This is a genomic window from Bacillus sp. JK62, from assembly GCF_053663455.1.
Genome location: NZ_JBSJQA010000003.1, coordinates 225571 through 282499 on the forward strand (window position 1 = coordinate 225571; position 56929 = coordinate 282499).

Consider the following 56929-nt stretch of genomic DNA (forward strand, 5'->3'; position numbering starts at 1 on the left):
CAATTGTAAAGGCCATATGCGTATAGGATTTATGTATTTCATTTCTTGGTATATCCGCCTCTAAGTTAAGTGCAAGCCAAAGCCCGTTCAGATCAAAATATGCTGTCTTTTGTCCTTTAACCAGGAGTTGTGCATGAAATACTTTCTCATAAAATTCTATAGATTTTTCCAAATCTGAAACAGAAAAAAGAAGATGATTGATCCCTTTTATGTTCATTTTCCCCACCTCATTTAACATCTTTGTTTTAAACAATCCCTTTGGTAATACATCTGCATATATATCGATTATATACTGACTAAAAATCATTTTTAGGGATTTCTGTGTATTTTTTATGCCCGGTGTTTTCCGGATGACCGTTTTGAACTGTACTAAACATGATTCTGCCGGGGCCCGTTTTGTCTGCTTTGTCGCTGCAGACCGGCGTGCGGAAAGAAGGGCAAGTCACTAAAAAAACCAAGTTTCCCGCCATTCGGGGGTTTTTGCGGTATCGGGTTAAAAAGGAAAAAAACGGACGGAGGCATGATATAATAGACCGGCTGCATGCGAGGGAGGAACCCATGAAGAAAAAATTACTTCTCATTATCCTTAGCATTCTTGTTTATACGGCGCTGTTCGCTGTTTCCGCCTTTCACAAAGAGCCGGAGGGGCAGGCAGGGACAATGACGGATGTCAGCCGTCTCATGCCCGTGAAAATTAAGCAGACGGTCAAAGGAAAAGAGAAAGAAACATTGGTCGAAACGATTAAGGAAGCAAAGAGAAAGCATTTGAAGATCTCAATCGCAGGCGCCCAGCACTCAATGGGCGGCCAGACGTATTATGAAGACGGTATCGTTCTCGACATGACGGGCTACAACAAAATACTCGGTCTCGACCGAAAGAAAAAAATCATCAGAGTGCAGGCGGGAGCGACGTGGAATGATATTCAGCGCTATGTCAATCCGTACGGGCTCGCGGTAAAAGTCATGCAATCGCAAAACATTTTTACGATCGGGGGCTCACTGAGTGCCAACGCCCACGGCCGGGATATCCGGTACGGTTCGCTGATTGATACGGTCAAATCGTTTCATCTTTTAAAGGCGGACGGCAAAGTCATCACCGTTACTCCGAAAGATGACCTGTTTTCAGCCGTCATCGGCGGCTACGGCCTGTTCGGCGTCATCCTTGACGCGGATATTGAGCTGACGGATGATGAGCTTTATGAAATGAAAACGAAACGCATGAACGCTGATACATACAGTCAATATTTTACGCAGCATGTTCAGCGCAACCCCGCCGTGCGCATGCATCTCGCGCGGATCGCAACAGGGGATAAAGGCTTTTTGCACGATATGTATGTGACTGATTACACACTCTCAGACAATCAGAAAGAATTAAAGCGGCACAATGAACTGAAAGAAGATGAGCATCCGGCGCTGACGAAATTCGCGCTCGGCCTCTCCCGCCGGTATGACTGGGGAAGAAATTGGTTCTGGTCAACCCAGCAGTCTTATTTTCTCAGTCAAAACGGCGTGAAAGTCTCCAGGAACAATGTCATGCGGTCAGAATCGAAATTTTTGGAATATGAAAACACGGACAACACCGACGTGCTTCAAGAATACTTCGTGCCCGTCGGCGAATTTGCGCCGTACATTCATGATTTACGCAAGACGCTGTCACATGAAGATCTCAATCTCGTAAATATTACGATCCGCTACGTGCAAAAAAATGAAAAAGCCGATCTGTCATACGCAAAGGAAGACATGTTTTCACTCGTTCTTTTAATCAATGAAGGGTTTTCAAAAGACAGCCAGGCGAGTGCAGCGCGGATTGTCAGAAAAATGACGGATACGGCGTTGCGCCACCGCGGCAGCTATTATCTGCCGTATATGCTGTATCAAACGAAAGAGCAGATGCGCGAGGCATATCCGAAAAGCGATATGTTCTTTCAGAAAAAACACAAATATGATCCCGATGACTTGTTTATGAATTATTTTTATCAGAGGTACAAATCATGAAACACAACCATTTAAAATGGCTGATCCTGTCTCAGAGCAGTGTCTTTTTTGCCGGCAGCCTGATCTTTCCGTTTTATATTTTATTTATTAAAAACATCGGTTCCAGCTACACGCAATTCGGTCTATCATACGGCTTGTTCGGCCTGAGCGGCGCATTGATTCATCCGCTGCTCGGCCGGCTGTCGGCAAGACTGGATCCCCGCTGGTTCCTGATGGCGAATTCGTGGGGGATGGCGGTGCTTCTTCTGACGCTCCCGCACATTACCGGCGTGCACCAGGTTTATGTGGTGCAGGTGCTTTTGGGCCTGTTCGGCGCCATGCAAAAACACGGCGAGAAAATCATGATCGCCGATTACACTGACGGCGGGGAGCGGGGGAAAAAAGTCGGCAGCTATCATTTCTGGACGGCCGTATTTTCAGCTGCCGCCATTATTCTCGGCGGGTTTCTCGCTGATTTCTTTACGGTTTATATTATTTTTTACGCCAGCTCCGTGCTGTTTTTTATAAGCGGGCTGATGATGCTGAAAAAAACAGGCTGATCCGATCAGCCTGTTTTTCTTATGAAACCCCCTTGATCGAGAGGGGGTTTTTTGTCAGCGAAAACCGATGGAAAATGAATGAAAAAATATTAAATATACAATTGAATTAATTTTTATTCATGTTATAATGTTAAATAATTTCACAAAAACCAAGAAGGTGAACCCGTTGAAAATAGGTATTATAGGCGCGACTGGTTATGGAGGCGCCGAACTTGTCAGGATTCTTAACCATCACCCTTATGCAGAAGATTGTATATTATATTCATCGAGCGACGAAGGAAAAGAATATGCCGCTTCATATCCGCATTTGAGGAATATAGCGTCACAATCACTTCAGCCGCTTCATATAGAAACGATTCGAAACGAAATTGATGTCATGTTTATAGCCGCGCCGCCCGGCGTTTCCGGAGAGTGGTCGCCCAAGCTGGCGGAGGCGGGCATCCCGGTCATTGATCTATCCGGCGATCTGCGGATTCAAAACCCGGCCGTGTATGAAAAGTGGTATAAGCGGAAGGCCGCGCCGAAAGGAACGATTCAAAGCGCGGTTTACGGTTTAGCCGAACTGCAAAAAGAAGAGATTCAGACTGCTAAGCTGATTGCCAATCCGGGATGTTTTCCGACGGCTGTGCTGCTCGGGCTCGCCCCGCTGGCGAAGAATAAGCTTTTACAAGATTCTTTTCTGATTGTTGATGCGAAAACAGGCGTATCCGGTGCCGGCCGAAAAGCATCCATGGGCACTCATTATTCTGAGCTGAATGATAATTTTAAAATTTATAAGGTTAATGAGCATCAGCATACTCCGGAAATTGAACAGCAATTAGCGGCTTGGCAGCCCGGCACAGGCCCGATCACGTTTTCCGCACATTTGGCGCCGATGACAAGGGGCATTATGGCGACAATGTATACCGACGCCCCTCCGGGTATGTCTGCTGCACAGGTAAGAGAATTGTATTCCGAATTCTACAAAGATTCATATTTTGTCAGAATCAGGCCGGAAGGTGAATTTCCGGCGACGAAAGAGGTATACGGCAGCAATTTTTGTGATATCAGTGTCACCGTGGATGAAAGAACAAACCGTGCCACCATCGTTTCTGTCATAGATAATCTGATGAAAGGCGCCGCAGGGCAGGCGGTTCAAAATTTAAATATCATGAATGGCTGGCAGGAAGAAACGGGACTTACGATGACGCCAGTCTATCCATAGAACGAAAGAGGGATTCGAAAATATGATTCAGCTGAGTGAGGAAATCACGAAAATAAAAGGCGGCGTATCTTCGCCGAAAGGGTTTGAGGCAAAGGGCGTGCACTGCGGTCTGCGCTATTCAAAAAAAGATCTCGGAGCGATTATCAGCGAAGCGCCTGCAGTCAGTGCGGCGGTATATACGCAGAGCCATTTTCAGGCAGCGCCCTTGAAAGTGACGCAAGAGAGCTTAAAAAAAGAGGCCGTGCTTCAGGCGGTTATCGTCAACAGCGCGATTGCCAACGCCTGTACGGGAGACCAAGGATTAAAGGACGCCTATGAAATGCGGGACGGCTTCGCGAGCCAGCTCGGCATTGAGCCGGAGCTTGTTGCGGTTTCGTCAACCGGGGTGATCGGCGAGCTTTTAGACATGAAAAAAATTCAGGCGGGCATTGAACAGCTCGGTCAAGCGCCGTCAGTGTCCGGAGCATTTGAAGAAGCCATTTTGACGACGGATACAGTGACGAAACAGACGTGTTATGAACTGGTGATCGGCGGAGACATCATCACGATCGGCGGAGCGGCGAAAGGCTCCGGCATGATCCACCCCAACATGGCGACAATGCTCGGCTTTGTCACAACGGACGCGGCCGTGGAAGAACAGTCGCTCAAAAACGCGATCAGAGAGATTACGGATGTTTCATTTAACCAAATCACCGTTGATGGAGAAACATCGACGAATGACATGGTGCTTGTGATGGCGAACGGCTGCGCGGGGAATGATTGCCTGACGGAGCAGCACCCTGACTGGCCGGCATTTAAAAAGGGGTTAAAGCTTGTATGCGAAGACCTTGCCAAAGATATTGCCAGAGACGGTGAAGGAGCGACGAAATTAATTGAAGCCAGAGTCGAAGGCGCGAAAAATAACCTTGAGGCGAATATTATCGCCAAAAAAATCGTCGGCTCAAGCCTTGTGAAGACCGCCGTTTACGGCACAGATGCCAACTGGGGGCGCATCATCGGCGCCATCGGGCACAGTGCGGCAAGCGTAACGGCCGAACAAGTGGAAGTTTTCCTCGGCGGTCAGTGTCTGTTTAAACACAACGAACCTCAGCCGTTTTCGGAAACTGATGCCAAGGAGTACTTATCAGGTGATGAAATTACGATTGCAGTCCGCCTGCAGGAAGGCTCCGGCAGCGGCCGGGCATGGGGCTGTGACTTAACCTATGATTATATCAAAATCAATGCGAGCTATCGCACATAGCAAAGGGGAGCGGCATGAAGAAAACCATCGTTTTTAAGTGCGGCGGCAGTGTAATCCGCGAGTTATCCGCCGATTTTTTTCAAAATGTAAAAGAGCTTATGCAATCGGGCTGGAACCTTGCCGTCGTGCATGGAGGAGGCCCGGACATTTCAAGAATGCTGAAAACATTGCAGATTGAAACGGAATTTGTCGATGGACAGCGGAAAACGACCAAACCGGTGCTGGAAACAGCGGAAATGGTCTTGTCAGGGACGATCAATAAATTTTTCGTAACCGAACTCGCGAAAAACGGGCTGAAAGCCGCGGGAATATCAGGAAAGGACGGCGGTCTCCTTCAAGCGTCTTACCTTAATCAAGACAAATACGGAGAAGTCGGCGAAATACAAAAAACCGATCCGTCAATCATCCACGCATTAATGAAAGAAGGCATCATTCCCGTTATCGCTCCGCTTTCCATGACAAGTGATTTCGAAACGCTGAACGTCAACGCAGACGCCGCGGCATCGGCCGTCGCTTCAGCCTTACACGCCGATAAACTTTTATTTGTCACGGATGTCGAAGGAATTATGGACGGAGAGAACAGGCTGGATACTTTGACGCCGCAAGAAATTCAGGCCCTCATCGATGACGGCGTAATTTCAGGGGGGATGATTCCGAAGGTAAACTCGGCATTATCGGCACTGAGTGAAGATGTCGAGGAAGTGATGATCGTAAACGGAAAAGGAGCGTTTTTCACCAATCAAGTCTTCCGAGGAACAAAAATCGTCAAAGAAAAGGAGAGCGTGTCATGAGCAGCCTATTTCAAACCTACAGCCGCTGGCCTATCGATATTAAAAAAGCGAAAGGGACAATCGCAGAGGATGAAAACGGAAAAACGTATCTCGATTTTATTCAGGGCATCGCCGTTTCCAATCTCGGCCATTGTCATGATGCGGTGACAGAAGCGGTGAAAGAACAGCTTGACAGCGTATGGCACGTTTCCAATCTGTTTGAAAATGATCTTCAGGAAAAAGCCGCGGCAAAGCTTGCCGGACATAGCGAGGGGGATCTCGTTTTCTTCTGCAACAGCGGAGCCGAAGCGAATGAAGGCGCCATTAAACTTGCCCGTAAAGCAACGGGAAAGACAAAAATCGTAACATTCCATCAATCCTTTCACGGACGGACCTATGCGGGGATGGCCGCCACCGGACAAGACAAAATCAAGACCGGTTTCGGACCGATGCTTCAAGGCTTTCACTATCTTCCGTTCAATGATCCGTCGGCATTCAGCTCGCTTTCAAAAGAGGATGATATCGCCGCCGTCATGCTTGAGACGGTGCAGGGAGAAGGGGGAGTCAATCCCGCCGATCGGGAATTCATCGAAGCCTTACAGACATTTTGCAAAGACAAACAGGCGCTGCTTATCGCAGACGAGATTCAAACCGGAATCGGCCGGACGGGCAAGGCATTCGGCTATGAGCATTTCGGCATTTCCCCGGACATTATCACTGCTGCGAAAGGGCTTGGAAACGGTTTTCCCGTCGGAGCCGTGATCGGCAAAAAGAAGCTTGGCGACGCCTTTACGCCGGGTACGCATGGTACGACTTTCGGCGGCAATAAGCTCGCCATGGCAGCTGTGAAAGCAACTTTGGACATTGTGTTTCAGCCGGACTTTCTCCAGGCGGCGGCAGACAAAGGCTCTTTTTTAAAAGCGCAGCTGAACCGTGAACTGACAGGGCCTTTTGTAAAAGAAATCCGCGGAAAAGGGTTATTAATCGGCATTGAATGCGCAGGTCCCGTGTCCGGCATCATCGGAGATCTGCAGGAACGCGGGCTTCTCGTGCTTCCGGCCGGACCGAATGTCATCAGGCTGCTCCCGCCGCTTACGGTTTCTGAAGAAGAAATGCTGTCGGCCGTCAGTATGCTGAAAGCAGCGATCGAAGCGCATTCGGCAGTGAAACGGTAATTTTTTTCGATATAAAGGTATAAAAATTCATATTTTTAATTAATTAATCATCAAGAGGTGGGCTTTAGATGAAAGGCTATTTAGTATTGGAAGACGGAACATCATTCGGCGGTGAACTTGAAAAAGAGGCCCGCTGTGTTGGCGAAGCTGTTTTTTTCACCGGAATGACGGGCTATCAGGAAGTGCTTACAGACCCGTCATATAAGGGTCAGATCATCGTCTTTACGTATCCGCTGATCGGAAACTACGGAATTAATGAAAAAGACCTTGAAAGTAAAATTCCACAAGTCAAGGCTGTTGCCGTCTATGAAGCGTGTGAACATTTTTCTCACCATGAAGCAGTCTCAAGCTTGAGAGAGTATTTAAATAAATGGAACATCCCGCTCTTAACCGAAGTGGACACACGGGCCGTCGTCAAAGCCATCCGCTCCGGCGGCACGATGAACGCTGCTGTGTCAACAGCAGGAGAAATTCCCGCAGCATCCGGAACACAAAATCCGGCGGAGCTGGCGCAGTCTGAAGACATCACTTCAATGGGGAACGGAGACCGGCATATTGCGCTGATTGATTTCGGTTATAAAAAATCAATCGCCTCGTCACTTGTAAAGCGCGGCTGTAAAGTAACGGTCATTCCGTATCAGCAGATGGATGCCGTTTATGACATTCAGCCTGACGGAATCGTGCTCTCAAACGGCCCGGGCGACCCGAAAGCGATTGCGCCGTACATGAACCGGATTACATCTTTACTCAGTGATTTCCCTGCACTCGGCATTTGCCTCGGGCATCAGCTGATTGCCCTGGCTTTCGGAGGAAATACGTATAAGCTGCCGTTCGGCCACAGGGGTGCCAACCATCCCGTCATTGACCGGAAAACGAAACGGGTGTTTATGACAAGCCAGAACCACAGCTATGTCGTCGATGAAGCGTCAATTGACGAAAACGAACTATCGATCAGATTTCATCATGTCAATGATACATCAGTGGAAGGGCTCATTCATAAGCGCCTTCCCGTATTAAGCGTCCAGTTCCACCCTGAAGCTCACCCCGGACCGGCTGAGAGCGAGTGGATATTTGATGAATTTCTAGAGAAAGTGATACCAGCAAGGAGAGAAATCGCTCATGCCTAAAGATACAACCATTTCCAGCATATTAGTCATCGGCTCCGGCCCCATCATCATCGGCCAGGCGGCAGAATTTGATTATTCAGGAACGCAGGGCTGCATGGCTCTGAAAGAAGAAGGATACCGCGTTATTCTAGTCAATAACAACCCGGCAACAATTATGACGGATGAGGCGTTTGCCGATGAAATATATTTTGAACCGCTCACAACCGACAGCATCGAGGCCATTATTGAAAAAGAAAAACCCGACGGTCTGCTTGCCAATTTGGGCGGCCAGACGGCATTGAATTTAGCCGTTAAGCTTGAAGAAGCAGGCGTGCTGAAGAAGCATCACGTCAAGCTCTTAGGAACATCGGTGGAAACCATTCAAAAAGGCGAAGACCGGGAGCAGTTCCGCGCTCTGATGAAAGAGCTCGACCAGCCCGTTCCGGAAAGCGAAATCGTCGATAACGAAGAAGACGCCCTCCGCTTCGCTGAGTCTATCGGATTTCCGGTTATTCTGAGACCGGCGTACACGTTAGGCGGAAAGGGAGGCGGAATCGCGAAAACGAAAGAAGCGTTTCAGACGCTTATTAAACAGGCGCTGTTAGCAAGCCCGATCAGCCAATGCCTCGTCGAAAAAAGCATCGCCGGATTTAAAGAAATCGAATATGAGGTCATGCGCGACAGCAATCATACATGCATCACCGTCTGCAATATGGAAAACATCGATCCCGTCGGCGTGCATACAGGAGACTCTATCGTCGTCGCACCGTCCCAGACGTTAACGGATGAAGAATATCAGATGCTGCGTTCCGCAAGCCTGGCGATTATTTCGGCGCTGGATGTGGTCGGCGGCTGCAACATTCAATTTGCGCTGGATCCGTTCAGCAAACAGTACTATGTCATTGAAGTGAACCCGCGTGTCAGCCGTTCATCGGCCCTCGCGTCAAAAGCAACCGGCTACCCGATTGCCAAAATGGCGGCGAAACTTGCCGTCGGTTATACGCTCGACGAACTGAAAAATCCGCTGACGGGCTCTACTTATGCAAGCTTTGAACCGGCGCTTGATTATGTCATCGTCAAATTCCCGCGCTGGCCGTTTGATAAATTTAAACATGCCGACCGCACGCTCGGAACGAAGATGAAAGCGACGGGAGAGGTCATGGCGATCGAAAGAAATATGGAAGCGGCCATTCAAAAAGCGGCGGCCTCCCTTGAGCTGAAAACGATCGGCACCCGCCTGCCTGAACTCGGCGGCTGTACGATCAATCAGCTGTGGGAATTAGCGGTAACGCCGGATGACCGGAGATTTTTCGTCGTCATGGAACTGTTAAGCCGCGGTGAAACGATAGAAGATATCCATGCCAAAACGAAAATTGACCCGTTTTTTCTCCATGTATTCCGAAATATCATCACATTGGAAAACAAGCTGATGGAAGAAGGGGATCATCTGTCTGTCCCGCTTTTAAAGCAGGCGAAGGTAAAAGGCTTCACGGATGTCATGATCGCATCTCTCACGGGAAAAACGGAAGAAGACATCCGTGCTCTCAGAAAGAAATCAGGCATCGTCCCGTCGTTTAAAATCGTAGATACATGCGCCGCTGAATTTGATGCCAAGACGAATTATTTCTACTCCACCTACCTTGGGGAAAGCGACGGAGATGTCAGCCGAAAAGAGAAAAAACGCGCACTCATCATCGGCTCAGGCCCGATCCGCATCGGTCAGGGAGTGGAATTTGATTACAGCGCCGTCCACGGCGTCCTGACCCTGCAAAAGCTGGGATATGAAACGATTATGATCAATAACAATCCGGAAACAGTAAGCACGGATTATGAAATCGCCGACCGGCTTTATTTTGAACCGCTGACGACAGAACATATTTTAAACGTGGCGGAACATGAAAACATTGATTTTGCCATCGTCCAGTTTGGGGGACAGACCGCGATCAATGCCGCTGAACCGCTGGAAAAAGCGGGCATTCCGCTGCTCGGAACATCCTTTGAAACCCTTGATGCGCTGGAGGATCGGGATCTGTTTTATCAGCTGCTTGATGATCTTGATCTTAAACATGCCAAAGGCGAAACCGCTTATTCAAAAGAAGAAGCAACGGAAAAAGCAAGCCGGATCGGCTACCCCGTGCTGATCCGTCCGTCTTATGTCATCGGGGGGATGGGCATGATCGTCGTTCATTCAGAAGCGCAAATGTCAGAGCTACTGGAAAAAGAAGCGGGCATGCCGTACCCGATTTTGATTGATCAGTACATTACAGGAAAAGAATTGGAGATCGATCTGATTTCCGACGGACATGAAGTATTCGTGCCGACTTACACAGAGCACATTGAACGGGCCGGCGTCCATTCGGGCGACAGTTTTGCGATTCTTCCGGGTCCGTCTGTCACACCTGATATGCAGCGGAATATAAAAGAGGCCGCCGAAAAAATCGCGGTAAAACTGGCTTTTAAAGGCATTATGAACATTCAGTTTGTCATTGATGACAAAGGGGATATTCTCGTTCTTGAAGTGAATCCCCGGGCAAGCCGCACGGTTCCTGTCGTGTCTAAGGTGATGGGGGTGCCGATGATCCCGCTTGCCGCCAGATTGCTGGCCGGCGCTTCCCTTAAAGACATCAAGCCCGAGGTTCAAAATCAGCACGGAACTGCAGTGAAATTCCCGGTTTTTTCTTCTCACGCCATTCAGGATGTGGACGTAAAGCCCGGGCCGGAAATGAAGTCGACCGGAGAAGGCATGTGTGTCGCGTTTGACGCAGAAAGCGCACTGAAAAAAATCTACGCGCACGTCTGGGAGAAAAAAGGCAGCATCTATCTGGAAGGCTGTGATGCGGAATTGGAACGTCAGGCTCAAGAGGCGGGATTTACCGTATGCAAAGATGCGTTCCCGGCATGGGCAGAGCGAAAGGATAAAGCGGTCCATATTAATTTCAATCACTCTGAAGAAGCGCGTAAACAACGGATCGAAGCCATGACGCACGGTGTGACGGTCTTTACTGAACCGGAAACCGTAAAGGCATTTTTAGCAAGCGGCTCCGGCAAACCTCAGCCTGTATCGCTCAAAGATCTTTATCAAAAGGAAGTGGCATCATGCACACAATAAAAGCGGAACACACATTAACCCATTTGTACGGCAAAGATTTTCTTTCATTAAAAGATATCAGCCCGTCAGACATCAATGCGCTTTTGACAGAAGCTTCATTATTAAAACAACATCCGATACAGCCGATTTTCCAAGGGAAAACATTGGCGATGATTTTTGAAAAATCTTCAACCCGCACACGTGTGTCTTTTGAAGCGGGAATGGCCCAGCTCGGAGGAACGGGACTATTTCTTTCAAGCAGCGACCTGCAGCTTGGGCGGGGGGAGACGGTCGCGGATACGGCGAAGGTGCTGTCCGGCTTCGTTGATGCCATTATGATCCGCACCTTTGAGCATGAAAAAGTCGAAGAGCTTGCCGAGCATGCTGATATTCCCGTCATAAACGGGCTGACCGACCGGTATCACCCGTGTCAGGCACTCGCGGATCTGTTAACGATACAAGAAATAAAAGGAAAATTAAAAGGAGTAAAAGTCGCCTATATCGGTGACGGAAATAATGTCGCGCATTCACTTATGATCGGCTGCGCAAAAATGGGCTGTGACATTGCGGTTGCTTCGCCGAAAGGCTATGAAGCAGAGGAAGAGGCGGTGAATGCCGCGAGAGAAGCGGCGGCTGTTTCCGGAGCGAAAATCACCCTTACCGAAAATCCGCAGGAAGCGGTGCGGGATGCAGACGTGATTTACTCTGACGTCTTCACGAGCATGGGGCAGGAGGAAGAGACGCAGCAGCGGCTGAATGTGTTTGCACCGTATCAAGTCAACGCCTCACTCGTCAGTCTCGCCAAACCCGACTATACATTTTTGCATTGCCTGCCGGCGCATCGGGAAGAAGAGGTCACGTCCGAGATTATCGACGGTCCGAACTCGGCGGTATTCCAGCAGGCGGAAAACCGGCTTCACGCGCAAAAAGCGCTCCTGAAAGCTCTTCTTTACAAACAGGATGAACAAAAAAACCGCTGAATCTCATTCAGCGGTTTTTGATATTTCTCCGCATACAAGCGCATACTACATAAAAAAGAAAAAGGAGGAAATGACGTGGGACAGCAGCATCAATTCCGCCCGGGACAAAAAGCGCCGAATAACGGTGTGTACGTTGAAATCGGCGAAACGGGAAGCATGGTCAAAAATCCGCAAAAAATCAAGCTTACGGTGGGAGAAATGTTCCCTGAAACTTCAAACCACAACAGATTGTGGACGTACCAACGAAAACCGTGAACACAAAAAAACCTGCTGAATAGCAGGTTTCTTTATTTAATGCTGGTTTGCATCCTGTTTGACAGGCATGATCTCCGCAAGAACAAAGACTAGCACCGCAATAACCACGGCAATAATGGATGATTGCTTGAAATTGTACGCCGCGCTGTTCATGGAGGCGATCAAATAACAGGCCATATGTGTTAAAAGGAACGTCCAAATAAAACCGATAACTAACCGCACGTTTCCACCTCGTCCTTCATTATATTCTACGTTGTATCATACCATACATAAAGCGCGGGCGGAAGGTCATTTTCTCATCAAAAAGCGCGCCTGAAACTGACATGTGCCCGCCTGTCCGGCCGTCTGACGGAAAATTCGGTTCCCGTGCTTGGGATAATAGCCAAAACATAGCAGCAAATAGGAGTTTATCCGATCCGTTTTCTTTCTTCTTACATATGATAGCCAATAGAGAGATTAGGAGTAAAAGGAGGCGGGCAGGCATGGGGATAACGGAAAGATTTTTCCAATTCGGATCTGAGCTGAACGTCATCCATCTGCCGTATCGGCCGAACGGCTTCTGTATCTTTATTCTGGGGGACAGAACCCACTTTGTCAGCCGGGACTCAAGCTTTTGGCTCGAACATGAAGGGAGAAACCGGCTGTTAAATACGCTGCTTGACAGAGGGTACACCATTTTCAACAGCAATTTATACGGACGGCATTGGGGTTCGGAAAAAGCCGCCCTTTACGCCAGACAGCTGATTCATTATGTGCTGAAACAAGAAACCCTCAATCCGAAAATACATTTGCTCGCAGAAGGCATGGGCGCCCTCATCGCCGATCAATTGCTGCAGTCTTCACCGGAGCATATCCGTTCAGCCGCAATGTTAGATCCTTGTCTTGATCTTCAAGCCCATTTTGAATCAGAGAAAGAAAATAAGTTTTTTTATAAGCAGTTTCTGAGGGAAACGGCACAAAGCTTCGGTGTTTCTGAAAAAGAGGCAAGCTCACTGAGCTATCAGACCATTACCGGCTGCCGCACCCGCGTGCCGGTACATATATGGCAAAGAACGACCGGAGCGCCGTACCCGTACACCCTGCATGCGAACGCGTATAAAGAAGCCCGGGAAAAGACCGGAAGCAAGACTGATATCACGTATCACCTGCTTGAGAACCCTGCACGTATTTACAGAGCCATCTGCCGGTTTTTCCGCAGTCATGAAAAAGACCTGTAATGAATAGAATACAACAGCCATCTCTTTTCAGAGGGCTGTTTGGCTTGTGTGTGAATGAAAAACCGGAAAGGCGGCAGATGTGATGAAAACAGCGCTGATCATTGGAGCAGATGAATTTCTCGGCCTTTCATTGTGCGAACGGTTGATGGATGAGGGTGTGCACGTTGATGTCATTTTGGCAGAACCGGAGGACAAAACGAGGCAGCTGTATTTAGAAGAACGTTTAATGTGGCTCGCGAGAAACGGGCTTTTTCAAATAATAGATGAAATAGGTGAAAAGGAATACGATCGTATCTGCGTTCAATACGGGAGCGGGTGTCTGCCCGAAGAAAGGGCTGAGCCTTTATATTGGATTGTTTACAGTGAGGATCAAGGAGACTGGGAAAAAAACGGTCAGCGGGATACGGCAAAAGCGATTATCCTTCCTCCCCTTTACGGTCCGTGGACGGAAGAAAAAGAAGATGGCGAAAGCAGGATCTTTTTAGAAGACGCGGTCTGCGGGCTGATGAATAAGCTGGAGGCTGACGGCACAGAAGACGAAATTCAGATTATTACCCTGGAAATAAAAGAAAAAACGCAAAAAACAGAAGCGGAAGAAAAAATTAAAGAATGGAAAAGACAATTTTCATCAATATTCGACATTTTTTAAGAAATACCTTCCATGTTATGTGTATTACCGCTACAATAAACGTATATTAATTATATATGTTATGAGTTTGAAAAGGGGTTGAACATGGCTTGATCACCAGGCTTGTCATGATCTTTTCTGTCCTCCTTTTATTGAGCGGATGCGCACAAACTCCGTTTAAAGGAAAAATTGAGAAGGTCGGAATGCTTTTTCCCGATACCATCAGTGACTTGGTATGGGGTACAAAAGGTTACAAAGGTTTATTAGCGATACAATCTGAATTTAACGTTGACGTTTATTATAAAGAAAATATCAGATCCGATGAAGATATTTTAAAAGCGATAGATGATTTTCATAAAAAAGGAGTCAATCTTTTATACGGGCACGGAAATGAATACGAGGAAATCTTCAATATGATCAGCAAGGATTATCCCGACATGGAATTCGTCGTCGCAAACGGAACGGCGAAAAGCGATAATGTCACAAGCGTTCACCTTATGGGAGAAGCAATGGGCTTTTTCGGGGGAATGACGGCCGCCCATATGTCAAAAACCAATGAGGTAGGTGTCATCGCCTCCTTTCTGTGGCAGCCTGAAGTAGACGGCTTTATCAAAGGGGCGAAATATGAAAAGCCTGATATCACCGTCAATACTGAATTTACGGACCACTGGGATAACGGCAATGAAGCGCTGCATCTTTACGAGAAGTTAAAAGCGGAAGGCACGGATGTTGTATATCCGGCCGGAGACGGGTATAATGTTCCTGTCATTCAGCAAATCAAAAAAGACGGGCTTTACGCCATCGGCTATGTCGCCGAGCAATCGAATCTCGGCAAAAACACGGTGCTGACAAGCACGGTGCAAAACGTAGATAAAGCCTATACATTAATTGCCGAGCAATATAATAAAGGTACGCTCAAGAGCGGAGATCACGACTTTGATTTCAGGGAAGGAGTCGTTGAAATGGGGACGTTCAGCCCGCTGGTGGACAAAGCGTTTCAAGACAAAATCTCAGACCTTGTCAAAACGTATAACCAAACAAATGAACTGCCGTCAAATGAATAGAGGTGGATACACATGCAGCATGAAAAGTCTCTTGAATTTATGCAGATCGCGATGAAATACCTGCCGGAAGCAAAGGCGGAGCTTGAGAAATCCGGCATAGATCTGTCTATGGAAATGATTCAGCCGTTTATGGACCTGTTTACATCGGTCATGGCGGAAGCGTATGAGCTTGGCAGATCTGATGCCGGGGAGCTGAATAAATAAAGAGAGCCACTTTTTCATGAAGTGGCTTTTCACATGATTTTTTTCTTTATGGCGGACACCATCGGCGCAAAGTCTTTAAATACGGGCTTTAATTGATCCAGGGAGTTCATGATGGACCCCAGCTGATTCAACACGTGGTTGTAATCGATCTCTTCTTCGTTTTCAGCCTGAGGCTGCTCCGGGTTTTCTTCCGGCTCTTTATCCCGGTCTCTGGAATCGCCGAACATCATTTTGGAGAAAATATCCATAGTGAAGCCTCCTTTCGTCTTCCTTTTATTCTATGAGGAGCAGCGTCCGATAGTTTAGACGAATATATTGCCAACAGAAAAAAAATAGGGTAGAATTAGTACCTGATACTAATAATTGATCATAACTAATTAATTTTAAATTCATTATAAAAAAGGAGTCTTTTCCAATGAAAGCTGGAATTCTTGGCGTCGGCCGTTACATCCCGGAAAAAGTGCTGACAAATCATGATCTTGAACAAATGGTAGATACATCGGACGAGTGGATTCGTACGAGAACAGGTATAGAAGAAAGAAGAATCGCCGCGGAAGATATGTATTCATCCGGCATGGCCGCCGAGGCTGCTCAAAAAGCGCTTGATCAGGCCGGCATTTCCGCAGAGGAGCTTGATATGATCCTCGTGGCGACGGTTACTCCTGACCAGTCTTTCCCGACCGTTTCCTGTATGATACAAGAGAAGCTCGGGGCAAAAAAAGCGTGCGCGATGGATATCAGCGCCGCATGTGCGGGTTTTATGTACGGTATCGTAACCGCCAAACAATTCATTGAATCGCAAACATACAAACATGTCCTCGTGGTCGGCGTGGAAAAGCTCTCAAGCATTACCGACTGGGACGACCGTAATACGGCTGTGCTGTTCGGAGACGGAGCCGGAGCGGCGGTCATCGGACCGGTCAGCGACGACAGAGGCATACTGTCATTTGAGCTTGGAGCAGACGGTACAGGCGGTCAGCACTTGTACTTAGATGAAAAAGGGCATACAATCATGCATGGAAGAGAAGTATTCAAATTCGCCGTCCGGCAAATGGGTGAATCGAGTGTAAATGTTATTGAAAAAGCCGGCCTCTCCAAAGAGGACGTAGACTTTTTGATTCCGCATCAGGCAAACATCCGCATCATGGAAGCGGCACGGGAACGTTTGGAGCTTCCGGTTGAAAAGATGTCTAAAACAGTCCATAAATATGGAAACACATCCGCAGCATCCATTCCGATTTCATTAGTAGAGGAACTGGAAGCAGGCAAAATTAAAGACGGCGATGTCATCGTCATGGTCGGTTTCGGCGGAGGATTGACATGGGGCGCCATAGCAATACGCTGGGGACGATAAAAAAAGGTGAGGTGCACACAAGATGAGTAAAAAAAGAGTAGTCGTTACAGGGCTTGGAGCCCTGTCTCCGCTTGGAAACGACGCCGAAACAAGCTGGAAAAATGCAATCGGCGGCGTATCCGGAATCGGACCGATCACACGTGTGGAATCGGACGAGTATCCGGCGAAAGTAGCTGCTGAACTGAAAGATTTCAATATTGAAAATCACATGGATAAAAAAGAAGCGCGAAAAATGGACCGCTTCACGCAATATGCAGTCGTAGCCGCGAAAATGGCCGTTCAAGATGCCGGTCTGAACATCACAGACGAGATCGCGCCGAGAGTCGGCGTTTGGGTCGGATCCGGAATCGGCGGTCTTGAAACGCTTGAATCCCAATTCGAAATCTTCCTGACAAAAGGGCCGAGAAGGGTCAGCCCGTTCTTTGTTCCGATGATGATTCCGGATATGGCGACAGGCCAAATCTCAATCGCTCTCGGAGCAAAAGGAGTCAACTCCTGTACGGTGACGGCATGTGCGACGGGAACGAACTCTATCGGTGACGCGTTTAAAGTCATTCAGCGCGGCGATGCCGATGCGATGATTACGGGCGGAACGGAAGCGCCGCTGACAAGAATGTCATTTGCGGGCTTCAGCGCAAACAAAGCCCTTTCTACAAATCCTGATCCGAAGACGGCAAGCCGCCCGTTTGATAAAAACCGTGACGGCTTTGTCATGGGAGAAGGTGCGGGGATCGTCGTGCTTGAAGAGCTTGAGCATGCCCTTGCCCGCGGTGCGAAAATTTACGGGGAAATTGTCGGCTACGGCTCAACGGGTGACGCCTACCACATTACCGCGCCTGCCCAAGACGGGGAAGGCGGTGCGAGAGCGATGCAGGAAGCAATCAAAGATGCGGGCATCAAGCCTGAAGAAATTGATTACATCAACGCTCACGGCACAAGCACGTACTACAATGATAAATACGAGACAAAAGCCATTAAGACCGTTTTCGGTGATCATGCGTACAAGCTTGCCGTCAGTTCGACAAAATCAATGACGGGTCATTTGTTAGGCGCTGCCGGAGGGATTGAAGCAATCTTCTCCGTCATGGCAATTAAAGACGGCATTATCCCGCCGACGATTAACATTGAAACACCTGATGAAGAGTGTGATTTAGATTATGTACCGGACAAAGCGCGCGAGCAGGATGTCAACATCGTTCTCAGCAACTCGCTCGGCTTCGGCGGACATAATGCCACTTTGATCTTTAAAAAATATCAATAATACAGTTTTTGACCGGCTGCCTGAAAAAGGTGGCCGGTTTTTTTGTGCGTGCATATGATAACAACAAGAGGAGGCGAACCGGTATGAGCGTCAAGCAGACATATCAATGGATGGAAAAGGCGGCATCCGTAAATGACCTGGCCCCGCATCTTTTGCCGCTTTTTTCAGGGGCCGATAAGAAAGAGTGGAAGCCGATACTCGGGATGCTGCAAAACCACGGCATGTTCCGCCATCTGAAGGACGGTGTTAGGACCAGTAAACGGCTGAAAGAAAAAGGATGCTACAGCCATATTCAAAAGGAGGAAGCCTATTTAAAGGAGAAGTGGAACGGGCCGGACGTGCCGATCGTAGTTTTGCCCGTCGATGAACGAAACCGGAAAATCCGTCAGGAATTCGGATCAAAATCCGGTCTGGCCTTTCGGGACAAAATGTTCCTCTTTCTATCGTCGGATAGTTCCAATTCAGCTGTATCCGCCCTTATGACACATGAATATAATCACGTCTGCCGGTTAGAACATGTGACAAAGGACGAAAAAGATGAGACATTTCTTGATACAATCATGATGGAGGGGCTGGCAGAATATGCTGTATATGAGCGGTTCGGCTCAAGTCTTACGGCGGAATGGACGTCCTACTATACGCCTGAGCAGCTTGATTTTCTGTTTGAAAAAAGAGTCAAGCCGAACCTCCGCTTAACGAGAGACAGCAGAATGTTTTCCCAGCTGTTATACGGAAAAGGATACTTCCCCTCAATGCTCGGCTATGCCGTCGGATTCAATATAGTAAAAAAATATTTAACCGATCATCAAAAAACAGTAAAAGAAGCATTGGCCATCCCTTCCAAAACCTTTCTGGAAGCAACGCTTTAATAGATTAAAAGAATGGAAATTATTTAAGGATATTACATTTATCCTAAAAAATTCTTGCTTTTGTAATAATGATGTAATAATATACAACTATAAAATTTTTCGACTATTCTATATTTTGTGATAGCGAAACGTATGTTTCCCTCTGCTTCAGCGGAATGAGAAAGGGGCGTATCATGAGCACACTATTAGAAGTGAATAATTTAAAGACCTATTTTTTCAGAAAGAAACAGCCGATCCCCGCAGTCGACGGTGTTGATTTTCACATTAACAAAGGCGAAACCGTCGCTCTTGTAGGAGAATCCGGCTCGGGCAAAAGCATCACCTCGCTTTCTATTATGGGACTTGTCCAAGGCTCGGGCGGAAAAATTATGGACGGCTCGATTAAGCTGGAAGGCAGGGACCTGGCCTCCTTCACCGAAAACGAATATTGCAAAATCCGCGGAAATGACGTCTCTATGATCTTTCAGGAGCCCATGACTTCCCTGAATCCGGTGCTGACCATCGGCGAACAAATTACCGAAGTGCTCGAATACCATAAAAAAATGAATAAAAGAGAAGCGGCTAAAAAAGCCGTCGAGCTTCTGGAACTCGTCGGATTCTCCAGAGCGGAACAAGTAATGAAAGAATATCCGCACCGTCTTTCCGGAGGGATGAGACAGAGGGTGATGATCGCCATTGCGCTCAGCTGCAATCCGAAGCTTCTGATCGCTGATGAGCCGACGACGGCGCTTGATGTGACGATACAAGCCCAAGTATTGGAGCTGATGAAAGACCTCTGCAAAAAATTCGATACTTCCATTCTGCTGATCACTCACGATTTAGGTGTGGTTTCCGAAGCTGCCGACAGGGTGATCGTTATGTATTGCGGACAAGTCGTAGAGAGTGCGAGTGTGGAGGACTTATTTTTAAACCCTCTTCATCCGTATACCGAAGGGCTGTTAAACTCCATACCGGTGATAGATGGAGAGATTGATACATTAAAAGCGATCAAAGGCAGTGTCCCGACACCGGATAATCTTCCGGAAGGCTGCCGATTCGCCCCGAGGTGTTCAAAAGCGATGGACAAATGCAAAACAGGGCAGCCGGAGCTGATAACGCATGAAAGCGGCCGTTCTGTAAGATGTTTTTTATATGAGGAAGAGGGTGCCCAATCAAAATGACAGCTGCAGACCAAGAAACGATTTTAGAGCTGAAAGACGTAAAAAAATATTTCCCGATCCGCTCCGGTTTTTTTCAAAGGAAAGTCGGTGATATAAAGGCTGTTGACGGCGTTTCTTTTTCACTGAAGCGCGGGGAGACGCTCGGCATCGTCGGTGAATCAGGATGCGGCAAATCAACGGCGGGAAGGACGATGATCCGTTTATACAAGCCGACAGACGGCCGGATTCTTTTTAAGGGGCAGGACATCTCCGGCTTATCTGAAGAAAAGCTGAGAAAAAGCGTCCGCAAAAACATCCAGATGGTCTTCCAAGATCCCTTCGCATCCCTTAACCCGAGAAAAACGCTGCGTTCCATTATTAAAGAGCCGTTCCAGACTCACCATATGTACAGCATGAGCGAGCGGAACGAGCGAGTGGAGGAGCTGCTGGCGAAAGTCGGCCTTCACCCGAGCTTTGCAAACCGCTATCCGCACGAATTTTCCGGAGGGCAGCGCCAGCGGATCGGGATTGCGCGGGCTCTGACGTTGAATCCCGAGCTGATTATTGCGGATGAACCCGTTTCCGCACTCGATGTCTCCATTCAGGCCCAGGTCATCAATTTGATGGAAGAACTGCAGGATGAATTCAACCTGACCTATTTGTTTATTTCTCATGATTTGAGTGTTGTCCGCCATATCAGCGACAGAGTCGGCGTCATGTATCTGGGAAAAATGATGGAGCTGACCGATAAACACGAGCTGTACGGCAATCCGCTTCACCCTTATACGCAAGCGCTTTTGTCTTCAGTGCCCGTCACGAGAAAAAAAGACGCCGTCAAGCGGGAACGAATCATCCTGAAAGGAGAACTGCCAAGCCCGGCAAACCCGCCGAAAGGCTGCGTGTTCCACACGCGGTGCCCGATGTCCAAACCGATCTGCAAGGAACAAATCCCGGCATTTGAAGAAGCCGCTCCCGGCCATTACGTCGCCTGCCATTTATATGCCTGAAATGACAAGCATCGAGAGGGGGTATGCCGGATTACATAACCAGTTTGCTGCATATATATCACAAAGGGGGAATTGATATGAAATTACGTAAAAGCGCACTGATGATGCTAAGTGTTTTTATGGCGCTCGCCATCTTCCTGTCAGCCTGCTCCGGCTCAAAATCCACAAGCACCGAATCCAAACCGGCAGGAAAACCGCAAAAAGGCGGAGATTTGGTTGTCGGGTCAACCGGGGAACCCACACTTTTTAATCCACTTTATTCTACCGATGTTGCAAGTTCTGATATTGAAGGCATGATTTACAGCACATTATTGGAAACTGATGAGAAATTAAACGTCAAGCCGTCGCTGGCTGAAAAAGTAACAGAAGCTGACGGGGGATTAACGTATGATGTAAAACTGAAAAAAGGCGTTAAATTCCATGATGGAAAAGAGCTGACGGCCGATGATGTTGTTTTCACCTACAGCATCCCTCTTAACAAGGATTACAACGGTGAGCGTGGCTCGGGTTTTGAGTCCCTTAAATCCGTGACGAAAAAAGGAAAATATGAAATTCAGTTTAAAATGAAGAAAAAAGATGCCTATTTCTATAATGTCGTTCTCGACAGTTACGGCATTTTGCCAAAACATATATTGGGTAAGGTGCCGGTTGCAGATCTGGGAGAGAATGAATTTAACCGTAAAAATCCAATCGGCTCCGGTCCGTTTAAGTTTGTTGAGTGGAAAAAAGGTGAGTATGTCAAACTGGAAGCAAATGATGATTACTTTGGCGGCAGACCTTACCTTGATACAGTGACAGTCAAAACAATTCCTGATTCTAACGCGGCCGTGGCCCAGTTAAAAGCGGGAGATATTGATTTCTTCGTTGTGCCGGGCACAGATTTTGATACGGTTAAAACGTTTGGAAACGTGAAGGTCAAATCTGATCTTGGCTTAAACTACAGCTATATCGGCTGGAATGAGAAAAAAGAGCTTTTTAAGGACAAAAAAGTGCGTCAGGCATTGACTTACGCTCTTGACAGGCAGGCAATGGTGGATCAAGTGCTGAACGGAGACGGTAAGGTAGCGGATGTTCCTGAGAGTCCGCTGTCATGGAATTATCCGAAGTCTAAAGTGCCGACATTTGATTATAATCCGAAAAAAGCAAAGCAGCTGCTAAAAGAAGCCGGATGGGAAGACCATGATGGTGACGGCTACCTTGATAAAGACGGAAAAAAATTCTCATTTGAAATTAAAACGAATCAAGGCAATAAAATTCGTGAAGATTTAGCTGTTGTCGTTCAGCAGCAATTAAAAGAAGTGGGAATCGAGGCTAAACCGCGAATTGTTGAATTCAGTGCGTTAATCGAACAGACAAGTGCCCCTAATTGGGATTATGACGCTCTTCTTCTCGGATGGAGTCTTGCAACGTTCCCGGATCAATTCTCTATCTTCCATTCAAGCCAATCGAAAAACGGGCTGAATAATATCTGGTATAAAAACCCGAAAGTCGATAAGCTGCTTGAAGAAGCGAAGACAATTACAGACAGAAAAGAATACCAAAAGAAGTATGAAGAGATATACAAATTGATTGCTGAAGATCAGCCGTACAGCTTCTTATTCTATTACAATTACCACAGAGCGATGCCGAATAATTTACAAGGCTATGTATTCCACCCTAAAAATGACTTGTACAATATTGAAAAATGGTGGCTGGATCAAAAATAGCAAAAGCCCTGGAGAGGGAAGGAGGTTCCTTTCCTCTCTTATCCTATTTAAAAAGGGGACAAGAATATGGTTACATATATTTTACGGCGAACATTAATGTCCTTGCCGATTCTCTTAGGCATTACAATTTTGTCGTTTGCCATCATGAAAGCAGCGCCGGGAGACCCGATGTCACTTATGATGGACCCTACAATCAGTCAAGCGGACAGGGCGAAATTCATTGAAAAATACGGGTTGAATGATCCGGAACCTGTTCAATATGTGAAATGGCTGGGGAATATGCTGCAAGGGGATTTTGGGACTTCTATCGTCAAGAAAGGCACTCCGGTTTCTGAACTTATCTTATCCCGCTTACCGAATACGATTGTGCTTATGCTTTTCTCAACCCTTGTCGCTCTTCTTATTTCTATTCCATTTGGTGTTCTGTCAGCGAAACGTCCTTATTCAAAATTGGATTACGGGATAACTGTTACTTCATTTTTAGGGCTTGCCATTCCGAATTTTTGGTTCGGTTTGATTTTAATCATGGTTTTATCTGTAAATCTGGGGTGGTTTCCCACTGGCGGAGTAAGCACTTTGAATGCTGACTTTAACATATTTGACCGATTGCATCACTTGATTCTGCCTGCTTTTGTGCTCGCCACGGCAGACATGGCAGGGATAACGAGATACACAAGATCCAGTATGCTTGATGTGTTAAAACAGGATTATATACGAACGGCGCGTGCGAAAGGATTCCGAGATAATAAAGTGATTTTTAAACACGGTTTGAGAAACGGACTTCTTCCTGTCATCACTATTTTTGGTTTGATGATACCGTCATTTATCGGGGGAGCGGTAGTGGTAGAACAGATTTTTACTTGGCCGGGTCTCGGCAAATTGTTTATTGATTCAGCCTTTTCGCGGGATTATCCGGTTATCATGGCCATGACGGTCATTTCAGCTGTTTTGGTTGTAGTGGGGAATTTAATTGCGGACATCTTATATGCGCTGGTTGATCCCCGTATTGAATATTAACAAAGAGAGGTGAGAGGTCAAATGTTACAGCCAAATACCGGCACACCCCCCAGCGAAGTGAAATTAAAGGAAAATATTCAATCCAAACCGGAAACAATGACGAAGATTTTTTTCGAAAAGTTCTTTCAAAATAAACTAGCTGTAATCGGAGCCGTTATATTAACCATCATTATCTTGTCAGCTTTATTCGCTTCGGTAATCGCTCCTTACTCTCCGGAGAGTCAATCTCTCATCAATCGTTTGAAGCCGCCGAGCTTAAAACATCTAATGGGAACTGATAAATTCGGAAGAGACATCTTTACGAGGGTTCTGTACGGGGCGCGCGTCTCCTTGCTTGTCGGATTCGCTTCTGTGATCGGCGCGATTACAATCGGGACAGTTGTCGGAGCTGTTGCCGGATATTTTAAAGGGTTTGTCGATGCCGTTCTCATGAGAACCGTTGATATCGTATTATCCATACCTGATATATTTTTGCTTATTACACTTGTTACGATTTTTCAGCCCGGAATGGATAAATTAATTTTAATTTTCTCCCTTACAGGCTGGACAACAACGGCACGCCTTGTCCGAGGGGAGTTTTTATCGCTTCGTTCCAGAGAGTTTGTATTAGCTGCAAAGACGATCGGTACAAAAAATCATCACATCATCTTTTCTCATATACTGCCGAATGCGCTCGGACCGATTATTGTCTCAGCCACATTAAAGGTGGGAACGGTTATTTTGGCGGAATCTACATTAAGTTATCTCGGTTTCGGGATTCAGCCCCCGATCGCAAGCTGGGGCAATATGCTTCAGGATGCACAGAACTTTACGCTTATGATTCAGGCTTGGTGGTACCCGTTATTCCCGGGTTTGTTGATCCTTCTTACCGTATTGTGCTTCAACTTTGTCGGAGACGGGCTGCGTGATGCGCTTGATCCGAAAAATGTAAAATGATCTCCCGGACGGAACGGGAGATTTTTTTGTTGCAATGCAGTCGGAAATCCAGCTCCGTAATACGGAAATCTCATATTGAAATGGAATAATTTATCTATCCCTTGCCTATACTGTGGACAACAGTTTTTATAAAGTGAGGGGTCGAATATGTTATTTCTTCATGATGTATGGGTCAATTGGTTTGAAGGGGAAGAAAACGGCTACAATGTATGCCATTTTCATGAATGGCGGAAGGAAGACACGGTTGAGCTTTTGGATCAGACGCCGCTGCTCAGAGTGCCGTCGGTATTATTTCATTACATAGAAAACGACTTATCAGAGCTTCCGAAAGAGCTGCTTGACCAAGTCCACCAGAAGTCATACGTGCGAAAAAATCACGAGCGGACAAAGCTGGAGTACTGTTTTGTCGTGACAGACGGGATCGGCATCATTGCCGTGGATACGATCGGGTATACCATTCCTGTCAGAAAGAGCCGCCTGATTCCGAGACAGGAGCAGCTTGTTTATGAAATGGTAAAGGATGTAGAACCGGAATCATTTCAATTTGAGCCGTCGCAATTGGAGTCTTCAAAGGAATATCACATTTTGTCATTGGCGCCGGAGCATGTCAGAGGTCTGACGAGAAAAGAGCGGCAGATCAAGCAGCTGATGTTTATGGCGCTCGACCAGCTGAAAGGGCTGAAAAACCGTGCGGAAATTGTGTATTGGTACACGGAATGGAATCCGCATATGTATGAGCAGATCAAACGGATGAGTTTTGAAGAGATCTGGGACATGCTTTACAATGAAACAATTGAAGGCTGGTCGGATAAACATCTTGCGTTCTGTGAAAATTTGATTAAAGGGCAGCCGTTTTTCGAAAAGCTTTGGGAAATGGAACAGGAATCAAAAGTGAACTAAAAAAAGAGGCGGGGATTCTCCCGCCTCTTTTTTTTATCTTCTTTTCCGTCCGAGACCCATGGCGTTTTCCATTTTCTTCACCATTTTGCCGGCCGTTTTGTTTGCGCGCGCCGCCCCTTCGTCGAGAATGCGGTCAAGCTCGTCGCTCTCAATTAATTCACGGTAGCGCTCTTGGATCGGTGTCAATGCGCCGATAACGACTTCGGCTAAATCGCTTTTGAATTCACCGTACCCTTTGCCTTCATATTTAGCTTCTAATTCTTCAATTGATGTGTTCCCTAAAATAGAATAGATCGTCAAAAGATTAGAAACGCCCGGTTTGTTTTCTTTATCATACTTTACAATGCCTTCAGAATCAGTCACTGCGCTCTTGATTTTCTTCTCGAGCTGCTTCGGCTCATCAAGCAGCGTGATGAATGCCTTTTGGTTCGGATCTGATTTGCTCATTTTTTTGAGCGGATCAGCCAGTGACATGATGCGCGCGCCTGATTCAGGAATTTTCACCTCAGGAATCGTGAAGATGTCATTGTATTTTTTATTAAAGCGTTCCGCCAGGTTGCGGGTCAGTTCAAGATGCTGTTTTTGGTCTTCTCCGACCGGAACAAGGTCCGTTCCGTACAGTAAAATATCGCCGGCCATCAACGGCGGATAGGTTAACAGTCCGGACACGACGGCTTCTTTGCCCTTTGACTTATCCTTAAATTGCGTCATCCGCTCAAGCTCGCCGATATATGCGACGCATTGGAGCATCCACCCCGCCTGGGCATGAGCGGGAACCTCCGACTGGATAAAGAGGGTCGCTTTCTCGGGATCAAGTCCGACGGCCAGGTAAAGAGCCGCGAGATTGCGGATGTTCTTCCGCAGCTCAAGCCGATCCTGCGGAACCGTAATCGCATGCTGATCGACAATACAGAAGTAGCCGTTGTAGTCATGCTGCAAATCAACAAATTGCTTCATTGCGCCGATGTAGTTGCCGAGGGTAACGGAACCGCTCGGCTGAATGCCTGAAAAAATCGTTTTCTTCATAGTTCTTACCTCATTTCTTAAAACATAATAAAAAAAGCCCATTCTTCCCGTAGAAAAAAGGGACGAATGAACCGTGGTGCCACCCTGATTATTCCATTACAATGGAATCGCTCGAGACGTTGGTAACGGAGGCTGCTCCGGCTGGGCCTACTAACGTTCGGTCAGCTGCTCAGAAGTCCATTCCACATCGCCCGTTACCTGCTCCCAGCACCGCAGACTCTCTTCAAACGGATGAAAATGTGTACTACTCTTCATCATCGCAATCACAACAAATGTATTTGATTGATCTATTATAAATCAATTATAGCCAAATGTCATCAGAGGAATACAAGCTTATTTCCAGTTTGCTTTAGGGGTGGAAATCCTCAAAAAGAACTGAAAATGCTTAAATGATAACGTATATCAACATTTCGTATAACGAATATTATATGTAAAAAGCAATATGAACTGGAAATTACATTAAAAAAATTTAGTTAGGTCATGCTTTAAACTATAGAAGTGTATCACCTTTTTGACAGAAAAACTGACCAAATTTAAATATTTTAAATTGAGAAAATAGTATTGCAATAAATTATTCATTTCATTATAATGAACTTGTTCACTCTATTGTTACAGCTTCTTTACATAAAATAATCAGAAAAGACGGAACACAATTAAAGTTTAGAAAAATATTAAGTTATTTTGTCTGATATTTCTGAGTATTTAGTAGTAAAGGCTGAAAAATTTGATTAGGGGGTTAGTGCATGAAAAAGCGTTGGTCTATTGTAGGTTTGATGCTTATCTTCTCGCTTGTATTAAGTGCGTGCGGCGGATTCAGCGGCGGATCAGGCGGCGGTAAAAAAGACACCAAAGGACAGACTTCACTTAATATCAATATTAAAACCGAGCCGTTCTCACTGCATCCGGGTTTAGCGAATGATTCCGTGTCAGGAGGCGTAATCCGACAGACTTTTGAAGGATTGACACGCGTAAACTCCAAAGGTGAGCCTGAAGAAGGAATGGCATCTAAAATTGAAACAAGCAAAGACGGAAAGACCTATACATTTACGATTCGTGACGGTGCGAAATGGTCTAACGGCGACCCGGTGACGGCGCAGGATTTTGAATATGCATGGAAATGGGCGCTTGACCCGAACAACGAATCACAATACGCTTATCAGCTCTACTACATCAAAGGCGCTGAAGCTGCCAATACAGGAAAAGGCAAGATTGATGATGTAGGCGTAAAAGCCGTAAATGACAAAACATTAAAGGTTGAACTGAATAACCCGACACCTTATTTCACGCAATTAACTTCATTCTATACGTATATGCCGATCAACAAGAAAATCGCGGAAAAACATAAAAACTGGAATACAAACGCGGGCGAAAATTATGTGTCAAACGGCCCGTTCAAAATGACGGCCTGGAAACACAGCGGTTCCATCACGCTCGAAAAGAACGATCAATACTGGGATAAAGACGCTGTGAAATTGAAGAAAATCAATATGGTGATGATTAACAATAACAACACCGAACTGAAAAAATTCCAGGCCGGTGAGCTTGACTGGGCAGGAATGCCGCTCGGCCAGCTTCCGACTGAATCTCTGCCGACATTGAAAAAAGACGGATCTCTTCACGTTGAACCGATCGCAGGCGTGTATTGGTACAAATTCAACACAGAAGAGAAACCGCTGAACAATGTCAACATCCGTAAAGCCCTTGCTTATGCGATCGACCGCTCGTCCATCGTGAAAAATGTAACGCAGGGCGAACAAATCCCGGCCATGGCTGCGGTGCCGCCGTCAATGAAGGGATTCAAGGATAACACAAAAGGTTATTTCAAAGACAATGACGTCAAATCAGCTAAAGAATTCTTAAATAAAGGACTGAAGGAATTAGGCGTCAAGAATGCCTCTGACCTTCCGGCGATCAAACTGTCCTACAATACGGATGACGCGCATGCGAAAATCGCGCAGGCCGTACAGGAAATGTGGAAAAAGAACTTGGGCGTCAAAGTTGAGCTTGATAACTCCGAATGGAATGTTTACATCGACAAGCTGCACAGCCAGAATTACCAAATCGCGCGTATGGGCTGGCTCGGCGATTTCAACGATCCGATCAACTTCCTTGAATTGTTCCGTGATAAAGAAGGCGGAAACAATGATACCGGGTGGGAAGATCCTGAGTTTAAAAAGCTGCTGAACCAATCTCAGCTTGAAACGGATCCGGATAAACGTATCGAAGAGCTGAAAAAAGCAGAAAAGATCTTTATGGACGCAATGCCGGTCGCGCCAGTTTATTTCTATACGGATCCTTGGGTGCAGGATAAAAACCTCAAAAATGTGATCTTGACAGGAACAGGCGAAGTTTACTTCAGAAACGCTTCTTTTGAATAAAAGCCGGTTCTGAGAACAAAAGACCCAAGGTATATGGGGAGGATGTCCCCATATACCTTTCTTACTGATTACGTATAAAATTGTAAAAAACATGGAGGTGTTCACCTTGCTGAAATATATCGGTAAACGATTCATTTACATGATCATCACATTGTTTGTGATTGTGACCGCCACGTTCTTCTTAATGCAGGCAGCGCCGGGCGGACCATTTTCCGGCGAAAGAAAGCTGCCGCCTGAAATTGAGGCAAACTTAAACGAACACTATGGTTTGGACAAGCCTCTTTTCGTTCAATATGTCAGCTACTTAAAATCTGTGGCGATGTGGGACTTCGGGCCTTCTTTTAAATATAAAGGCCAAAGTGTTAATGATTTAATCAATTCAGGCTTCCCCGTCTCATTCACTCTCGGTGCAGAAGCTATTCTCCTCGCTTTAGCGTTCGGTGTGCTTTTCGGGGTGCTTGCTGCCCTGTACCATAATAAATGGCAGGATTATACCATTGCGATTTTAACGATCTTTGGGATCTCAGTTCCGAGCTTTATATTGGCGACGATTTTGCAATATATTTTCTCAATTAAATTAGAACTGTTCCCGGTCGCAGGGTGGGAATCCTGGGCATACACCTTTCTGCCCTCCATTGCGCTCGCTTCCATGCCGATGGCGTTCATTGCCAGACTCTCCCGTTCAAGCATGATTGAAGTGTTAAACAGCGATTACATACGGACTGCAAAAGCTAAAGGACTTTCCCGTCCGTCAGTCACCGTGCGCCATGCGCTGCGAAATGCGCTTTTGCCGGTCGTGACATATATGGGGCCGATGGCGGCATCCATTTTAACGGGAAGTTTCATCATTGAATCCATTTTCGGAATTCCCGGTTTAGGCGCGCATTTTGTAAACAGCATTACAAACCGTGATTATACGGTCATTATGGGAGTTACCGTGTTTTTCAGCGTGCTCCTGCTTTTATGCGTATTAATTGTAGACGTGCTGTACGGATTAATCGATCCGAGAATCAAGCTTTCCAAAGCAAAGAAAGGAGCCTAGACCATGCAGAACATTCCTAAAAATATGTTTGAACCAGCTTCAGCTAATGCCGGCGATGCCGAAAAAATAAATAAAAAAAGCCTTTCCCTCTGGAAAGACGCCATGCTCCGCTTCCGCAGCAATAAGCTTGCGATGGTCGGGTTCGTACTGATCGTTCTTATTATTCTGATGGCGATTTTTGCGCCTATCTTTTCAAGATATGATTATGCCACTACCAATCTATTAAATGCGGATAAAGCGCCGTCGAAAGATCATTGGTTCGGCACGGACGACCTTGGAAGGGATATATTCGTCCGGACATGGGTGGGGGCGCGGATTTCCATCTTTATCGGTGTCGCAGCTGCCGTGCTTGATTTATTGATCGGCGTAATCTGGGGCAGCATTTCCGGATTCCGCGGCGGACGCACAGATGAAGTGATGATGCGCATCGCCGACATTCTGTGGGCTGTTCCTTCATTATTAATGGTTATTTTGCTGATGGTTGTCCTGCCGAAAGGATTGCTCACCATTATCGTCGCCATGACGATCACGGGCTGGATCAATATGGCGAGGATCGTCCGCGGACAGGTCCTGCAATTAAAGAATCAGGAGTATGTGCTTGCTTCACAGACACTCGGTGCCAAAACCGGCCGGCTTTTGTTTAAGCATATCGTCCCGAACGCGATGGGCTCTATCCTCGTAACGATGACACTGACGGTTCCGACGGCGATTTTTACAGAAGCGTTTTTAAGTTATTTGGGCCTCGGCGTACCTGCGCCGCTTGCGAGCTGGGGAACGATGGCCTCAGACGGATTGCCTGCATTAACCTATTACCCTTGGCGTCTGTTCTTCCCTGCCGGCTTTATCTGCCTGGCGATGTTCGGCTTTAACGTTGTCGGCGACGGGTTAAGAGACGCGCTGGATCCTAAGTTACGCAAATAAGGAGTGATATGAGTGACACGTTTGCTAGAAGTAAAAGACTTAGCCATTTCATTTAAAACATACGGCGGAGAGGTACAGGCAATCCGCGGGGTGAATTTCCATTTGAATAAAGGAGAGACGCTGGCGATCGTGGGGGAGTCGGGTTCCGGAAAAAGTGTGACCTCCCAAGCGATTATGAAGCTGATCCCGATGCCGCCGGGCTACTTTAAAAGAGGACAGATTCTTTTTGACGGACGTGATATCGTGCCGATGTCCGAAAAAGAAATGCAGACTATAAGAGGAAAGGACATCGGAATGATTTTCCAAGATCCGATGACCTCTCTGAACCCGACGATGAGAGTCGGCAAACAAATTACGGAAGTGCTTTTCAAACATGAAAAAATCTCAAGTGAAGCGGCGAAAAAGCGCGCCATAGAGCTGCTTGATCTCGTCGGAATTCCGTTGCCCGAAAAACGGATCGGCCAATTCCCCCATGAATTTTCAGGCGGGATGAGACAGCGTGTCGTCATCGCGATGGCGCTTGCGGCAAATCCGAAACTGTTAATTGCCGATGAACCGACCACAGCGCTTGATGTGACGATTCAGGCACAGATCCTTGAGCTGATGAAAGATCTGCAAAAGAAAATTGATACGTCTATCATTTTTATCACGCATGATCTCGGCGTTGTCGCCAATGTCGCCGACCGGGTCGCCGTCATGTACGCGGGTCAGGTCGTCGAATCGGGCACGGTGGATGAAATCTTTTATGATCCGCGCCATCCGTATACGTGGGGGCTGCTTGCCTCAATGCCCAGCCTGGACAGCACCGATCAGGAAAAACTGACGGCCATCCCGGGCACGCCGCCTGATCTGACGAATCCTCCGAAAGGGGATGCATTTGCGCTCCGCAGCTCATATGCGATGAAAATTGACTTTGAACAGGAACCGCCGATGTATAAAGTGTCTGACACGCATTTTGTGAAATCGTGGCTTCTGCATCCTGATGCGCCTAAGGTCGAGCCGCCTGAAGCGGTGAAGGCTAAAATCCGTCAGCTTCCGAATACGTATCAGCATCCTGTTTTAATGAAGGAAGGTGAAAAAAATGACTGAGAAACTTCTCGAAATCAAACACTTAAAACAGCATTTTTTCACGCAGAAAGGAACGGTAAAAGCCGTAGATGATTTGTCATTTGATATTTATAAAGGCGAAACGCTCGGCCTTGTCGGCGAATCGGGCTGCGGTAAATCAACGACGGGCCGCAGTATTATCCGGCTGTATGAGGCAACCGGAGGGGAAGTTCTCTTTAACGGGGAAAATGTCCACGGGAAAAAATCCCGCAAGAAGCTGCTGGAGTTTAACCGGAAAATGCAGATGATTTTCCAGGATCCGTACGCATCTTTAAATCCGAGAATGACAGTCGCCGACATTATTGCCGAGGGAATAGATATTCACCGCCTCGCAAAAACGAAAAAAGAGCGGATGCAGCGGGTTCACGAACTGCTGGAAACGGTCGGTTTAAATAAAGAGCACGCCAACCGCTACCCGCATGAATTTTCGGGCGGACAGCGCCAGCGTATCGGAATCGCCAGAGCGCTGGCGGTTGATCCGGAGTTTATCATCGCGGACGAACCGATTTCGGCGCTTGACGTCTCCATTCAGGCGCAAGTCGTCAATTTAATGAAAGAATTGCAGAAAGAAAAAGGGCTCACTTACCTGTTTATCGCCCATGATTTATCAATGGTTAAATACATCAGCGACCGCATCGGCGTCATGTATTTCGGAAAATTGGTGGAGCTTGCGCCGGCGGATGAGCTTTACGAAAATCCGCTTCACCCATATACGAAATCATTGCTGTCCGCTATCCCGCTTCCTGATCCGGACTATGAAAGAAATCGCATGCGAAAGAAATACGATCCGGCAGTTCATCAGCTCCAAGAAGGAGAAAAAATGGAATTCAGAGAAGTGAAACCGGGACATTTTGTCATGTGCACAGAAGCTGAATTTAAAACCTATCTATAAAAGTATCATCCTCCAAGACTCAGTCTTGGAGGATTTTTTTGCGCACATTCAAGTTTATTAAGCCTGCTCCCGTTTTTCTATAATGGAAAAAAAGGGGGAGATCAGTATGAAAACCATTTTGTGCGCCATTTGTGCGGGACTGTTTATCAGTGCAGCCGCTTATCCGGCCCATGCCGCTGTGAAAGAGGAGCAGCCGCTTGTAAAAATAGCGCTGGCTGAAAAAGAACTGCCGAAATCAAATGCACGGTTCGCTTATCCGTCAGGGCTGCATTTTTCACATCCTGATAAGGTGCGGGGCATTTACGTCACAGGACATTCAGCGGGAGGAAGCAAATTCGGGGAGCTGACAGACTTTGTGGACAAAACGGAGCTCAATACAATGGTGATTGATGTCAAGGACGACAACGGAAACCTCACCTTTAAGCCGGACGGCCATTCTGAGTATGCCAAAATCGCCAAGCCGTACATCAAAGACCCAAAAAAGATGATGAAAAAGCTGGAGGAAAAAAAGATTTATCCGATCGCGCGTATTGTCGTATTTAAAGACAGCGAACTCGCGAACAAAAAGCCCGAGTGGTCCTTTAAAGAAAAAAACGGAAGTGTCTGGAAAAACGGCCGCGGAGAATCGTTCGTCAATCCGTTTATGAAAGAAGTATGGGATTACAATGTAAAGATTGCAAAACAAGCCGTAAAGATGGGGTTTCAAGAAATTCAGTTTGATTATGTCCGTTTTCCTGAAGGATTTGAAAAACGTGATGACGAACTGACATACGGACACGGCGATTACGGGAAAACAGCAGACAGCAATGTGCAAAAACGCGTTCACGCCGTCACCGATTTTGTCGGTTATGCGAAGAAAAAACTCAAGCCGTACGGCGCGGATGTGTCGGTTGATATTTTCGGCTATTCAGCCACGCTGCCGGAAGCGCCTGGTATCGGCCAGAATTTCAGCAAAATTTCAGACCAGGTCGATGTCATTTCATCCATGATTTATCCGAGCCATTGGACAAGCTATTTCGGCATTGATAAACCGGATCTTGAGCCTTACAATGTCGTCAAAGAATATGCGAAGGTGGAAAATAAAAAGCTGTCTAAGCTGAAACACCGGCCTGTATCGCGTCCGTGGCTTCAGGATTTCACGGCATCATATCTCGGCAGCGGAAATTATCAAAAGTACGGGAAACGCCAGGTGGAAGACCAGGTTAAAGCGCTGCATGATGAAGGAATTGACGAATTTTTATTGTGGGACGCGGCAAACCGTTATACCAAAAACGTCGATTACACACCATTTTAAAAAAATTGAAACCATGTTAAGGGATCACACGTCTTAATAGATGTAAGATTGTTTAAACAATCGGAAATGGGGTATATCTAAAAGTGTGAAGACAACGAACCCATAAGGAGCAAATGAATGAACTGGTACGAAAAGCTGAGTGAATATTTTCCGATTGAAGAAATGAAATCAAAAGCGCATATGGAAGCTCTGTTAAAGGAGCAAAGCGATGTTTATCATAAAGAAGAGGGGCAGTACCACGTGCTGATGTATGCGGAATTTGACTCTTTCATCTTTATTGATTACCTGTTTGTGTCAAAGAAATCCAGAGGACAAGGCCTCGGAAGCAAGCTGATCGGCAGACTGAAAAAGAAGAACAAGCCGATTCTGCTTGAGGTGGAGCCTGTTGACGAGGATGACACGGATACACAGAAACGCTTGCGTTTTTATCAAAGAGAGCATTTCAAGCACGCGCAGTCAATCGGGTATCGGCGCCGGTCATTGGCTACGAATGAAGTGAACAAAATGGAGATTCTGTACTGGTCACCTAAGACGGAATCAGAAGAAGAAATATTTGAAGCGATGAAACAGACATATGAAAACATTCACACTTATAAAGATGAAAAATGGTACGGAGAATCATACGAAAAAACGGATGAAGTTCTCAAAGTCATTGATGAGAAAAAACAAAAAAACATTTTCGATCAGCTGAGCTAATTGAGAATGGGGAAAAATCCGCCAGCCGTAAATTTGCCGGATTGACACATTTTTTTCTCAGGAGACTGTTCACACTTACTTTTTTATAGTATAATACCTATAAAGATTCCTTTTTTAAAGTCATTTCAATTTGAGAATACAAACATGTTCATCCTACTAATTAGAGGAGTGAAGATTAATGGTTACATTATACACATCACCTAGCTGTACGTCATGCAGAAAAGCAAGAGCTTGGCTTGAAGAGCACGAGATTCCGTTTGTAGAAAGAAACATTTTCTCCGAGCCGTTATCAATTGATGAGATCAAGCAGATTCTGCGTATGACTGAAGACGGTACGGATGAAATTATCTCTACCCGTTCTAAAGTATTCCAGAAACTGAACGTAAATGTTGAATCTATGCCGCTTCAAGACTTATATACTTTGATCAATGAGCATCCGGGACTGCTCCGCCGTCCGATCATCATTGATGAAAAACGTCTGCAAGTCGGCTATAACGAAGATGAAATCAGACGATTCCTGCCAAGAAAAGTGCGTTCTTTCCAATTAAGAGAAGCACAGCGTCTTGCCAATTGATATAAGCTTACGATAAGCATGGAAAAAGCCCAAAACCATCGCGGTTTGGGCTTTTTGTTATTTTTCAGTCTGCTGGTAAATCATACTGGCGAGGATAACAAAAACGACGGTCAAAATCGGCAGCATCATCTGTATCATGCCGTGTTCTGCCATGAAAAATGACAGCTTGCTGTCTCCGGCAATCATTTCACCGCCGGTAAATGCGAGAAGGCCGCTCCCGGCATACATCAATAAAGGCATTTTTTCCATGGCGGCATGAACGAGCTTACTGCCCCAAATAATAATCGGCACCGAGATGAAGAGACCGATCACTACAAGTGTCAGCTCACCGTGAGAAGCGCCGGCTACTGCGATGACATTGTCAAGCGACATAAAGATATCAGCCAGAACGATTGTGCGGATGGCTTTCCAAAGAGAAGAACTGCTTTTTACATGCTGCGCATCTTTCTTCTCAATCAGAAGCTGATAGCCGAGATACAATAAAAATACCCCGCCTGCGCATTGTAAAAAAGGAACATTCAATAAATAGACCGCAGCGCTCGTCAGAACGATTCTCAAGACGACTGCAATAAATGTTCCGAAGATGATCGCTTGCTGTCTTTGTTTATGGGCCAGATTCCGGCTGGCCATCGCGATGACGACGGCATTGTCACCGCCGAGAATAAGGTCAATCCCGATAATAAGCAGAAGGGACAGCAGGTAATCGTGCGGCATGGTAACACCTCGCTTATAGATCGATTGCTTGTACAGCTAATATATGAAGCAGTGCGCTATTTATGATGGGAACCGGGAGAAAGCCTGTTTTTCAGTGTGAAAATGCTTTTTTATTTCTTTTATAACTGTTTTATCATAAAATAGAAATATAAAGAATTTGCGCTGTCTTCTATAAGGTTAAGATGTGGACGGAATGGGTAAAGTGTAGTAAAGTACTATTCATCGGGAGCTTAGATGTCCCTTCAACATCTTATAAAGAAGGGAAGGTTGGCAAAATGGAAATAGAAAGAATTAATGAGCATACTGTAAAATTTTATATGTCTTATGGTGATATTGAAGATCGCGGTTTTGACAGAGAAGAAATCTGGTACAATCGCGAGCGCAGTGAAGAACTGTTCTGGGAAGTCATGGATGAAGTGCATGATGAAGAGGAATTCGCTGTCGAGGGTCCTCTTTGGATTCAGGTTCAGGCATTGGACAAAGGACTGGAAATAATCGTAACAAAAGCCCAGCTTTCCAAGGACGGACAAAAACTCGAACTGCCGATCCCGGAAGATAAAAAACAAGAGCCGGCAGATGAAAATCTCGATGCTTTACTTGATGATTTCCAGAAAGAAGAGCAGGCCGAGAGCCGGGAAGATAAGGAGCAAAAGCTTCAGTTCACTTTGCGGTTCGATGATTTTGAGGATCTCATCTCGCTATCAAAATTGAATCTTAACGGAATCAAAACGACCTTGTATTCGTTTGAAGACCGATATTATTTATATGCAGATTTTTATGAGCAAACTGATGAAGAGGTTGAAAATCAGCTAAGCATCCTGTTGGAGTACGCGCACGAATCATCAGTCAGCATTCACCGTCTTGAAGAATACGGCAAATTGGTGATCGCTGATCATGCGTTATATACAATAAAAAAACACTTTGCATCATAACAAACCGATTTCTCTCAGCAGAAATCGGTTTTTTTTGTTCTGAATGACAGGATGAACGGCTGAAAACCGTATAACGGCTCTCATCCGCAAACAGGATTATGCCTTCTTCCTGCTGAATACAACAAGATTCAGGAAAGGAGAAGATGCAACATGTTCAGTGCTGTGACTGCCGACGGACGGCTCATTCAGCTGGCCGGAAGCTATTCAAAGGAAAAAGCGGCGGAGCTGAGAAAGAAACGCTGGTTCTGCCCCGTTTGCAAAAGTGAGCTTGATATCAAACTGGGACGGGAGAAACTGCCGCACTTCGCTCATAAAAAAAGCAGGCTGTGTCCCGGGGAATCCGAACCTGAAAGCGAATACCATCTGGAAGGAAAAAGACAGCTTTTTCTCTGGCTGAAGACACAAGGGTGCAGTGTCAGCCTGGAACCGTATCTGACTTCCGCTGGGCAGCGGCCTGACTTGACGGCAGAAAGCGGAGAAGAGAGGCTGGCTTTTGAATTTCAATGTGCTAACCTTTCGGCGGACTCTTTAAAGAGCCGGACGGCAGGCCTGAAAAACGCCGGGTACCGGCCGGTCTGGATCATCGGGGCAAAACGGTTAAAACGGATGGCCGCGCAATTTTTCCGGCTTTCTGCTTTTCACTGGCAGTTCTTTGAAGTCAATTCATTTTCCTCCTTAATGTTTTACTGCCCCGACGCCCGCTCCTTTTACAGGCTGCATTCCATCACTCCGTTTTACACCGGCTATTCTTATGCCGGCTTAACCACAATCCCTCTTCACAAAGCAAACCTGAAAGACATTTGTCATCCGGAAGGGCGGCACAGCGTCAGACTTCCCTCGTGGGGGCGTGCCGTTGCCGGCTTCCGCAACAAAAGCGGGCGGTTTTTATCAGAAGATGCCGGTCTTATCCGGCGTCTTTTTTACGAAAGACATCAGGTTGCATTTCCATTTCTCCCCTCTGAAGTGTTTATTCCCGTTTCAGCGGGCTTTGTGTTTGCAAGTCCCGTTTTTGTGTGGCAGGGCCATTTATACATGCGGCTTGCGGAACTTTTTGAAAAAGGCGCTCCGATCCGATTATCCGGCATGGTTCATGATTTACGGCAAAAAATCAGGCATAAGGAGATCCGGATGCGGTATGGTTCACAAGACAGCCTTATCGGAATGGCGGTAAAACAATATGCTGATTTCTTATGCTTGCAGGATTTTTTAAGGGAAATTGAGAATGAAGTATATATGCCCTCATCTCAGCAGAAGCACCCTCAAACGGCAGAAGAGCTGCGCCGGCGGGACCTGCTCTTTTTTGGGGAATGAGAATGCTTCATTTCGTTCACCCTAACGTCAAGGTGGTGGCGAATGTGAGGGGCGTACAAGCATTTTGTTTTCGTTTTTTCACTGTATTATTGGTATGCTCGGTCTTATATGCCGCATATGATTTGACAAAAGGCAGTGAAAAGCCGGAAGATAATCACAACACAAGTTTTTGGAGAAACAATCGTTTTTTCAATTGGCTTGAAGTAAAGAAAACGAGGGGGATCACCATGACTGAGGAAAATAAAGCAGCACAGCTGCCTGACAGAAGTGAAGTAAAGGCAGAGCATACATGGAGACTAGAGGATATTTTTCCTAGTGATGAGGCCTGGAATAAAGAATTTCAAGCAGTTAAAGAATTAATTCCGAATTTATCTTCTTTTAAAGGCACGCTTGCTCATTCGGCTGATAATTTATACGCGGCGCTTACGGCACAGGATGAAGTGACGAACCGCCTTGGGAAACTTTATGCATACGCACATATGCGCTCAGACCAGGATACGGGAAATTCTTTCTACCAAGGGCTGAACGACAAAGCCGCAAGCCTGTATTCTCAGGCTGCCAGCGCGACTGCTTACATTGAACCGGAAATTCTGGCGATTCAGGAGGACAAGCTGCACCAGTTTATTCTGGAAAAAGAGGAGCTTAAGCTTTACTCCCATGCAATTGAAGAAATTACAAAACAGCGTCCGCACGTGCTGAGCGAACAAGAAGAGGCCCTGCTTGCGGAAGCCTCAGAAGCGCTGTCGTCACCTTCCAATACATTCAGCGTTTTAAATAACGCCGATATTACGTTTCCGTCGATTAAAGATGAAAACGGCAAGGAAACTCAAATCACACACGGCAACTTTATTAATTTCCTGGAAAGCAGCAATCGTGAAGTCCGCAAAAACGCATTTGAAGCCGTATATAAAACATACGGACAGTATAAAAACACGATGGCGACTACACTCAGCGGCACTGTGAAAAAAGATAATTTTTACGCCCGTGTGAAAAAGTATAAATCAGCACGGGAAGCGGCGTTATCCAATAACAGCATCCCTGAAGAAGTTTACGATAACCTTATCAAAACGATCAATAAACATCTTCCGTTATTACACCGTTACATTGACCTGCGGAAAAAGGTGCTCGGCCTTGATGAAGTCCATATTTATGATCTGTACACACCGCTTGTAAAAGATTCGGGAATGAAGGTCACATATGAGGAAGCGAAAGATTATATGCTCAAAGGACTTGCTCCGCTGGGCGAGGAATACGCGTCTATTTTAAAAGAAGGACTTGAAAACCGCTGGGTCGATGTATACGAAAACAAAGGAAAACGCAGCGGTGCTTATTCGTCCGGTACATACGGCACGAATCCGTACATCTTGATGAACTGGCATGACAATGTCAATAATCTGTTTACGCTCGTTCACGAGTTCGGCCATTCCGTGCACAGCTACTATACGAGAAAATATCAGCCGTATCCGTACGGTAACTACAGCATTTTTGTCGCTGAAGTCGCTTCAACGACTAATGAAGCGCTGCTCGGTGAATATATGCTGAACAGCTTAAAGGATGAAAAACAGCGTCTGTACCTGCTCAACCACATGCTTGAAGGGTTCAGAGGCACAGTGTTCAGACAGACGATGTTCGCTGAATTTGAGCATCTGATTCATACGAAAGCGCAGGAAGGCGAGCCGCTAACGCCTGAACTGCTAAACGAACTTTATTATGATCTGAATAAAAAGTATTTCGGTGACAACATGGTGATTGATAAAGAAATCAGTCTGGAATGGTCAAGAATTCCGCATTTCTATTACAATTATTATGTGTATCAATATGCGACAGGCTACAGTGCGGCCCAAGCGCTGAGCAGCCAGATCTTAAAAGAAGGCAAGCCTGCGGTGGAGCGCTATACCGAATTCTTAAAAGCGGGAAGCTCGGAATATCCGATCGACATACTGAAAAAAGCGGGAGTCGATATGACATCGCCTGAACCGATCGAGGCGGCCTGCAAAATGTTTGAAGAGAAACTGAATGAAATGGAAGAGCTTCTTTCGAAAGTGAACCCTTCGTAATTCAAAAAAGCCTGTGCATAAGATGCGCAGGCTTTTTCTAAAACCCCTTAAACGTTTTTCGGTGATTCAGCCGGTACAGGGCAAACAATATGGACAGAAACAGCAGGGGAGATGTAATGTAAATCGGCAGCATGTGCATCATGGCCAGCAGGTTTAAAAAGAAGAAAAACACAATCATTCCGATGATCAATACGGTGCGGAGCATTGATTTCCCTCCTTGTTTATGATTGATATATTCTATGAAAACAAGCAGTCAGTTATGTTTTGTGACAAAAATATGAACATTAATCTTATGGCTTGTCAAAACTCGACAAGATTTGATATGATAAGGATGTGAAATTGATCACAAACAAACATTACCCCTTTGTTTGACCGTGAAAAATTTCTCCCATCCCCTTTGTTGTCGTTAAGACATATGAAACCGCGCTTATCCCGGCGCGGTTTCTTTATTTGCACAAAAAAAGCCGGCTCCGTAAGGAATCAGCTTTTTTTAATGATCACAACAGGTGACATCCTCCTGGGTGCCGGCCAGAGATTTCCAAAACAGACCGTGCTTTGCTTCCACTCTGGCGACCTTTTTGGCGAATGCCAGTTTTTTCATTTCTTTTTCAACTTCTTCTAGACTCAAATCATAAACGAGTGCGATTTCTTTCGATGCGACAAACCGGAAATATTCAATGAAACATTCCAAAGGCGGCGTTTCAGAAGGCTTCGGTTCATCCCCGAGCATTTCGAATAGGATCTCTTCGTATACGTCATAAGAATAGTTGCCGGGAACCTTCAGCCCTTCATCATCATGCAGGCTGTTAAAGAACGTCAATGTCGGGTTGACGGTGACGTCCATTTCCGCCGCGATTTTCATATCGCACTGAAGCGCTTTTACCGCGCTTTGCGAATGGAGGTCGCGCTTGAATTCTTCAACATCCAATTTCGTCTTTTCAGCAATTTCTAAAAGAACGTCTTCATCCGTAATATTCTGCTTGGAGACAAACAGGCTTTCCTGCATGCTGCGGAGAAACAGAATGCCCGCTTTTCTTCCCTGCAGTTCGGCCGCTTTTAAAGCGAGTGCGGCAAGGTAGGGCGATGAAAGAGGCTGATCCTGCTCAAGCCAAAGGCTTCCGTCACAGGGCATCCCGGAACGGTTCGCAATTTTTTCCCAAGCTTCGGCAAGAAGGTGTTTTTTCCGCTTTTGCTTATTCAGCGATGTAATGCTCGCGGAAACAATGATCCGCAGGGTGAAAAAACGTCCGTATTTGATTTTTAATTTTTTTATGGCGGGCTCCAGCGACCAGCATTCAGGACATAAAGGGTCGACAAACATGTAAATTTCGAGCGGTTTTTTTGGATGTCCGTGGCAATGGGCGAAGTATTGCTCATGCTGATAATTCGTCAATATGATCGATCCTCCGCTTCTGACTGGTTTACCATATGCCTGGCCGTCAGTTCCAGACGCCCGTACAGAAATTCACGAATATCGCCCTCCAGCCCGACCTGATCCATCGCTTTGCTCATACAGCTTAGCCACGCATCAGCCCTCTCGTCCGTAATCGGAAAGGGGAGATGCCTTGCCCTGAGCATGGGATGTCCGTGCTCTTCAGTATAAAGAGGAGGTCCGCCCAAATACTGGGTTAAAAATTGCTTTTGTTTTCTGGCCGTTTCAGTCAAATCACTTGGAAATATCGGCTTCAGCAAGGGATGAGACGAGACACGATCATAAAAAGTATCAACAAGTTGCGATAGAAGTTCCTCTCCAATCGCTTCATATGGTGCGTTAAACGATTGTCCCATGTTGACTACTCCTTTATATGGCTAATAGGAATCATAATTCCCATTGCGAATTTATCTTTCAGTTTTACTATCTTCAGTTACTGTATATTTTAGCAATAACATTTTATTTCTACAAACAAAGTGCCTTTCTGTCAGGCGCTTGTATTTCATATCATATCACATCGCCTTCATTCATGTGTAAGATTTCACTCCGCAAAAAAACCAGAGGGCGAAGGAAGCCTCTCTGGTTTACGCGTAATACTGCCGGGTTATGTTTTTGACATATTGCTGTGTTTCCTTAAACGGCGGAATGCCTCCGTACCGATCTACGTTGCCGGGGCCTGCGTTGTAGGCGGCTAACGCGAGAGATACATTTCCGTCGTATTTCGTGAGCATCTGCTTTAAGTACTTTGTGCCGCCCTCAGCGTTCTGGACGGGATCGAGCGGGTTTGACACCCCGAGTGATTCTGCCGTGGAAGGCATGAGCTGCATCAGTCCCATTGCCCCCGCACCGCTGACAGCTTTCGGATTAAAGCCTGATTCCTGTTTAATAACCGCGCGGATCAGCTTTTCGTCCACTCCGTATTTTTCGGCCGCTTTCTGAATGGCGCTGTCTATTGAAAAGTTTCCGGTGCTGATGTCAGAAGCCGCATCCGGAGACTTTATGCCCGGGGAAGCTGCCGCGGAACCGGATGAAACGGGAATTCTCGGTGAATATGAAGCGTGAGCGGTCCGCACACCGTTTAAAATTCCCGATTCCGGCTGCTGCCGGACGGCTGTGTCCGTATACTGGCTGAGCAGCGCGCTGAAATTGGCGAGCGGGCTTTCTGAAGATTGTCCGCCTGAAGCCGTGTTTGTATGAGAGATTGATTGCAGCGCCATTGACTGCAGCTGGAGAAGGGCCGCCCAATTCGTTATATTCACTGTGTCATTCCACCTTTTTTTGTTTCTGTTCATAAAAACGCTGGATTTTATTTTTCGTGATCCGCTCTGGGATGCCGAATTGCTTGAGCAATTGTTCAAACGCCCGTTTTCCTTCATCCCAGTCAGCAGCCTCGAATTCCAATTCAAAGTCTTCTTTCTCTAAATATCGGCTGTGATCTAAAATGATTAAGCCTTTTTCTGATTCTTTTTCCGCGCGTGCGGTCGACAGCGTTCCGAAGCAGCAAATGTGTTCTGAACGGATTCCTAGACCGTCCAGCTGCCGTTTGACGGGGCCATCCGGAATCTTGAAGACGTCAAGATCCGGTGCCGCCGCAAGCTGTTGGTGCGTTTCCAGCAGACCGACCGCGGCAGGTTCTTTTAAAGTCAGAACGAACGAGCCGTCTTTTTCTCGGATGCGGAGTGCTGATTTTTTTTGTTTCAGGGAAAAATCTTTCGTGTCGAAATAATGATTGACCTGCTGTTTAAAATCATGTTCTTTCATGCAGAGTGCTTCACTCAGCTTCAGAAATTCTGATTTTGTCAGCAGGTTTTTGAATTCAATTTCTATTTCTTGGGTCATGACAGTCTTCCTTTCAGGACGAAAAATTGTATAATTCCCATTATCTCTTTAGAGGTTACGTTTATCAATATCGACCTTGATATGATAAAATAAATGCTGTACTTTGTTAAAAAAGGAGAACATTATGCAAAAGAGAATTGAAATCCAGAATGCATCATTAACAGAAGACGCGCTCCGCTTGAAGTGCGGAGAAGACTTAAGCGGAGCGGAACGCAAAGCCTCAGGTCAAATGCTTGTTGATTCCGATCACTTTGCTTTTGTATACATACTTGAATCAGCTGACTCTTTTGAATATGTCATTATAAAAGAACATGTCTGGCCGGATCTGAAAGAAGCCTTAGACCAAGGAAAACCGGCGGTCCTTGAGGCCGGCGGGAAAACGGTTGAACTTTCAGGGCTGCATGAAGAACTCGATTATCTTCTTGAAAATATTAAAGATAATGCAAACTACGGAGATATGGAAGAAAAAGTGAAAAACGTATTTCTTTAGAACAGGTTCGGAATTGGGGGATGTACGATGGATGACAAACAATGGGAGCAATTTCTAGCGCCATACCGCCAGGCTGTTGAAGAATTAAAGGTGAAGCTGAAAGGCGTCAGAACCCTTTATGAGTATGAAGATGACCACTCACCGATTGAGTTTGTGACAGGCCGCGTGAAGCCGGTGGCGAGCATACTTGAAAAAGCGAGACGAAAAAGCATACCGCTTCATCAGATTGAAACGATGCAGGATATCGCGGGGCTGCGTATTATGTGCCAATTTGTCGATGATATCCAGATCGTCAAAAATATGCTGTTTGCCAGAAAAGATTTTACCGTTGTCGATAAGCGGGATTACATAGCAGAGCATAAGGAAAGCGGATATCGGTCTTACCACCTTGTCGTTTTATATCCTTTACAAACAACGTCCGGTGAAAAGCACGTTCTTGTGGAAATACAGATTCGGACGCTTGCCATGAACTTTTGGGCAACCATTGAGCATTCACTGAATTACAAATACAGCGGAAACATTCCCGAAAAAGTAAAGCTGAGGCTGCAGCGGGCCTCAGAAGCCGCATCCCGGCTCGATGAAGAAATGTCAGAAATCCGCGGAGAAATCCAGGAAGCCCAAGCCGCGTTCTCGCGAAAGAAAAAAGCGGGAGACCGCCAGTAGGAAGGAAAGGAGGGGAATGGCATGAAATTTGCCGTTTCTTCAAAAGGAGACGAGGTTTCAGATACACTGAAAAGCAAAATACAGGCGTATTTACTCGATTTTGATATGACCTTGGATGAAAAAGAGCCGGAAATCGTTATTTCCGTCGGCGGTGACGGAACGCTTCTTTACGCATTTCACAGGTACAGCGACCGTCTTGATAAAACGGCTTTTGTCGGAGTTCACACGGGGCATTTGGGTTTTTATGCCGATTGGGTTCCGCAGGAGATAGAAAAGCTCGTTCTGGCCATTGCCAAAACGCCGTATCATACCGTGGAGTATCCCCTTCTTGAGGTGATTGTCACTTATCATGATGAAGAGCGTGAGGAGCGGTATCTGGCTTTGAACGAATGTACAATCAAAAGCATAGAAGGCAGTCTCGTCGCTGACGTGGAAATTAAAGGCCAGCTGTTTGAAACGTTCAGGGGAGACGGTTTATGTCTGTCCACGCCTTCCGGAAGCACGGCTTATAATAAGGCGTTAGGCGGCGCGATCATCCACCCTTCCATCAGGGCGATTCAGCTTGCGGAAATGGCATCCATCAACAACAGAGTGTTCAGGACTGTCGGCTCGCCGCTTTTGCTTCCCGATCATCATAACTGTGTCATCAAACCGAGAAACGACGTCGACTTTCAAGTCACAATTGATCATTTAACCTTGCTGCATAAGGATGTCAAGTCCATTCTATGCCGTGTGGCAAATGAAAAAGTCAGATTTGCAAGATTCCGCCCTTTTCCGTTTTGGAAAAGGGTGCAGGATTCCTTTATCGGAAAAGGCGAATAGAAAGAGGAAACGGATTGGACAACTTTTTTATCCAAAAGAACATGACTGCCCGGGAAGCCGGCATGACGGTAAAAGAATATACGGCGCAGCTCGGCATTTCAAAGCGGCTTCTCGCTGACATTAAATTCGGCGGGGGAGACCTGCTTGTGAACGGAGAGCATGTAACCGTCCGCACCGTGTTAGCGGAGGGAGACGTGCTTAAGATTGAATTTCCGAAGGAGCATGTGAGTGAAACGCTTTTGCCTGAGCCGGTTCCGCTTGATATTCTTTATGAAGATGACCATGTGCTTGTGGTCAATAAACAGCCGTATGTCTCCTCAATTCCATCAAGAGAACACCCGTCGGAAAGCATCGCTAACGGAGTGATCAGCCACTACCGAAAAAGCGGCGTGCCATCAACGGTTCATCTTGTCACCCGCCTTGACAGGGATACATCGGGGGCGATGCTCATCGCCAAACATCGGCTTTCCCATTCTCTTTTGTCGGCAGCGCAGAAAAAGGGGCTTGTCAGCAGGCGGTATCTCGCTGTCGTACACGGGATCATGCTGCAGAAGGAAGGAACGGTGGACGCGCCCATTGGAAGAAAACACGACAGTATTATTGAGCGGATGGTAACGCCGGATGGACAACGAGCGGTGACGCATTTTCAAACGGAAAAAGCGGGACATGCGTTTACGCTTGCAGCCCTGCGGCTGGAAACGGGGCGGACGCATCAAATCCGGGTGCACATGAGCTACCTCGGCCATCCGTTAGTCGGTGATACACTGTACGGCGGAAAAAATGAGGGAATTGCCCGGCAGGCTCTTCACAGTGAGCGGCTTTCATTCGTACACCCCATGACCGGAGAAACGCTCGTTTTTCACGCCCCGGTGCCTGACGATATGAAAACATTAATTGAACACATGTAAAGCCCGAACCGTTTATCGGTTTCGGGCTTTTTTCATGCCTGCCTGCCGTGATCCTCGCGAAATCGTGAAGCATCATAGGGCATTGAGCTTTCCACAGAGACGGTTTCATGCTCCGGAAAACGAAAGCCTGTCAGCTGATTGCCGAAGACGCAGCCTGTATCAATGTTGATCGTATGGTTGACGATCCGGGGGCGTTTTACCGGGGTATGGCCGTACACAACCCACGCTTTACCTTCATAGTCGGCAGCCCAGTCTCTTCTGACGGGTCTGCCGTCGGGATGCGTTTCACCCGTAATATCGCCGTACAGAACAAATTCTTTTACCTTACGCGAGTATTTACCGATATCGTCAGCTTTTATGCCGGCGTGAGCGACAACGAGATCGCCATTATGTAAAATATCATAAAGCGGCGCTGACTCATATAATCGGATAAATTGTCTGGAGACTTCCGTTCTGTCGGCGGGAGACAGCTCTTTCAGTTCGGCTGCCGTCGTTTCCAGTCCGTGCATCACTTTTACGGGGTTTCCTTTTAAGTAACGATACAGTTTGTTGCAATGATTTCCCGGGACATAACGGACGGCTCCTTTTTCATATGCTTTTGCCACAAAACGCATCACTTCTACGGATTTTGGGCCTCTGTCCGTTAAATCTCCCGCAAAGACAAGCGTTCTGCCTTCAGAATGGACGGGCGTTCCGTCTTTCACTTCATATCCGAGCTTTTGCATTAAGGCGATCATTTCGTCATAACATCCGTGTATATCGCTGATGATGTCGTAAGCCATTCGTGTCAGCCTCCTTATTAACGGTTTTTTATTTATTATGGGGCTAATTCCTATACCTAATTACGCTGTTTTTGCACAAATTAAAAAAGAATTAAAGAAATAAAGCCTTATCACTTTTTTTTCGCGTTCAGCCTTGTTAGAATATGCGTTATGTTTTTAAAAAAAAGTAAGGTTTCGCCCGCTTAAAGCGGGCTTTTATAACCCTTGTTTTAAGGAGGTATTTACAAATGGAACACACATCAGTCGCATCTTTAGTCGTCGTTTTGATCGTCGCTTTTTTGACGCCGCTCCTTTTACATCGGTTTAAGCTCAGCATCCCCGTCGTTGTCGCGGAGATCATCATGGGGCTTATTATCGGAAAAAGCGGCCTGAATCTTGTCGTTCAGGGAGACACGTGGCTGGAGACGCTGTCTGTTCTCGGCTTTATCTTTTTAATGTTTTTAAGCGGCTTGGAAATTGATTTTTCTTCATTTGAGAAAGGGAAGAAAAAACAATTCCTTCCGAACGGCAAGGAAGCGCCCAACACGTTTTCTGCCGCACTGATTATCTTTTTCGGCATCTTTATTTTATCATTGCTGCTGTCCTATGCCTTTGTATTAGCCGGTTTTATACAAAACGCATTTTTAATGACGCTTATTATTTCGACGATATCACTCGGTGTGGTGGTCCCGACTTTAAAGGAAGAACGGATCATGAACTCCAATATCGGTCAGATCATCCTGCTTGTCGCCGTTATCGCGGACTTGGCTACGATGATTCTGCTCGCTTTCTTCTCTTCTCTTTACGGAGAAGACAGCGGAAATATGTGGCTTCTGTTGATTCTCTTTGCCGCGGGGGTCGTGCTGTATTTCTTCGGCCGGATCTTTAAACACCGTTCATTTGTGCAGTCGATGTCTAAAGGCACCGTGCAGATCGGAACGAGAGCCATTTTCACACTGATTATCGTGCTTGTCGCTTTATCGGAATCTCTCGGGGCGGAAAATATTCTCGGCGCGTTTTTGGCAGGCGTTCTGGTATCGCTTCTGTCTCCGAATAAAGAAATGGTGGAACAGCTGGATTCCTTCGGCTACGGGTTTTTAATTCCGATCTTTTTCGTCATGGTCGGGGTGAAATTGGACATTTGGACGCTTTTCCAAGATCCGAAAACATTAACGATGATTCCGCTGCTTCTGCTTGCGCTGTTTATCAGCAAAATGTTCCCGGTGTTTTATTTAAAGAAATGGTACGACAAAAGAACCGTGTTTGCTTCGGGCTTTTTGCTGACGTCCACGCTGTCGCTTGTTATCGCGGCGGCTACGATCGGAGAAAGGCTCCACATTATCAGCGCCAATATGTCCGGCGCGCTGACTTTAGTTGCGGTTATTGCCAGCATCATCACGCCGATCGGCTTTAAGAAATTATTCAAACGGCAAAGCGCGCCGCAGGAAAAAAAGCGCATCACATTTATCGGCGCCAACCAAATGACGCTCCCGGTTACGCTGGAATTGCCAGAGGAGGAATATGAAGTACGGGTCGTCCATGTGTATCAGGAAAATGCCGGGGAAACGCTTGCGGAATCCGTTTTTTCGGTTGACACGATTTCTGATTACGAGCCCGGCACGCTTGAGTCGCACGGTATTTTTAAAACGGATATTCTTGTCGTGGCGACGGGAAATGAAGATGTGAACGCTGAAATCGCCTTACTAGCGAAAGAGAAAGGGACTGAGCGTATCATCGCAAGCGTCGGCTCGGTTGAGCATGAAACAAAACTGAAAGAAGAGGGCATCAGTATTTTTTCTATCCTTCTGTCTACAAAAACGCTGCTGCGCGCGTTAATTGAGGCGCCGGGCGTGATGAGCCTCCTGACGAATGAGGAGTCTTCGTTATATCAGATCAATCTGGAAAACCCGGCGTATAACGGCATCATTCTGCGGGAATTTCCGCTGATGGGCGATGTGATTTTCGTCCGGATTTTCAGAGGTGTGGACAGCATCGTTCCGCACGGAGACACGCGGCTGAAAACAGGAGACCGTCTCATCGTCACGGGCTCGCGCAACTACGTGTCGGAACTGAGAAAAGTCCTTGAAGCTTGACCAAATTCCAATTCGTGATAATATAGAAGGCATAACAAATAAATCATTAATCGTATGACCACTAGGGGTGTCCTTCATAAGGGCTGAGATAAAAGTGAGACTTTTAGACCCTCATAACTTGAACAGGTTCAGACCTGCGTAGGGAAGTGGAGCGGTATTTTTTTGGGGTTCCTTTTATCCATTTAAATTCCAAACCACTTTTCCGATGCGGGAAAGTGGTTTTTTTATTTTATCAGGGGGGAAGACATGATGACATTTTCTGAAGAATGCAGACAGGCGGCTGCCGAATGGTGGGACGGAAGTTTTGTTCATCCGTTTGTAACGGGAATCGGTGACGGAAGCCTGCCGATAGACCGTTTCAGCTATTACGTGCTGCAAGATTCCTACTATTTGACGCATTTTGCAAAAGTTCAGGCGTTCGGCGCCGCATATGCCGAAGACTTGTTTACGACGGGCAGGATGGCGGGCCACGCTCAAGGGACATATGAAGCGGAAATGGCGCTGCACCGCGAGTTTACGGAGCTTTTAGGGATTACGGAAGAAGAGCGTGCGGCATTTAAACCGGCACCGACCGCCTATTCTTATACGTCTCATATGTACAGATCGGTGATGAGCGGGAATTTTGGAGAAATATTAGCTGCGCTTCTGCCCTGTTATTGGCTTTATTATGAAGTCGGCGAACACTTAAAAGAGTGCAAACCGGAGCATCCGATTTATGAAAAATGGATCGGTACATACGGCGGAGACTGGTTCAGACAGCAGGTCGAAGAACAGATCAGCCGTTTTGACGAGATTGCTGAAAACAGCACAGAGGAAATCCGCGCGAAAATGAAAGAGAATTTTGTGATTTCAAGCTATTATGAATATCAATTTTGGGGAATGGCTTATCAAAAAGAAGGCTGGTCCGAGAAGGACGGAAAAGAGGTGGAATCCTTTGGAGCTGCACGCGGTAACTGATAATCGCAAACCCGTTGCCGAGCTGGCCGAGGATATTCTATCGATTCAGCGCGAAGTGAGCTTTATCCATATCCGTGAGCGGGATAAAACAGCGGGAGAGATCATGCAGCTTTTGTCCCTTTTGAAAAAGGGCGGTGCGGATAAGGACAAATTGATCATCAATGACAGGGCGGATATCGCGCTTTTTGCCAACATACACCGTGTTCAGCTTCCGTCCCGCAGCTTTTCCGTAAAGCAGGTGCGAAGCAGATTTCCCCATCTTCATATCGGACGTTCGGTTCATTCGCTGGAAGAAGCCATCCAAGCTGAAAAGGAAGATGCGGATTATGTGGTGTTCGGCCATATATTTGAAACCGAATGTAAACAAGGACTTGAAGCAAGAGGCATCAGCCTGCTTTCAGAGATCAAACGCACGCTTTCCATCCCCGTTATCGCAATCGGCGGAATGACACTGCAGACGATCGGACACACAAAGCAGGCGAAGCCGGACGGAATTGCCGTCATGTCAGGCATTTTCTCAGCTGAAAATCCCGAGGAGGCGGCAAAACGGTATGCACGCGCGGTAAGGGAGGCCGATTATGAAGAAGCACTATGATACGGCGGTGATCGGCGGCGGAATTATCGGGTGCGCCATTTCTTATGAGCTGGCGAAGACGCAGCAGAACGTTGTCTTGTTTGAAGGCGGAGAAGTCGGCCGAAAAACGACAAGCGCTGCCGCGGGAATGCTGGGCGCTCATGCAGAATGTGAAAACCGGGATGCGTTTTTTGATTTTGCCATGCACAGTCAAAGGCTGTATGAAGCGGCTGGGCAAGAGCTTGAGGAAGTTTGCGGCATTGACATCAGGCGCCATAACGGCGGAATGCTTAAACTGGCGTATACCGAAGAAGATATCGCCCGTTTACGGAAGATGGATGATCTGCCTTCCGTCACTTGGCTTTCAGCGGAAGATGCCCTTGAAAAAGAGCCTTACGCTTCAAAAGACATTCTCGGCGCCAGTTTTATAAAAGACGATGTCCATGTCGAACCGTACTATGTTTGCAAAGCGTATGCAAAAGGGGCGCGGCGCTATGGCGCTGACATATATGAGCATACACAAGTTACTTCCGTAAAACGGGTGAACGGAGAATACTGCATCACAACGTCCGGCGGGGATGTTTATGCTGACAAAGTCGCAGTTGCAAGCGGTGTATGGAGCGGCCGGTTTTTCAGCCAGCTCGGCTTGGGACAGCCTTTTTTTCCTGTGAAAGGAGAATGCCTTTCCGTGTGGAATGACGATACCCCGCTGACCAAAACCCTTTACCATGATCATTGTTATGTCGTCCCGAGAAAAAGCGGCCGGCTTGTCATCGGCGCCACGATGAAACAGGGTGACTGGAGCGATACGCCTGACATCGGAGGAATTGAGGCCGTCATTGCAAAAGCGAAAACCATGCTTCCCGCCATCGAACATATGAAAATAGACCGGTTTTGGGCGGGGCTCAGGCCGGGAACAAAAGACGGCAAGCCGTTTATCGGGCGGCATCCTGAAGACAGCGGCATCATCTTCGCCGCCGGCCATTTTCGGAACGGCATCCTGTTGGCGCCGGCAACGGCTGTAATGGTGCGGGATATGATCTTGGGGCAACAAGTCAAACGGGAATGGGAAGAAGCGTTTCGAATCGATCGCAAGGAGGCTGTTCATATATGATCCTTCAGCTGAACGGAAAACAAATTGATTGGAATCGAAAAGAGGGGACGGTTCAGGATTTGCTTGAATCGTACCAGCTTGATCAAAGAATCGTAGTTGTGGAGAGAAATAAAGAAATCATTGAAAAAAAGAATTATGAAAATACAAGTTTGTGTGACCGCGATGTCATAGAAATTGTCCATTTTGTAGGGGGCGGATGAGGATGTTAACAATAGGCGGAAAACAGTTTCGGTCAAGATTGCTGTTAGGAACGGGAAAATATCCGAGTTTTGAGATTCAGAAAGAGGCGGTGGCCGTCTCGGAATCAGATATTTTAACCTTTGCGGTGCGGCGGATGAACATCTTTGAAGAGTCTCAGCCTAACTTTCTCGAACAGCTTGACTTGTCTAAATACACGCTTCTGCCGAATACGGCCGGCGCCGCAACGGCTGAAGAGGCGGTCCGAATCGCAAGGCTTGCCAAAGCTTCAGGGCTTTGTGACATGATAAAAGTAGAAGTCATCGGATGCAGCCGGTCACTTTTGCCTGATCCGGTTGAAACGCTGAAAGCATCAGAACAGCTGCTCGAAGAGGGATTTATCGTGCTTCCGTATACGTCAGACGATGTCGTGCTCGCAAGACGTCTTGAGGAGCTCGGAGTGCATGCCATTATGCCGGGCGCTTCGCCGATCGGTTCCGGTCAGGGAATTTTAAATCCGCTGAATCTTTCTTTTATCATTGAACAGGCGAAGGTGCCGGTCATTGTCGATGCCGGCGTCGGATCTTCAAAAGACGCCGCCTACGCGATGGAGCTCGGGGCTGACGGCGTGCTGTTAAATACCGCTGTATCAGGCGCTGATGATCCGGTCAAAATGGCCCGGGCGATGAAGCTTGCCGTAGAAGCGGGCCGTCTTTCTTATGAAGCCGGGAGAATTCCGGTGAAAGATTACGGAACTGCAAGCAGTCCGCGAGACGGTCTTCCGGTATGACGGACAGATATTCCAGACAGGAGCTGTTTCAGCCGATCGGTCCCTCCGGCCAAGAGAAGCTCCGGTCATCTCATGCCGTGATTATCGGCGCGGGTGCGCTTGGGACGGCAAGTGCGGAGATGCTTGTCAGAGCAGGGGTCGGGAAGGTAACGATCGCTGACAGAGATTATGTGGAGTGGAGTAATCTCCAGCGCCAGCAGCTTTATACCGAAGACGATGTCAGACAGGAAATGCCGAAAGCCGCGGCGGCTGAAAAACGGCTTCGGTCTATAAATAGTGATGTAGAGGTCGAGGGATTTGTCATGGATGTCACTGCGGAAAACGCACCCGGATTGATTCGTGGCGCCTCCCTCATCGTGGATGCCGCCGACAACTTTGAAACGAGACTGATTGTGAACGATGCTGCTGTGCAGAAAGGGATTCCCTTTCTGTACGGCGCCTGTGTCGGCAGCTACGGGCTCTCTTTTACCGTCATTCCCGGTGTCACGCCGTGCCTTCACTGTCTGCTTGAGACATTGCCCTTAGGCGGTATGACATGCGATACGGCGGGAATCATCAGCCCGGCTGTATTGCAGACGGCCGTTTTTCAGGCAGCAGATGCGCTGAAGCTGTTAACGGGCGGATCTATCGAGCATGTTCTCCGTTCCTTTGATTTATGGAAAAATGAACGGTCAGAAATAAACGTCGCCCGTCTTAAGTCGGCTGATTGCCCAAGCTGCGGCACAAACGATTTTCCGTTTTTATCCTATGAAAATCAGACAAAGGCGGCGGTTCTGTGCGGACGGAACACGGTGCAGATCAGAACGGGGATTTCCGAACAGTTTGATCTGCAAAACCTTGCGGGACAGCTCAGACGGGCAGGGCTTGATGTTTCAGCCAACCCGTATTTAATTTCGTTTTGCACAGACAATTTCAAGATGGTACTGTTTCGTGACGGCAGAGCATTAATACACGGCACAAGTGATATCAGCAGAGCGAAATCCTTTTATCATAAATGGATCGGATAATGCGAAAGGAGCGAAAAACATCATGAGCATATGCAAAGCATTGACGATTGCCGGATCAGATTCAGGAGGCGGCGCCGGTATACAGGCGGATCTCAAAACCTTTCAGGAGCTCGGCGTTTTCGGAATGTCAGCCATTACAGCGGTAACCGCCCAGAACACGTTGGGCGTTCACGGCATTTATCCGCTCACCCGGGAGGCGCTGGGCAGCCAGATTGACGCGGTGGCGGAAGATTTGCGGCCTGACGCTGTAAAAACGGGAATGCTGTGGAGCGCGGAAATGATTGCGGAAATTGCGGAAAAAACGGATCAGTACGGGCTTGATCATCTCATCACCGATCCCGTCATGATTGCCAAAGGAGGCGCTTCCCTGCTGCGTGAGGAATCTCAGGCCGCGTTAAAAGAGCTGTTAATTCCGCGCAGCTATGCGGTGACGCCGAATGTTCCGGAAGCTGAGGTATTGACGGGGATGGAAATCCGCACGTTTGAGGACCGGAAAAAAGCGGCCAAACGCCTTTACAAGCTTGGGGCAAAGCATGTCATCATAAAAGGCGGACATCAGCCTGAACAGGGGAGAATCGTTGATTTATTATTTGACGGTTCGTCTTTTACCCAAATCAGCCACGCTTATATTGACACGAAACACACCCACGGAACAGGCTGCACGTTTGCAGCCGCGCTGACGGCGGAAACGGCAAAGGGGAAAAACATTCAGACCGCGTTTGAGACAGCCGTCAATTTTGTGCGGGAAGCCGTGGAACATACGCTCGGCATCGGAGCGGGACACGGCCCGACCAATCATTTTGCCTTTAAAAGGAACAGTCTGCAGACGAGATAAAAAAGAGGCCGCGTCAACATCCGCGGTCTTTTTCCCATGCTTTCAATCTGGACAAGGTTATGATATGATAAAAATTAAGATCAGGTACTAAAACTATGTCTTTAAGACGATTACAGGAGGCTTTATACATATGAATTTCTCACTTGAAGGCCGCAACATCGTTGTGATGGGCGTTGCCAATAAACGCAGTATCGCATGGGGAATCGCCCGTTCGCTGCATGAAGCCGGAGCGCGCCTCATTTTCACTTACGCGGGAGAGCGCTTGGAAAAATCAGTTCATGACCTTGCGGCTACATTAGAAAGAAAAGATTCCATCATCCTTCCGTGTGATGTGACAAATGACGCTGAGATCGAAACTTGCTTTGCAAGCATTAAAGAGCAGGTCGGCGTGATTCACGGCATCGCGCACTGCATCGCGTTTGCAAACAAAGAAGAGCTTGTCGGCGAATATTTAAATACGAACCGCGAAGGATTCCTGCTTGCGCATAACATCAGTTCTTACTCTCTGACAGCGGTCGCAAAAGCGGCGCGTCCGATTATGACTGAAGGCGGAAGCATCGTTACACTCACTTACCTCGGCGGAGAGCGCGTCGTTTCAAACTATAACGTAATGGGTGTGGCAAAAGCGTCTCTTGATGCGAGCGTGAGATATTTAGCCGCTGACTTAGGAAAAGAAAACATCCGCGTCAACAGCATTTCAGCAGGGCCGATCCGTACGCTGTCTGCAAAAGGAATCAGTGATTTCAACTCTATCCTGAAAGAAATTGAAGAGCGCGCGCCGCTGCGCCGCACGACAACACCTGAAGAAGTGGGCGACACGGCTGCATTCTTGTTCAGTGACCTGTCAAGAGGCATCACGGGCGAAAATCTTCACGTGGATTCAGGATTCCATATTACCGCACGTTAAATAACAAGCAGTCCCTTTCAGGGATTGCTTTTTTCTTTCTTCTGATTTTAATCATTCCGTCATATAAATAAAACATGACAGAATCGGAGGGATGAAGATGTCAAAACAAAACAGAAACGCGGAAAAAAAACCGCTCATGTATATTGTTCAGGCGGATTATTCAGACACGCAATCATCAATGCAGGACATATTAATCAAAAAAAGGAAAGCGCCGCAGCCGCCGGAAGAAGAGCCGATGCATGGAAAGCGGGAGGAAGAATGTAAAACTCAGCCTGAAGGAGCAGTGGCTGTCGAACCAGAAAAGCAAGTACCTGAACAGCACAGCCGGTCAGAAGAAGCCGTTCAAGAAGTTCCGGTGCAAGCGGAGCAGGACACTGCCAAGCCTGACGCCGCTAAAAAAGAGCCTGATGCCGCTGAAAAAGAGCCTGAAGCGGTTCACAATGCCGCCCCAGAGGAAAAGGTTCCGCCAAAACGCGTGAAAAAGCCGATGAGCAGAATGTCCATTCTTGAAAAAATTGATTTCTTAACGAAGCTGCCGCATAATATGCCGCGGACCCTTTGTCTGATAGAAGCCAACGGAAAAACCTACAGAGGCGTAATCGTCGGCAGAAAAAATAATGCGATCTTCCTGCGGACGACAAGCAACGGAGCGCCGGCAGAACTCGCAATAGACGATATCACCTCGCTGCATCCGCTTGGATTTTAACCATACAAAAAGCTGCCTGAATTCTTTAATCCGGCAGCTTATTTTTATGCTTTTTGATTTAAGAATGTGTGCGGTTGATCAGTCTCGGGTTCAGGCAATTGATGGCGCAGAAGCTATTAAGATCGACTTCAACGCAATAGTTCGTTTTTTCTAAACGGAATACATCGCAGAGAGAGTCTTTATCTGTAAAATCAAGAATGTGTTTATGCTCATCAAAAGCAATAAGCAGGCTTAATGTGGCACAGCCGTCACAGAC

The 56929-nt window shown here is 46.9% G+C and carries 60 protein-coding genes, 1 riboswitch and 1 other annotated feature (2 of these 62 running past the window's edge); of the genes, 48 read left to right on the forward strand and 12 right to left on the reverse strand.

The features are described 5' to 3' along the window. Positions 1–217: the 5' portion of a FosM family fosfomycin resistance protein gene (gene fosM / locus ACWJJ4_RS10725; protein WP_070081612.1), read on the reverse strand. The gene continues 206 nt to the left of window position 1, outside the view; 217 of the gene's 423 nt are visible here — the first part of the coding sequence; it begins with the start codon at positions 215–217; its stop codon lies beyond the left edge, outside the window. A 341-nt stretch (positions 218–558) separates the two neighbouring features. Here fosM and ACWJJ4_RS10730 point away from each other — a divergent pair, with 341 nt between their 5' ends. From ACWJJ4_RS10730 to ACWJJ4_RS10775, 10 genes are all read left to right on the forward strand, one after another. Further along, the gene (locus ACWJJ4_RS10730; RefSeq protein ID WP_003155084.1) at positions 559–1995 is read left to right on the forward strand and encodes an FAD-binding oxidoreductase; all 1437 of its coding nucleotides are present in this window, start codon (positions 559–561) and stop codon (positions 1993–1995) included. Further along, a complete protein-coding gene (locus ACWJJ4_RS10735) occupies positions 1992–2534 on the forward strand; it encodes an MFS transporter (RefSeq protein WP_003155082.1) in 543 nt (180 codons plus the stop codon). Before ACWJJ4_RS10730 ends, ACWJJ4_RS10735 begins: the two co-directional genes overlap by 4 nt. Positions 2535–2700: 166 nt before the next feature. Continuing rightward, positions 2701–3738: an N-acetyl-gamma-glutamyl-phosphate reductase gene (gene argC / locus ACWJJ4_RS10740; protein WP_113766354.1), complete on the forward strand. Its 1038-nt coding sequence runs from the start codon at positions 2701–2703 to the stop codon at positions 3736–3738. A 22-nt stretch (positions 3739–3760) separates the two neighbouring features. Next, positions 3761–4978, forward strand: coding sequence for a bifunctional ornithine acetyltransferase/N-acetylglutamate synthase (gene argJ / locus ACWJJ4_RS10745; RefSeq protein WP_454021639.1), 1218 nt, complete (start codon positions 3761–3763; stop codon positions 4976–4978). Positions 4979–4992: 14 nt separating this feature from the next. Beyond that, complete coding sequence (gene argB / locus ACWJJ4_RS10750; protein WP_326233639.1) at positions 4993–5769, forward strand: acetylglutamate kinase; 777 nt, start codon at positions 4993–4995, stop codon at positions 5767–5769. Beyond that, positions 5766–6923 carry an acetylornithine transaminase gene (locus ACWJJ4_RS10755; RefSeq protein WP_454021640.1) on the forward strand — a complete coding sequence of 386 codons (1158 nt, stop codon included), beginning with the start codon at positions 5766–5768 and terminating at the stop codon, positions 6921–6923. The genes argB and ACWJJ4_RS10755 overlap by 4 nt, the downstream gene beginning before the upstream one ends. 68 nt (positions 6924–6991) lie before the next feature. Then, entirely contained in the window at positions 6992–8050 is a 1059-nt protein-coding gene (locus ACWJJ4_RS10760) for a carbamoyl phosphate synthase small subunit (protein ID WP_077722049.1), read from the forward strand. Beyond that, positions 8043–11138, forward strand: coding sequence for a carbamoyl phosphate synthase large subunit (locus tag ACWJJ4_RS10765; protein ID WP_326355092.1), 3096 nt, complete (start codon positions 8043–8045; stop codon positions 11136–11138). The genes ACWJJ4_RS10760 and ACWJJ4_RS10765 overlap by 8 nt, the downstream gene beginning before the upstream one ends. Further along, complete coding sequence (gene argF / locus ACWJJ4_RS10770; protein WP_071391999.1) at positions 11126–12097, forward strand: ornithine carbamoyltransferase; 972 nt, start codon at positions 11126–11128, stop codon at positions 12095–12097. Before ACWJJ4_RS10765 ends, argF begins: the two co-directional genes overlap by 13 nt. Positions 12098–12172: 75 nt before the next feature. Further along, positions 12173–12352 carry a YjzC family protein gene (locus ACWJJ4_RS10775; protein WP_003155070.1) on the forward strand — a complete coding sequence of 60 codons (180 nt, stop codon included), beginning with the start codon at positions 12173–12175 and terminating at the stop codon, positions 12350–12352. A 36-nt stretch (positions 12353–12388) separates the two neighbouring features. On the opposite strand, the gene ACWJJ4_RS10780 is transcribed toward ACWJJ4_RS10775, so the two are convergent. Next, entirely contained in the window at positions 12389–12574 is a 186-nt protein-coding gene (locus tag ACWJJ4_RS10780; protein WP_367069751.1) for a YjzD family protein, read from the reverse strand. 260 nt (positions 12575–12834) lie between these two features. Between ACWJJ4_RS10780 and ACWJJ4_RS10785 the strand changes: the two genes are divergently transcribed. From ACWJJ4_RS10785 to ACWJJ4_RS10800, 4 genes are all read left to right on the forward strand, one after another. Further along, complete coding sequence (locus ACWJJ4_RS10785; protein WP_156735203.1) at positions 12835–13569, forward strand: lipase family protein; 735 nt, start codon at positions 12835–12837, stop codon at positions 13567–13569. Between the two features lie 82 nt (positions 13570–13651). Continuing rightward, positions 13652–14218, forward strand: coding sequence for a Rossmann-fold NAD(P)-binding domain-containing protein (locus tag ACWJJ4_RS10790; protein WP_094247079.1), 567 nt, complete (start codon positions 13652–13654; stop codon positions 14216–14218). Positions 14219–14307: 89 nt separating this feature from the next. Next, on the forward strand, positions 14308–15261 hold the full coding sequence (locus ACWJJ4_RS10795) for a BMP family ABC transporter substrate-binding protein (RefSeq protein WP_070081621.1): 954 nt from the start codon (positions 14308–14310) through the stop codon (positions 15259–15261). A gap of 12 nt (positions 15262–15273) precedes the next feature. Beyond that, positions 15274–15465, forward strand: a complete 192-nt coding sequence (locus ACWJJ4_RS10800; protein ID WP_003155061.1) for a ComZ family protein — start codon at positions 15274–15276, stop codon at positions 15463–15465. Positions 15466–15494: 29 nt separating this feature from the next. On the opposite strand, the gene ACWJJ4_RS10805 is transcribed toward ACWJJ4_RS10800, so the two are convergent. After that, complete coding sequence (locus tag ACWJJ4_RS10805; protein ID WP_003155059.1) at positions 15495–15713, reverse strand: hypothetical protein; 219 nt, start codon at positions 15711–15713, stop codon at positions 15495–15497. Positions 15714–15880: 167 nt separating this feature from the next. On the opposite strand from ACWJJ4_RS10805, the gene ACWJJ4_RS10810 reads away from it, so the two are divergent. The 9 genes from ACWJJ4_RS10810 to ACWJJ4_RS10850 all read left to right on the forward strand — a co-directional run bounded on the left by ACWJJ4_RS10810 (position 15881) and on the right by ACWJJ4_RS10850 (position 25654). Next, complete coding sequence (locus ACWJJ4_RS10810) at positions 15881–16819, forward strand: beta-ketoacyl-ACP synthase III (protein ID WP_007409122.1); 939 nt, start codon at positions 15881–15883, stop codon at positions 16817–16819. Positions 16820–16841: 22 nt separating this feature from the next. After that, complete coding sequence (gene fabF, locus ACWJJ4_RS10815; protein ID WP_003155056.1) at positions 16842–18080, forward strand: beta-ketoacyl-ACP synthase II; 1239 nt, start codon at positions 16842–16844, stop codon at positions 18078–18080. 83 nt (positions 18081–18163) lie between these two features. Beyond that, positions 18164–18949 carry a DUF2268 domain-containing protein gene (locus ACWJJ4_RS10820; RefSeq protein ID WP_012117278.1) on the forward strand — a complete coding sequence of 262 codons (786 nt, stop codon included), beginning with the start codon at positions 18164–18166 and terminating at the stop codon, positions 18947–18949. A 173-nt stretch (positions 18950–19122) separates the two neighbouring features. Continuing rightward, positions 19123–20109 carry an ABC transporter ATP-binding protein gene (locus ACWJJ4_RS10825; RefSeq protein ID WP_029325950.1) on the forward strand — a complete coding sequence of 329 codons (987 nt, stop codon included), beginning with the start codon at positions 19123–19125 and terminating at the stop codon, positions 20107–20109. Next, positions 20106–21095 carry an ABC transporter ATP-binding protein gene (locus tag ACWJJ4_RS10830; protein WP_454021641.1) on the forward strand — a complete coding sequence of 330 codons (990 nt, stop codon included), beginning with the start codon at positions 20106–20108 and terminating at the stop codon, positions 21093–21095. Before ACWJJ4_RS10825 ends, ACWJJ4_RS10830 begins: the two co-directional genes overlap by 4 nt. 77 nt (positions 21096–21172) lie before the next feature. Further along, a complete protein-coding gene (locus ACWJJ4_RS10835; protein ID WP_003155052.1) occupies positions 21173–22801 on the forward strand; it encodes a peptide-binding protein in 1629 nt (542 codons plus the stop codon). Between the two features lie 66 nt (positions 22802–22867). Further along, the gene (locus ACWJJ4_RS10840) at positions 22868–23818 is read left to right on the forward strand and encodes an ABC transporter permease (RefSeq protein ID WP_003155051.1); all 951 of its coding nucleotides are present in this window, start codon (positions 22868–22870) and stop codon (positions 23816–23818) included. Positions 23819–23839: 21 nt separating this feature from the next. Beyond that, positions 23840–24754 (forward strand): oligopeptide ABC transporter permease, encoded by a 915-nt coding sequence (opp4C, locus tag ACWJJ4_RS10845; RefSeq protein WP_003155049.1) that lies wholly within the window; start codon positions 23840–23842, stop codon positions 24752–24754. Between the two features lie 147 nt (positions 24755–24901). Further along, positions 24902–25654 carry a YjbA family protein gene (locus ACWJJ4_RS10850; protein ID WP_014304784.1) on the forward strand — a complete coding sequence of 251 codons (753 nt, stop codon included), beginning with the start codon at positions 24902–24904 and terminating at the stop codon, positions 25652–25654. Between the two features lie 33 nt (positions 25655–25687). Here the strand turns inward: ACWJJ4_RS10850 and trpS are convergent, their stop codons facing one another. Beyond that, positions 25688–26680 carry a tryptophan--tRNA ligase gene (gene trpS / locus ACWJJ4_RS10855; RefSeq protein ID WP_014304785.1) on the reverse strand — a complete coding sequence of 331 codons (993 nt, stop codon included), beginning with the start codon at positions 26678–26680 and terminating at the stop codon, positions 25688–25690. A gap of 55 nt (positions 26681–26735) precedes the next feature. Further along, positions 26736–26947: a binding site (T-box leader), on the reverse strand. Between the two features lie 476 nt (positions 26948–27423). Here trpS and ACWJJ4_RS10860 point away from each other — a divergent pair. The 8 genes from ACWJJ4_RS10860 to spx all read left to right on the forward strand — a co-directional run bounded on the left by ACWJJ4_RS10860 (position 27424) and on the right by spx (position 35584). After that, positions 27424–29058 (forward strand): peptide ABC transporter substrate-binding protein, encoded by a 1635-nt coding sequence (locus ACWJJ4_RS10860; protein WP_039062894.1) that lies wholly within the window; start codon positions 27424–27426, stop codon positions 29056–29058. A gap of 106 nt (positions 29059–29164) precedes the next feature. Then, positions 29165–30100, forward strand: a complete 936-nt coding sequence (locus ACWJJ4_RS10865; RefSeq protein ID WP_003155043.1) for an ABC transporter permease — start codon at positions 29165–29167, stop codon at positions 30098–30100. Positions 30101–30103: 3 nt separating this feature from the next. Continuing rightward, a complete protein-coding gene (oppC, locus tag ACWJJ4_RS10870; protein ID WP_003155041.1) occupies positions 30104–31021 on the forward strand; it encodes an oligopeptide ABC transporter permease OppC in 918 nt (305 codons plus the stop codon). 12 nt (positions 31022–31033) lie between these two features. Continuing rightward, a complete protein-coding gene (locus ACWJJ4_RS10875; RefSeq protein WP_278071726.1) occupies positions 31034–32110 on the forward strand; it encodes an ABC transporter ATP-binding protein in 1077 nt (358 codons plus the stop codon). Then, positions 32103–33020: an oligopeptide ABC transporter ATP-binding protein OppF gene (gene oppF / locus ACWJJ4_RS10880; protein ID WP_017417453.1), complete on the forward strand. Its 918-nt coding sequence runs from the start codon at positions 32103–32105 to the stop codon at positions 33018–33020. The genes ACWJJ4_RS10875 and oppF overlap by 8 nt, the downstream gene beginning before the upstream one ends. 106 nt (positions 33021–33126) lie before the next feature. Then, on the forward strand, positions 33127–34314 hold the full coding sequence (locus ACWJJ4_RS10885; protein ID WP_454021642.1) for a putative glycoside hydrolase: 1188 nt from the start codon (positions 33127–33129) through the stop codon (positions 34312–34314). A gap of 117 nt (positions 34315–34431) precedes the next feature. Next, positions 34432–35010, forward strand: coding sequence for a GNAT family N-acetyltransferase (locus tag ACWJJ4_RS10890; protein ID WP_003155035.1), 579 nt, complete (start codon positions 34432–34434; stop codon positions 35008–35010). A gap of 178 nt (positions 35011–35188) precedes the next feature. Beyond that, a complete protein-coding gene (gene spx / locus ACWJJ4_RS10895) occupies positions 35189–35584 on the forward strand; it encodes a transcriptional regulator Spx (RefSeq protein WP_003155034.1) in 396 nt (131 codons plus the stop codon). A 57-nt stretch (positions 35585–35641) separates the two neighbouring features. On the opposite strand, the gene ACWJJ4_RS10900 is transcribed toward spx, so the two are convergent. Further along, the gene (locus ACWJJ4_RS10900) at positions 35642–36298 is read right to left on the reverse strand and encodes a TerC family protein (protein ID WP_003155033.1); all 657 of its coding nucleotides are present in this window, start codon (positions 36296–36298) and stop codon (positions 35642–35644) included. Between the two features lie 275 nt (positions 36299–36573). On the opposite strand from ACWJJ4_RS10900, the gene mecA reads away from it, so the two are divergent. The 3 genes from mecA to pepF all read left to right on the forward strand — a co-directional run bounded on the left by mecA (position 36574) and on the right by pepF (position 40598). After that, positions 36574–37230: an adaptor protein MecA gene (mecA, locus tag ACWJJ4_RS10905; RefSeq protein WP_003155032.1), complete on the forward strand. Its 657-nt coding sequence runs from the start codon at positions 36574–36576 to the stop codon at positions 37228–37230. Between the two features lie 150 nt (positions 37231–37380). Next, on the forward strand, positions 37381–38541 hold the full coding sequence (locus tag ACWJJ4_RS10910) for a competence protein CoiA family protein (protein WP_454021643.1): 1161 nt from the start codon (positions 37381–37383) through the stop codon (positions 38539–38541). A gap of 227 nt (positions 38542–38768) precedes the next feature. Beyond that, positions 38769–40598, forward strand: coding sequence for an oligoendopeptidase F (gene pepF / locus ACWJJ4_RS10915; RefSeq protein WP_003155028.1), 1830 nt, complete (start codon positions 38769–38771; stop codon positions 40596–40598). Positions 40599–40635: 37 nt separating this feature from the next. Here pepF and ACWJJ4_RS10920 read toward each other — a convergent pair whose 3' ends face one another. From ACWJJ4_RS10920 to ACWJJ4_RS10940, 5 genes are all read right to left on the reverse strand, one after another. Next, a complete protein-coding gene (locus ACWJJ4_RS10920) occupies positions 40636–40803 on the reverse strand; it encodes a hypothetical protein (RefSeq protein WP_003155026.1) in 168 nt (55 codons plus the stop codon). A gap of 285 nt (positions 40804–41088) precedes the next feature. After that, positions 41089–41991, reverse strand: a complete 903-nt coding sequence (gene spxH / locus ACWJJ4_RS10925; protein WP_003155024.1) for a protease adaptor protein SpxH — start codon at positions 41989–41991, stop codon at positions 41089–41091. Next, positions 41988–42386 (reverse strand): globin domain-containing protein, encoded by a 399-nt coding sequence (locus tag ACWJJ4_RS10930; protein ID WP_326375283.1) that lies wholly within the window; start codon positions 42384–42386, stop codon positions 41988–41990. The genes spxH and ACWJJ4_RS10930 overlap by 4 nt, the downstream gene beginning before the upstream one ends. A 228-nt stretch (positions 42387–42614) precedes the next feature. Then, complete coding sequence (locus tag ACWJJ4_RS10935; RefSeq protein WP_278071730.1) at positions 42615–43289, reverse strand: lytic transglycosylase domain-containing protein; 675 nt, start codon at positions 43287–43289, stop codon at positions 42615–42617. 4 nt (positions 43290–43293) lie between these two features. Next, positions 43294–43869 carry a CYTH domain-containing protein gene (locus tag ACWJJ4_RS10940; RefSeq protein ID WP_070081629.1) on the reverse strand — a complete coding sequence of 192 codons (576 nt, stop codon included), beginning with the start codon at positions 43867–43869 and terminating at the stop codon, positions 43294–43296. Positions 43870–43993: 124 nt separating this feature from the next. On the opposite strand from ACWJJ4_RS10940, the gene ACWJJ4_RS10945 reads away from it, so the two are divergent. From ACWJJ4_RS10945 to ACWJJ4_RS10960, 4 genes are read left to right on the forward strand one after another with little or no spacing between them, the layout of a single operon-like run. Continuing rightward, positions 43994–44359 (forward strand): UPF0738 family protein, encoded by a 366-nt coding sequence (locus ACWJJ4_RS10945; protein ID WP_070081630.1) that lies wholly within the window; start codon positions 43994–43996, stop codon positions 44357–44359. A gap of 27 nt (positions 44360–44386) precedes the next feature. Beyond that, complete coding sequence (gene yjbM / locus ACWJJ4_RS10950) at positions 44387–45022, forward strand: GTP diphosphokinase (RefSeq protein ID WP_003155019.1); 636 nt, start codon at positions 44387–44389, stop codon at positions 45020–45022. A 21-nt stretch (positions 45023–45043) separates the two neighbouring features. Further along, on the forward strand, positions 45044–45844 hold the full coding sequence (locus tag ACWJJ4_RS10955; protein WP_003155018.1) for an NAD kinase: 801 nt from the start codon (positions 45044–45046) through the stop codon (positions 45842–45844). A gap of 14 nt (positions 45845–45858) precedes the next feature. Further along, positions 45859–46752 carry an RluA family pseudouridine synthase gene (locus ACWJJ4_RS10960; RefSeq protein ID WP_070081631.1) on the forward strand — a complete coding sequence of 298 codons (894 nt, stop codon included), beginning with the start codon at positions 45859–45861 and terminating at the stop codon, positions 46750–46752. 32 nt (positions 46753–46784) lie between these two features. Here the strand turns inward: ACWJJ4_RS10960 and prpE are convergent, their stop codons facing one another. Beyond that, complete coding sequence (gene prpE / locus ACWJJ4_RS10965) at positions 46785–47534, reverse strand: bis(5'-nucleosyl)-tetraphosphatase PrpE (RefSeq protein WP_070081632.1); 750 nt, start codon at positions 47532–47534, stop codon at positions 46785–46787. 227 nt (positions 47535–47761) lie between these two features. Between prpE and ACWJJ4_RS10970 the strand changes: the two genes are divergently transcribed. The 10 genes from ACWJJ4_RS10970 (at position 47762) to ACWJJ4_RS11015 (ending at position 56673) form a co-directional block, all read left to right on the forward strand. Further along, a complete protein-coding gene (locus ACWJJ4_RS10970) occupies positions 47762–49606 on the forward strand; it encodes a monovalent cation:proton antiporter family protein (protein WP_102421730.1) in 1845 nt (614 codons plus the stop codon). Positions 49607–49659: 53 nt separating this feature from the next. Then, positions 49660–49768: riboswitch (TPP riboswitch) on the forward strand. Between the two features lie 87 nt (positions 49769–49855). Then, the gene (gene tenA, locus ACWJJ4_RS10975; RefSeq protein WP_003155011.1) at positions 49856–50563 is read left to right on the forward strand and encodes a thiaminase II; all 708 of its coding nucleotides are present in this window, start codon (positions 49856–49858) and stop codon (positions 50561–50563) included. Continuing rightward, complete coding sequence (gene tenI / locus ACWJJ4_RS10980) at positions 50541–51158, forward strand: thiazole tautomerase TenI (RefSeq protein ID WP_003155010.1); 618 nt, start codon at positions 50541–50543, stop codon at positions 51156–51158. Before tenA ends, tenI begins: the two co-directional genes overlap by 23 nt. Then, a complete protein-coding gene (gene thiO, locus ACWJJ4_RS10985; RefSeq protein WP_070081634.1) occupies positions 51142–52251 on the forward strand; it encodes a glycine oxidase ThiO in 1110 nt (369 codons plus the stop codon). The genes tenI and thiO overlap by 17 nt, the downstream gene beginning before the upstream one ends. Continuing rightward, a complete protein-coding gene (thiS, locus tag ACWJJ4_RS10990; RefSeq protein WP_003155008.1) occupies positions 52248–52451 on the forward strand; it encodes a sulfur carrier protein ThiS in 204 nt (67 codons plus the stop codon). Before thiO ends, thiS begins: the two co-directional genes overlap by 4 nt. Beyond that, positions 52448–53218: a thiazole synthase gene (gene thiG, locus ACWJJ4_RS10995; RefSeq protein ID WP_088005363.1), complete on the forward strand. Its 771-nt coding sequence runs from the start codon at positions 52448–52450 to the stop codon at positions 53216–53218. Before thiS ends, thiG begins: the two co-directional genes overlap by 4 nt. Next, complete coding sequence (gene thiF, locus ACWJJ4_RS11000; protein ID WP_077722063.1) at positions 53215–54225, forward strand: thiazole biosynthesis adenylyltransferase ThiF; 1011 nt, start codon at positions 53215–53217, stop codon at positions 54223–54225. The genes thiG and thiF overlap by 4 nt, the downstream gene beginning before the upstream one ends. Positions 54226–54247: 22 nt before the next feature. Continuing rightward, entirely contained in the window at positions 54248–55060 is an 813-nt protein-coding gene (thiD, locus tag ACWJJ4_RS11005; protein ID WP_077722064.1) for a bifunctional hydroxymethylpyrimidine kinase/phosphomethylpyrimidine kinase, read from the forward strand. Between the two features lie 130 nt (positions 55061–55190). Next, a complete protein-coding gene (fabI, locus tag ACWJJ4_RS11010; protein ID WP_077722065.1) occupies positions 55191–55967 on the forward strand; it encodes an enoyl-ACP reductase FabI in 777 nt (258 codons plus the stop codon). A 97-nt stretch (positions 55968–56064) separates the two neighbouring features. Further along, positions 56065–56673: a CotO family spore coat protein gene (locus ACWJJ4_RS11015; protein ID WP_077722066.1), complete on the forward strand. Its 609-nt coding sequence runs from the start codon at positions 56065–56067 to the stop codon at positions 56671–56673. A gap of 58 nt (positions 56674–56731) precedes the next feature. Here ACWJJ4_RS11015 and cotZ read toward each other — a convergent pair whose 3' ends face one another. Continuing rightward, positions 56732–56929 carry the end of a spore coat protein CotZ gene (gene cotZ / locus ACWJJ4_RS11020; RefSeq protein WP_061890539.1) on the reverse strand. Its footprint extends 246 nt past the window's final position, so 198 of the gene's 444 nt are visible here — the last part of the coding sequence; the start codon falls outside the window, past its right edge; the stop codon is at positions 56732–56734.

Coding starts and splice junctions, on each gene's coding strand:
- ACWJJ4_RS10730 (WP_003155084.1), top strand. CDS start 559: ATGAAGAAAAAATTACTTCTCATTATCCTTAGCATTCTTGTTTATACG.
- ACWJJ4_RS10735 (WP_003155082.1), top strand. CDS start 1,992: ATGAAACACAACCATTTAAAATGGCTGATCCTGTCTCAGAGCAGTGTC.
- argJ (WP_454021639.1), top strand. CDS start 3,761: ATGATTCAGCTGAGTGAGGAAATCACGAAAATAAAAGGCGGCGTATCT.
- argB (WP_326233639.1), top strand. CDS start 4,993: ATGAAGAAAACCATCGTTTTTAAGTGCGGCGGCAGTGTAATCCGCGAG.
- ACWJJ4_RS10755 (WP_454021640.1), top strand. CDS start 5,766: ATGAGCAGCCTATTTCAAACCTACAGCCGCTGGCCTATCGATATTAAA.
- ACWJJ4_RS10760 (WP_077722049.1), top strand. CDS start 6,992: ATGAAAGGCTATTTAGTATTGGAAGACGGAACATCATTCGGCGGTGAA.
- ACWJJ4_RS10765 (WP_326355092.1), top strand. CDS start 8,043: ATGCCTAAAGATACAACCATTTCCAGCATATTAGTCATCGGCTCCGGC.
- argF (WP_071391999.1), top strand. CDS start 11,126: ATGCACACAATAAAAGCGGAACACACATTAACCCATTTGTACGGCAAA.
- ACWJJ4_RS10785 (WP_156735203.1), top strand. CDS start 12,835: ATGGGGATAACGGAAAGATTTTTCCAATTCGGATCTGAGCTGAACGTC.
- ACWJJ4_RS10790 (WP_094247079.1), top strand. CDS start 13,652: ATGAAAACAGCGCTGATCATTGGAGCAGATGAATTTCTCGGCCTTTCA.
- ACWJJ4_RS10800 (WP_003155061.1), top strand. CDS start 15,274: ATGCAGCATGAAAAGTCTCTTGAATTTATGCAGATCGCGATGAAATAC.
- ACWJJ4_RS10805 (WP_003155059.1), bottom strand. CDS start 15,713: ATGGATATTTTCTCCAAAATGATGTTCGGCGATTCCAGAGACCGGGAT.
- ACWJJ4_RS10810 (WP_007409122.1), top strand. CDS start 15,881: ATGAAAGCTGGAATTCTTGGCGTCGGCCGTTACATCCCGGAAAAAGTG.
- fabF (WP_003155056.1), top strand. CDS start 16,842: ATGAGTAAAAAAAGAGTAGTCGTTACAGGGCTTGGAGCCCTGTCTCCG.
- ACWJJ4_RS10820 (WP_012117278.1), top strand. CDS start 18,164: ATGAGCGTCAAGCAGACATATCAATGGATGGAAAAGGCGGCATCCGTA.
- ACWJJ4_RS10825 (WP_029325950.1), top strand. CDS start 19,123: ATGAGCACACTATTAGAAGTGAATAATTTAAAGACCTATTTTTTCAGA.
- ACWJJ4_RS10830 (WP_454021641.1), top strand. CDS start 20,106: ATGACAGCTGCAGACCAAGAAACGATTTTAGAGCTGAAAGACGTAAAA.
- ACWJJ4_RS10835 (WP_003155052.1), top strand. CDS start 21,173: ATGAAATTACGTAAAAGCGCACTGATGATGCTAAGTGTTTTTATGGCG.
- ACWJJ4_RS10840 (WP_003155051.1), top strand. CDS start 22,868: ATGGTTACATATATTTTACGGCGAACATTAATGTCCTTGCCGATTCTC.
- opp4C (WP_003155049.1), top strand. CDS start 23,840: ATGTTACAGCCAAATACCGGCACACCCCCCAGCGAAGTGAAATTAAAG.
- ACWJJ4_RS10850 (WP_014304784.1), top strand. CDS start 24,902: ATGTTATTTCTTCATGATGTATGGGTCAATTGGTTTGAAGGGGAAGAA.
- trpS (WP_014304785.1), bottom strand. CDS start 26,680: ATGAAGAAAACGATTTTTTCAGGCATTCAGCCGAGCGGTTCCGTTACC.
- ACWJJ4_RS10860 (WP_039062894.1), top strand. CDS start 27,424: ATGAAAAAGCGTTGGTCTATTGTAGGTTTGATGCTTATCTTCTCGCTT.
- oppC (WP_003155041.1), top strand. CDS start 30,104: ATGCAGAACATTCCTAAAAATATGTTTGAACCAGCTTCAGCTAATGCC.
- oppF (WP_017417453.1), top strand. CDS start 32,103: ATGACTGAGAAACTTCTCGAAATCAAACACTTAAAACAGCATTTTTTC.
- ACWJJ4_RS10885 (WP_454021642.1), top strand. CDS start 33,127: ATGAAAACCATTTTGTGCGCCATTTGTGCGGGACTGTTTATCAGTGCA.
- ACWJJ4_RS10890 (WP_003155035.1), top strand. CDS start 34,432: ATGAACTGGTACGAAAAGCTGAGTGAATATTTTCCGATTGAAGAAATG.
- spx (WP_003155034.1), top strand. CDS start 35,189: ATGGTTACATTATACACATCACCTAGCTGTACGTCATGCAGAAAAGCA.
- ACWJJ4_RS10900 (WP_003155033.1), bottom strand. CDS start 36,298: ATGCCGCACGATTACCTGCTGTCCCTTCTGCTTATTATCGGGATTGAC.
- mecA (WP_003155032.1), top strand. CDS start 36,574: ATGGAAATAGAAAGAATTAATGAGCATACTGTAAAATTTTATATGTCT.
- ACWJJ4_RS10910 (WP_454021643.1), top strand. CDS start 37,381: ATGTTCAGTGCTGTGACTGCCGACGGACGGCTCATTCAGCTGGCCGGA.
- pepF (WP_003155028.1), top strand. CDS start 38,769: ATGACTGAGGAAAATAAAGCAGCACAGCTGCCTGACAGAAGTGAAGTA.
- ACWJJ4_RS10920 (WP_003155026.1), bottom strand. CDS start 40,803: ATGCTCCGCACCGTATTGATCATCGGAATGATTGTGTTTTTCTTCTTT.
- ACWJJ4_RS10930 (WP_326375283.1), bottom strand. CDS start 42,386: ATGGGACAATCGTTTAACGCACCATATGAAGCGATTGGAGAGGAACTT.
- ACWJJ4_RS10940 (WP_070081629.1), bottom strand. CDS start 43,869: ATGACCCAAGAAATAGAAATTGAATTCAAAAACCTGCTGACAAAATCA.
- ACWJJ4_RS10945 (WP_070081630.1), top strand. CDS start 43,994: ATGCAAAAGAGAATTGAAATCCAGAATGCATCATTAACAGAAGACGCG.
- yjbM (WP_003155019.1), top strand. CDS start 44,387: ATGGATGACAAACAATGGGAGCAATTTCTAGCGCCATACCGCCAGGCT.
- ACWJJ4_RS10955 (WP_003155018.1), top strand. CDS start 45,044: ATGAAATTTGCCGTTTCTTCAAAAGGAGACGAGGTTTCAGATACACTG.
- prpE (WP_070081632.1), bottom strand. CDS start 47,534: ATGGCTTACGACATCATCAGCGATATACACGGATGTTATGACGAAATG.
- ACWJJ4_RS10970 (WP_102421730.1), top strand. CDS start 47,762: ATGGAACACACATCAGTCGCATCTTTAGTCGTCGTTTTGATCGTCGCT.
- tenA (WP_003155011.1), top strand. CDS start 49,856: ATGACATTTTCTGAAGAATGCAGACAGGCGGCTGCCGAATGGTGGGAC.
- thiO (WP_070081634.1), top strand. CDS start 51,142: ATGAAGAAGCACTATGATACGGCGGTGATCGGCGGCGGAATTATCGGG.
- thiS (WP_003155008.1), top strand. CDS start 52,248: ATGATCCTTCAGCTGAACGGAAAACAAATTGATTGGAATCGAAAAGAG.
- thiG (WP_088005363.1), top strand. CDS start 52,448: ATGAGGATGTTAACAATAGGCGGAAAACAGTTTCGGTCAAGATTGCTG.
- thiF (WP_077722063.1), top strand. CDS start 53,215: ATGACGGACAGATATTCCAGACAGGAGCTGTTTCAGCCGATCGGTCCC.
- thiD (WP_077722064.1), top strand. CDS start 54,248: ATGAGCATATGCAAAGCATTGACGATTGCCGGATCAGATTCAGGAGGC.
- fabI (WP_077722065.1), top strand. CDS start 55,191: ATGAATTTCTCACTTGAAGGCCGCAACATCGTTGTGATGGGCGTTGCC.
- ACWJJ4_RS11015 (WP_077722066.1), top strand. CDS start 56,065: ATGTCAAAACAAAACAGAAACGCGGAAAAAAAACCGCTCATGTATATT.